The following is a 57,671-nucleotide window of genomic DNA, read 5'->3' as shown; positions in this document are numbered from 1 at the left end:
GATCATGTCAGCAGGAAGCTGATTATAAACAGATGCGGAATAAATAATTGCCGCTAAAACTAAGTAAAGAGGTAAAGGTATTACCCCGATTTGCGTTTTCAGGAACTTAGAAAAAATATTATCTTTCGGTTCCGGATGCGTAAGCGTTTCCATTCTTTTTACAGATTGCACACAAATACCCCCTGTCTTTTTGTACTCTCATCTTACTGTCTTTGTAAGCCCTTTAATAGTTTTCGTAATTTTTATAACGCATTTTGTAACTAAAATAAGTAAGCGGTCTATATAGACCGCTTACAGAAAGTTTTTTATTATGTTTTCTTTTGCTTTATTATACTTATATTGGTAAATGGGTCGTCCAATCGTTCCATAATGAACTTTAACATGAAGGGCATCTATATCGCTCAAAAATTTTAAATACTTTCTTACCGATACTCTTGAGATACCAACACGGCCTGCAATATCTTCCGTTGAAAAAGGAGACTCTCCCATACTTTGTGCGGTTTCCCATATCACTTGTAACGTACCCTTTGTCACCCCTTTCGGCAGCTCTTCTGCTATTGCTCTTGGTTCCTTATGAAGGATTTGCCGATCTAACTCCTTCTGGCTTAATACCTGCTGATTTTTCATAAACATGAATTTCTCTCGATAGGCTGATAAGGCTTCATTAAATCGGTCAAATTCAAAGGGCTTCATTAAGTAGTCAACCGCTCCGTACCGCAAAGCTGTTTGAATCCTCTCCATATCCGAAGCAGCTGTAATAAAAATCACATCAGCTTTCTTCCCTGTTTCTCGAATATGCATCAACAACTCCAACCCAGTCTTCCCCGGCATAAAGATGTCCAGTAAAATTAAATCGATCGTCTTCTTTTCCAATATATGTAACGCAGCATCTACAGAAGTAACAACAGAAACCAGCTGAAATCCTCCTACTTGCTCCAGATAGCGCTTGTTAAACTCCGCGACCATCGGATCGTCCTCTACGATGAGCACACGTATCATTCTATATCACCCTTGCAATCGTATGGTATATAAACAACAAATCTCGTTCCTTGAGACGGCTTTGAGGAGATTTCTATTTCTCCGCCAAGCCTGTCCAAGCTTTGGCTAATTAAAAAGAGTCCCAATCCCCTGTCTTCTCCCTTAGTAGAAAATCCCCTTTCAAACATATGATTTTGCGTTTCCTTTTCGATCCCGACTCCGGTGTCCTTTACTTCAATTGTTAAGATATCATCCCCGTAGTCGAAATGCACCTCTATTTGCCTGCGAGGACAGTTAGATACTGCTTCTAGAGCATTGTCAATTAAATTTCCCAATATGGTAATTAGCTCGTGAGACATGTAGGAGTGCAGCGGCTCAGGTACTTCACGTTCGCTCGATATATGTAATTCGGCAGCTGCTTCACGCGCATAGCTTAATTTCCCTATCAGAAATCCAGCCAAGACAGGATCTTTAATATTTCTGGATATGGCACCGATTTCATTGTTTCGATGATTTACCAGTTCACTTATATAATTTGTCAGTTGGTCATACAATCCCATATGCGACATTCCTAAAATAACATGCAGTTTATTCATAAACTCATGAGACTGGGCACGGAGCGCCTCTGCATATAAACGCACGCCAGTCAATTGCTCAGCCAGCTGTTGAATTTCTGTTTTATCCCGAAATGTCGAAACAGCTCCCACTATCTTGTCATTCAAAAAGACTGGCACACGATTTACCACCAAGGTGATACCGTTTAAAACCATCTCGTGGTCCGGATCTGTTTGCCCAGTTTTCAATACCCAGCCCAGTCTTGAGTTCGACAAATATTCTTCCATTTTCATTCCCCGCGGCTCTTGAGCTAACCCTGCCTTATGAAATAAACGCAAAGCCGCTTTGTTTACCAGTGTAATACGGGACTCCTGGTCAACAGCTACAATTCCCTCCCTGACTGATTGCAAGATAGCATCTCGCTCTTGAAGCAGCTTAGCTATAGCTGAGGGCTCCAGTCCAAAAAGAATTCTCTTGATATACCTTGCCAAAAGTACAGCACCCAAAATACCCGCTACTATTCCAAGTAAGGTTCCCGTATAGATATTATTACGACCTTGACTTACCGCTTTTTGAACATCATTTAAGGAAATGCCTACCGCTACAGCTCCTAACTGCTTGCCAGTATGGTCAAAAATTGGTGTTAGAGAACGAAGAGATGTTCCTAAAGTTCCTTTTGATATAGAAATATGTTCTTTTCCTTTTAAGGCAATCCCCTCATCCCCGCCGACGAATCGTTTTCCAATCTTGGCAGGATCCGGATGTGACTTGCGAATCCCATTCATATCCATCACTACAACAAATTGCACATGGGTGAAACGACGGGTTTCCTCTGCAAAATCTTGAATAGACCTCTCTTCATCTTGTTTGCCTAAAGCTTCTATTACAAGTTGTGAATGTGCCACCATGCGCGCCACATTTGTCGCTTTTTCTTCCTGGCTCTTTTCTATGTTCGCAGCTATAGTTCTACTGGTTAGTATATCCGTTACGAGCAAAGAAAGAGCTACGACCCCACAGACCAATAACGTAATGGTCATTTGCAGGCTCCATTTCCTTCCCTTCATAAGTCCTTCCCCCAACCTCTCTTGAAACCCGTGATTTTATAACATTGTATCCCTTTCTTAGAGCTTCCACATGCCGGTAACTAGTATTCATATCCTGCAAAATTAAAATTTTCCTTGTAAGCGATGCCTCTGCTCCAATCATAACCTAGTATGCTCTCCAGCGAAATAATAAGCTTGATAAAATTCACATTGGCATTATATCTATATACAACTGAATAAAAAACCGTTGATAGTGGGGAAAGAGCATCCGGCGGAGCATAGAAGCGGTCAAATCCTTTTCCTGCCCCATACAAGGGTAAGAGAGGAAGCGAGTGCAGGCTTGTCTTTTGTTCTGTATAGCAGGTCCTATGTCGAAATTATAAATCATTTATATATATACAAGTGAATAAAAAAACGTCTTTTCTGTGAAAAGAACTTTATGTAATGCTCTATCTAAGGGACCTAAGAATAGGAGAAAGATCTCATTTTTCAATGAGTCCATATCGAAGCAGCTTGGCAATCCACTCCGCATCCGCTACATCTGTCTTGCACCCTGGCGCGTTTTTAATACGTTGCGCATTGGCATCAAAATAGTCTTCTAAGATGTTAAACACAGGCTTCCAGTAAATGCCCGTACTTGGCTGTCCGTCATTACTTATCAGTATAGTAAGGTTTAGTTGTTACTAACCCCCTTTTCATGCGGGGGATGTGACTGAGAAGTCATGTTTGTTTTTATAGTGGGGAGAGATCAAAAGACGTGCAGAAGTGGTCAAACCTTTGGTTCATGCAAGGGTAAACCAGAGAGAAGAAGCATACCATACTCCCTTTTGGTTGCACATCGCACATGGACATGCCGAATTTATCATTCACTCATATCTACATGATATCTCAATACAAGGAGTACGAGGTATCATACCGTATCCTATGAACGTTTTGGACGCTTGTTGTATCGATGTAACTGACAACACATGGAAATATATAGAAAAATTCCTTTTTGATTAATTTTCCATATATGAGGGAATTATACTCTCTAAGAAATGCTGAACTTTTTTATTACATAATAACATTTTACAGAAGTTTGCTCCTGGTGTCAGCTGCTGGCATGGGGTATGAAGGTGATTAATATGTGGAAAACGATGGTTTCCTATCTTCCAGACTGGAAAGTTTTTATGCAAGCTTTAATTGTATTTTTCATTCCGTATGTTATCGCAAAATTTTTTAGTTGGATCCGTACATCAGAGGAAGAGTGATGAGAATGAGATGGTGGAAATCAAAAATCAAACAATCGCAAAAACAAGCCATTCAAAGTGATCAAACGCAGGAATATAAGCCTTTTCAAGATTCAACAGGTCATTTTACGGGGGATTTCACCTTTGATCTGGAACTTGTCAGGCAAGAAATCAGTCATAACTCGGATGTGCACTTTCGGGAGTTTGATATTGGGCGCACAGGCATTCGGGCGGCAATCATTTTTGTGGAAGGACTGTCAGATAAAGAGCTCATCGACAAACATATTATGAAATCATTGATGGTTGATTTTTTCGACGAATATAAACAGGAATCATCTTATGTGAAAGGGACCATTTCAAAAGAGTTTATTAAAAATCAAGTTCTTTCCCTTAGTGAAGTAAAAGAAGTCCATCACATAAAAGAGTTGATGTTAAAAGTATTGACAGGCTCGACAGCCCTTTTGATTGATGGATCATCAGATGTGTTCATTCTTGGTACAACCAAAGCAAACAAACGGAATATTGAAGAGCCAGTATCAGAGGCATTGGTCAGAGGTCCGCGGGTAGGTTTCACTGAAATTTTAAGCGATAATACCGCCCTTTTGCGACGCCATGGTGAAAACGAGACCTTATCATTAACAAAATTCCAAGTAGGAAAACGTGCAAAAAAAGATCTGGTTATTGCCTATATCAACGATATTGCTGACCCGGAATTAGTGGAAGAGGTCAAGAAAAGAATTCAGAAAATCGATATAGATAATGTACCGGAATCAGGTTATGTAGAACAGCTCATCGAAGATAATTATCTCAGTCCTTTTCAGCAAGTACAGAGTACGGAGCGCCCTGACCGCGTCATTGGCGCCTTGATGGAAGGACGGGTGGCGATTTTGCTGGACGGGACGCCTTTCGCTTTGATCGTTCCAGTTACATTTAGCATGCTGTTGCAATCGCCGGAAGATTATTATGAGCGTTGGATCCCCGGCACGCTTCTCCGCCTATTGCGTTTTGGGGCAGCCTTTGTTTCGTTGTTGACTCCTGCATCGTATATTTCCTTTATCTCGTTCCATTCGGGATTGATTCCCACCAAGCTAGCCATGTCCATTATGGGAACGCGGCAAGGTGTTCCATTTCCTGCCCTTATAGAAGCACTGATTATGGAAATAGCCATCGAAATTTTACGGGAAGCCGGGTTGCGCCTGCCTAAGCCGATTGGCCCGGCGATGGGCATTGTCGGCGGTCTGATCATTGGCCAGGCTGCCGTAGAAGCAGGGATTATCAGCCCCATTATGGTAATCGTTGTGGCGCTTACCGCCATTTCTTCCTTTGCCATTCCGCAGTATAGCGCAGGGATTACGTTGCGCATCCTTCGCTTCGCGGCCATGTTTTGCGCGGCCGTGTTTGGATTGTACGGGGTCATTCTGTTTTTCCTCTTGCTTTGCAGTCATGTGGTGAAACTGAAGAGTTTTGGCGTGCCTTATGCAAGTCCGGTCGTTCCTTATCGATTAAACGACTGGAAAGATTTTATGGTTCGCATGCCGCTCATGATGATGAAACGCCGGCCGAAGATGATGCATACGAAAAATCCCACACGCAAAGGATAGCTCACGACGAAAGGAAGTGACCCACGGTGATTACCAGGCCCAAAGACCGAATTACGACTGCGCAAGCAGCTGTTGCCGTCACCAATACTATCCTTGGAACAGGGATCCTCACCCTGCCCAGAGCATCTGTGAAAGTGGTAGAAACACCAGATGTATGGATAAGCGTGATTTTAGGCGGTCTCATTGCGATGATGGCCGGAGTTATCATCGTCAAATTAGGCCAACAGTTTCCAAGGAAAACCTTTTATCAATATAGCCAAGAAATTGTAGGAAAATGGGTGGGCGGGTTACTGAGTCTGCTTATTGTATGTTATTTTATTATGACTTGTGGATTTCAAACCCGTTCAATGACTGAAGTAACGAGTTTCCTTTTGCTGGAAGGCACCCCGAAATGGGCCATCATCATGACATTTTTGTGGGTGGGCCTCTATTTGGTTATTGACGGAATAAACCCGATCGCCCGTCTGTTTGATATCATATACCCTATTACGATAGGCATTTTTTTGCTGGTTGCCTTTATGAGCTTCGGAATATTTGAGATAGATAATCTCCGCCCCGTATTAGGGTTGGGAGTCATGCCGGTACTAAAAGGGATAAAGACAACGGCTCTCGCGTATACAGGTCCTGAGGTCATGTTGCTCCTTGTGGCATTTATGGAACAGCCAAACAAAGCAGTAAAAGCCGTTCTAGTTGGAATTTTCATCCCGATGATCTTTTACGTGATAACTGTCGTGATGGTCATCGGAGCGTTATCCATCGATGGAGTAGTAACGAGAACATGGCCGACACTTACTCTCATGCGAAGTTTTGAAATTCCCGGTTTGCTATTTGAACGGTTTGAGTCTTTGCTAATCGTAATATGGATTATGCAAATGTTTGCTACCTATGCTATCAGCCTCTATATCGCTTCTTTGGGACTGGCTCAACTCTTCAAAAAGAATATTCATCCATTTATGTTTGGCTTGCTTCCGGTTATTTACATCATCGCCATGACTCCCAAAAATATAAATGACCTATTTAAACTAGGGGATATAGTCGGCGATATCGCGTTGTTTTTGTTTGGTGTAATGCCACCGCTGCTTCTCATTATCGCGAGATTGAAGGAGGGAAAGCATGAAGCAAAGCCTTAACAATGTACGGTTCCTTTTGGTCTCGCTGTCGGTTCTTTTGCTCCTGTCTCTTACAGGGTGTTGGAGCAGTCAAGAAATTGAAGAGAGAGGTTTAGGTGTAGGTCTGGCATTAGATAAAGGCAAGGAGTCAACAATTGAGAAAGAGCTAAAGGAACGAGGAGGGGGATACCCCGAAAGAAACATCATGACGTTGACCTATCAATTTGTTAATCCACAAGCATCAGGTTCGAAGGGTAAAGGGGGCGGAGGGCAACAAAAACCTTACATGAATGCTTCTGAAACCGGTGATTCTGTCCATCAAATGATTCGTGAATTTTCATTGAGAAGGGACGGCCCCATGTTCAGCCCACACTTAAAAGTGATCGTTATCGGTGAGGATTTAGTACGCACGTATAATTTGAAACAATTACTTGATCTTTTTTTTCGTGGTAATGCGCCTAGACTAAGCTGTCTTGTGTTAATTAGCAAGGGGCGAGCCAGCGAGACGCTGAAATCAAAGGAAACAGGAGACTTTCCATCGTTTCGTTTGATTGGAATTGCAGATAATCAATATAGAACAACAAGGATTTTGCCTTCTATGCCGCTCGCTAAATTAGAGGGCAAGCTACAATCAGGATCCAGTTTTCTTTTGCAAAATGTGATTTCGGCAAATGGAGAAGTAAAATTTGCCGGAGCTGCCGTGATCAATGGAAAGACAAAAAAGCTGCGCGGTTTTTTGAATGAGAAGGAATTAGATGGATTAACGTGGATAACGGGAAAAGGGAAAGGCGGTTTAGTGAAAAGCTTTGATAAAAAGACAGGGCAGCTCATGATCTACGAAATAGAGTCAATGAAAAGCAAAATCACACCTCATGTTGATGGAAAGAAGATCTCTTTTGATGTGAACATCGAATCAGAGGGCCGTCTATCTGAAAATTGGGTGCTTTCGGGAAGTTCTTTTGAAAATACATTTCTAAAAAGGGCAGAAAAAGCCGCTGAAAAAGAAGTGAAGCGCTTGGTGAAGAATACATTAGAAAAAACGCAACAGGAATACAAAGCAGACGTTGCCGGCTTCGGAAACCGCTTAAGAATTGAGCACCCTAAAGTATGGAAAAAGGTCAAAAAAGATTGGGACCGAACGTTTAGTAAGGCTCCAATCAAGTACAACGTAAAATTAACCATTAAAGATTATGGGGGGGCAGGCTCCGAATAGTGAGACCTTCTGTTCAATTACGCCTGAACTTTTACCTCTTTTGATGGTAAGAGCGGCAAGATTGCAAAAAAGAGGGTTTGCAAAAATACAAACCCTCTTTTCATTGAACAAAGATCATTTTTAATTATTTAGACCTGTCCAGGTTTAGTTTCTCTCTAAAAGAGCTTTTCCTGCAATACCAGGGTGCGTCATTTCGTACGGATCCAGAATTAAATCTAGCTCCTCTTCCGTCAACACATCATATTTTAGACATAACTCCCGAATAGGTTTTTCGCTTAAGATAGCCTCTCTCGCTATCCGAGCAGCTACTTCGTAACCGATATGCGGGTTAACTGCTGTGATAACGCCCACACTCTTTTCTACATATGCTTTCAATCTTTCCTCATTTGCTTCGATTCCTTTTAGACAATGGTCTGTGAAAGCACGGAATGCGTTATTCATAATGCTAATGGACTGGAGCAGGTTGAATACAAGGACTGGCTCCATTACATTTAATTCAAGCTGTCCCGCTTCCGATGCAAGGCAAATCGTATGGTCATTTCCAATCACTTGGAAAGCTACTTGGTTAATGACCTCTGCCATAACCGGGTTTACTTTACCAGGCATGATAGAAGAGCCAGGTTGACGAGCCGGTAATGTAATTTCAGCTAATCCTGCACGAGGGCCGGAAGCCATTAAACGTAAGTCATTCGCGATTTTAGACATATTCATCATACATACCTTCAACGCAGCAGATACTTCTGTGTATGCATCTGTGTTTTGCGTTGCATCTACAAGATGCGCAGCCCCAACAAGCGGTAATCCGCTTATGTCTGCAAGATGCTTCACAACTGATTCAATGTAACGCGGGTCTGCATTTAATCCTGTTCCGACCGCTGTTGCTCCCATGTTCACTTCATATAAATGCTGGCGTGATTGCTTAATTCGCTTGATGTCACGTTCGATTGCGCGTCCATACGCTTCAAATTCTTGACCTAGACGGATCGGTACAGCATCTTGAAGGTGAGTGCGTCCCATTTTGATAACATGATCGAATTCTTTTGCTTTTTGCTCGAACACGCTATGCATATATTCCGTTGTATCTAACAATTTGTCTAGAAGATTCAATACTGCGATATGAATAGCTGTCGGAAATGCATCGTTTGTGGACTGAGACATATTGACATGGCTATTCGGGCTTACATGAAGGTAATCCCCTTTTTCTTTCTCAAGTAATTCGAGGGCACGGTTAGCAATGACTTCATTCGCATTCATGTTAATGGATGTACCCGCTCCGCCTTGAATTGGATCAACGATAAATTGGTCATGCCATTTTCCTTCAATGATTTCTTGTGCAGCCTTCGCAATTACTTCCCCTGTTCCGGAATATAGACGTTTTACATCCATGTTAGCAAGCGCAGCTGCTTTTTTCACAATCGCCATCGCTTTAATTAATTCTTCATGTATTTTATATCCCGTGATAGGGAAGTTTTCGACAGCACGCAGTGTTTGAACGCCATAATAAGCTTCGGCAGGTACTTCCTTAGCACCTAAAAAATCTTTCTCAATTCGCATATATTGGTTTGTTTCATTGATAGTTGACATGATATTTCCCCCTCTATTTTATAAGCAACATTTGACTGTTTAACAGAAACATGATTAGCCTATATATGAGCAAATTATAATTTCGACATGTCCATGTGCGATGTGCAACCAAAAGGGAGCATGGTATACTTCTTCTCTCTGGTTTACCCTTGCATGAACCAAAGGTTTGACCGCTTCTGCACATCGCCGCATGATCTCTCTCCACTATAAACGGTTTTTTTATTTACTTGTATATAAAATGACCTTATTAACGACTAGTCTTCTTTTTCAAATCCAGCAGTCGAATCCTCTGCCAAAGGAGTTTCTACAATCTCCTTGATTTCTTCTATACAATTGGTTTGTCCAAGAGCCCACATCAGCTTGGCGACGATAGCCTCTGTGTTCATATCTCCAGATAAAATAACGCGATGTTGTGCTACCTTGCGTCCTACTTCATAAAGAAGCAAGTCTTCCCCTTCTTCCAAACATTGCGTGGTTATAACTACGGCAATACCAGCTTCCGTAAGCTCTTGAATTTTCGCCAACAAGTTTCGCCCCTCAAAAGGCAATCCACCGTTACCAAAACTTTCAATAATAATCCCTTTATACAAACCCTTCAGACAATCAAATATCTCTGGTTTCGTTCCAGGATACAATTTCATGAGGAATACATCTGGACACAAGCTAGTATTCACTAGAAATTCGTCAGAAGAGGACGCAGGTTTCCATTGATATCGCACTTCCTTTGCGTCCACATAAGCAACGTATGGATGATTGATACTTTCAAACGCATCGTAGCTTTTTGTTCTCATTTTGACAGCCCTTGTACCGATGATCACGCGTCCATCAAATACGACGAAGACACCGCCAATATCTTCACATGCGAAGCGCAGTGCATCAGATATATTCTTTTTCGCATCTGTTTTTTTGAAGCTGATGGGAACCTGCGAGCCCGTTATGACGACGGGTTTTTGTAAACCTTGCAGCATATAGGATAACGCCGCTGAAGTATATGCTAACGTATCTGTCCCATGAGTGATCACAAATCCGTCATATTGTTCGTAATTTTGAGCAATCACTTCAGCCATTTCAACCCAATGCTCCGGCTGCATATTCGTGCTGTCTCTGTTCATAAGAATTTGACTCGTTACATCAACTGACTGAGATGTGTCCTGAAAATATTCCAGTAGTTCCTCAGCAGACAATCCAGGAACAAGTCCTTCCTTCCCCTCAACTGATGCAATTGTTCCACCTGTTGCAATTAATAATAGTTTCTTCATCGCTGACCTTCCCATTCGAGTTTATTTTTCATCCTTTTGTACGCATAACGCATATTATTATAGTCTATTATAAGATCAAATCCGGACATAAATCAACATTTGTATTCGTTACGCGTACATTTTTTTCTTTTATATGAATGTTTCACATGTTATAATCAAAAAAAATTAACATGGGAGTAGGGATACAGTGTTACAACGATTAGTAAATCTTAGAAAGAGCAGGAAGTGGTCCTTGCAAGAAACAGCCGATCGTCTCGGAATCGCGAAAAGTACCTATGCCGGCTACGAATCTGGATATAGAGAGCCTTCTTTGCAAGCATTGTTGCAAATCGGGGATTTATTTGACACAACGGTTGATTATATGTTGAATCGGACAGATGATAACCAACCGAAACTCGAACTAACTGAACTATTACATTCCAAAGATATGGTGCTCTCTCTAGATGAGATTCCTCTAACGGCTGAGGAGATTTGTGATTTTATTGCATTTACTCGGGTAAAACGAGATATAAAAACGTCTCTTGATTAAGTACCCTTTATTACTGTTAATTGAAAAGATACATGCATACTTCCAATCATGTGAAGTTTATATAACTTCACATGATTGGAAGTACGTACAAAAATTACGTGTTTTTGTCCCAATACGATTTTTAGCCAACAGGTCAAATCGTTCTAAATTAAAAAATCAGACCCGAGTTTCGGTCTGATTTTTATTCTTTACATGTTTTGCGGCTTCAATCCTTGCCCAACGGATTGAACACTTTCTATTACCTTTTTTACCATGTCTTCACCAATTAATGAGCGTATTCCCCAGAAAACCAGACCTTGAGCAGCTACCGGCTGCATTGGATATATTTCCAAATATTAATGAAACTCTCATCTACTACTTGGACACCATAATCAGATAATTAATTCACTCATATATAGAAAAAGAACGAACAGCGTTAGCATTCAAAATATACTTGGTGCAGCTCAACAAATACAAAAAGAGCCACGTTTTATAAGCGTGGCTCTTTTAACTATGAGTTATAAAGAAAGAATAACGTATTTTAAATCTGATGCATTCTTCAACATCATTAAGATGCCTTTTGCACTTCTCTTAAATATTCTTGACCTTGTGTTTCGTTGTACTCGCCTTCCCACTTGGACATTACAACCGCTGCGAGGGAATTTCCTACTACGTTTACGGCTGTACGAGCCATATCAAGAATACGGTCGATACCAGCGATGAACGCCAAGCCTTCTGCAGGAACACCAACAGATCCAAGAGTCGCTAACAATACTACGAAAGATACACCCGGTACACCGGCAATCCCTTTAGAAGTAAGCATCAACACAAGCAATAATGTGATTTGCTGTGAAATCGGCATATCAATCCCGTACATTTGCGCTAAGAACATCGCTGCGATTGCTTGATATAATGTCGAACCATCAAGGTTAAAGGAATAGCCTGTTGGAATCACAAACGATGTAATGGCTTTCGGACATCCGAATTTCTCCATCTTCTCCATAATCTTTGGCAAAACCGTCTCTGAGCTTGCTGTAGAATAGGCTAAGATCAGTTCATCTTTTAGGATTTTTATAAAATGGAAAATGTTAACTCCAGCCAGTTTCGCTACGATACCCAATACAACAATTACGAAGAAAAACATAGCACCATATACTACTACTACTAACTTACCGAGGGGTATCAGTGATCCTACACCAAATTTAGAAACCGTTACGCCAATTAACGCAAATACACCAAACGGAGCAAATTTCATAATCTGATTTGTTATATAAAACATGGCATCCGCTACACCTTGGAAAAAGTGAAGAACCGGCTTTCCTCTTTCTCCGATGGCTGCCACTCCGAGGCCGAACAATACAGAAAAGAAAATGATTGCAAGCATATTGCCTTTTGCTAATGAATCAATGATATTTGTAGGAACGATATTTACAAATGTATCAGCAAAAGAATGGTGCTGTACTTGTTCAGTCGTACTTACATAAGTGGAAATATCCGTTTTCTTCAACTGCTTCATATCCACACCTGTACCTGGATGGGATACGTTTGCAACCAACAAGCCTACAACAATAGCAATGGTTGTAATAATCTCAAAATACAGAATAGTTTTGCCGCCGAGCTTACCGAGCTTCTTGATGTCCCCTACACCCGCTACTCCGACTACGATACTCGCTACAACAATTGGCACAACAATCATTTTAATTAAGTGAATAAAAATATCCCCAATTGGTTGTAAGTATGTGGATACAGCTGGATTTCCGTAGAATACGGCCCCTACTGCGATACCGACTGCAAGACCAATTAAAATTTGCCAAGCTAATCCTAATTTCTTCATATTTGTCCCCTTTCGCTTCTTACTACTTCGTGAATCTCCTATTCTCCCATAAAACCAGAAGAAATCTACCAAACATCTTTAAGCGCTTTCACATTTGTTCTAGAACAACATATCTTTAATTTAAAATAAAAACTACAGAAAAATACAAAAAACTACAAACAGTAGTGAAAATATTTTAAATATTTTCACTACATCCCGGTGCAAAAATAGTTCACTAGAAGCATAGAATGGCAATTTGGATAGTAAATACATTATTTCGGGTTCTGGTGCAAGTGTTGACATAATCAGTGTTATCGGCAGTTAGGCAAACAGTCCTAGAGACATTGTTGCAACTTTTATGTACCCATGGTTTTTCTAGATGGAGACAAAAACTCCTTCTGCTCTTCTCTCTTTGTTTGAATAGCTAACAAAAAACGAGACCTGATTCAGATCTCGTTGGCTTCTTTACATAATCATGTTTAGAGGAAGTTCCTCTAATATCCGTGTTCTGTCGGCAAGAGTTCTCATTGAGTTTTATCAAAAATCCTTAAACAAACCGATTTTTTTTATTTCTTCGAGATGAATTTCAGATAGCTTCTCAAGAATTTGAATCCCTTTAGGGGTTACTTCAATTAATACACTCCGACCATCTTCCGGATTTTCCCGTCGTGAAACGAATTCAAGCTGTTCACATCGGTCAATCAGGCCTACGCAGGCATGATGCGTTATTTGCAGTCTCTCCGCTAGTTCTCTTGGGGTAGCGAAGTCACGGCCCGGATAGCCTTGAATTGCTAATATCAATTGGTGTTGCTGAGGTGTTAAACCTAGCTGTTGTGCGGCAGAATCACTGAATTTCTGAAACTTTCTTAACTGATATCTAAACTCCCCTAGATATTCATAAACTTCTTTGGATAAAAGTGAGTTCAAAATAAGTGACCTCTTTTCTATTTATGATTGATATTTATATCTTAACACGATATAATAAAAATATAAATTTATATCGTAATACGATAAAAATAAAGGAGAATAAATCTGCTATCATGATTCTTTCCATCAGTTTGTGCATTTCATAAAGGCCGTACACTCTTTCTTTTATTTATAACTAAAATGAATATTCCTTTGCTTGTTTACACCTTAAAAACATATGTGGGATGGTGATTTAATCATGTTGGAATACCTTTCTCCTAGTTCACTTTCTGGTCAATTGATCTTTTTAGTTGGGTCTGTATTAACCATTTATCTAAACGTAAAGTACCTCGACTCTAAAAGTAAATGATGGAATCATTTCTTCGTTGCTGTATCTTTCTTTTCATTCCTCTGAGCGGGGGTTAAGCAGTACCTGTTGAAATATTGAAAATAAACAACTCATCATTATTGGAAGTAAATATATGTGGTTTACTTAACACTAGGACTCATTAGCCGTCCATGTAGCACAATCAGCAAAAAGAGCATCGATATTCGGGCTGTTGACAAATACCTGTTCCAAACAAAAAGAAGATGAAGCTCTACAAAATGTAGTGTTCATCTTCTTTTTTACTGAACTATATTATGTGCTTTGTAGTTAGCCTTTTTAGTTTGTCAACAGTCTCATATTCGATACTCTTTGTCTATGCCGCAGCATGTTCGTCCTTAACATCTCTGCGATTGACCGCTAGATAGCCGACAAGGACAAAGATAATAATCGTTAAACCAAGGCTGACCGGACCTTCGCCTAGACCAAGACCATTGCGACTATGAGGTACCGAGATCCAGTCCGAAAATGAGGCTCCTACCGGACGTGTCATGATGTAAGCGAACCAGAAAACAAAAGTCTTATTTAGATTAAACAACCAATAACTCAGAGCAGGGATAGCAAGCAAGATGGCAAACAGAACCCCTGAAGAGAAGTAACCTAAGTGCATGGTTGACGCGGTCATGTCTCCCGCAGAGGTGCCGAGCGCGAACGTTCCCATTACGATGGACCAGTAAAAAGCCTCACGATGACGGGTGTAGATGCTGTGTATAGACAGAGTTTTCTCGATCTTGTACCAGATTACAAAGATAATGGTTAGCGCCATCATAAAGAACATGGTTGATATAAGGTACGGGATGCCCAGCACAGCATGCACAACATCAGCAGCCATCGTGCCAAATATACTGATCATAATGACAACTAACCAGTAGATCCATGCTACATATCGGTGTATTGAGAATTGCAGTACCAACAAGGCTACTAGACCAATTCCCGCGAGAGCTACCGCAATTATCGGATTTAGATGCTTGACTAGATAATCAGAAAACACTTCGCCCATTCCAGTGGTCAGTACCTTAGTGATCCAGAAAAAGATCGTAACTTCCGGAACTTTATTCAACATCTGTCGAATTCTCCTATTATCGTCTTGAATTTGCTCGCAATGTTCCATTAATGAATCCTTCTTTCCTTTTGGGATTGATAATTGGTTACTTGATCGTGCATATATGTTGAATTGTTCACGAAAACAAGAGTTTTATTGAGACACAATTTAAACTGTACTCTTTTAACATTAAAAACCAATGAAAATACCTTAAATTCTTCATTAATTAGAGATGAACAGATTGCAATAACCTGCTCTGTTGAAGAAAAACCTCAGCCACTATAAAAATACCCTTCAGACCCTGTGTTCTGAAGGGATTTCTTGTTCACATAATCAATGTTATCAGTAGTTAGGATTCCTATTTATATATAACTGACTAGTTTCTTCAACATTTCATGCTGCATCTCTCAACTTGCACCGTTTACTATCCAACTTGGACCATTTACTATCCAATTTCACACATTTACTATCCAAACTTCAACTGTATGCTGAATCTATAAGTCAGTTATATTTAGTTGTTTAAAATTTGGAAAACTTGAATTATGAATTTTATTAAATTAAATATACTTGTATTTATAAATACGATTTAAAACCGTAAATAATTGAAACAAGCAGTGCAGTCACTAATATTCCAGGAAGAAGATTAGCTACTTTGATTTTTGTGATCCCTATTAAATTTGAACCTATAGCAATGATCATAATCCCACCGGTAGCTGTCATTTCTATAATAAAATTATTCATTAAAGCATCAGGAATAAACCGATCAATTTGAGTTGCAAAAATAGCAATTGAACCTTCATATAAAATGACAGGAATTGCAGAAAATAAGACCCCAATACCTAATGTTGTAGTTAATATTAACGCTATAAATGCATCTATAATAGCTTTCGTGTATAACACATCATGATTACCCCTAATGCCGCTATCTAAAGCACCAATGATCCCCATTGCTCCAACAACAAAGATTAAAGTACCTGTTATAAATCCTTGAGATATACTTCCCTCCTTACTTGAGCCGACTTTTTTCTCTAACCAACCTCCTAGGCTAGTTATTTTATCTTCTAAGGCAAATAACTCACCAATTACTGCCCCAATGACAAGACTTAAAATCACGATAAGGAAGTTCTCACTTTTAAATCCCATTTGTACTCCCAAGACTATAATGGCTAAACCCATTATATTCATAACAGTGTCCTTCATACTATCCGGTATACGACGAAGTAGACTACCTAATAAAGTACCAATACTTACACCTATTCCGTTTACTAAAGCCCCCATTAAAATCATTTTCTTTCACCTGTCCATTTCTATATAGTTGTGGTTTCTCAAATTATAGGGGTAAACTACATATAAATAAAATCAAAGTTTTTAATGTTTAACATGAATAAAATTTATGGATAGGAATGATAAAAATGAGCCTTGCGAAATATGAGGTTTTTAACACTGTTGTCGAACTGGGTAATCTAACCAAAGCTGCGGAAGCTTTAAATTTAACTCAATCTGCTGTTAGTTATTCTATCGCAAATCTTGAATCTGAACTTGGATTCTCTTTACTGATTAGGAGCCGGTCTGGCATCACTTTAACAAGCAATGGACAGAGAATCTTAAGATATATACGAACTATTCTACATTGGAATGAAAAAATGAAGCAAGAAGCCGCCTCTATCAACGGACTTGAAGTTGGTACAGTTCGGATAGGGGCATTTACAAGTGTTTGTATTCAATGGCTGCCTAGATGTATGAAGCATTTTAAACAAGAGCATCCCTCTATAGAAATTAAGATTCTACAGGGAGGCTATCAGGACATTGAACAGTGGATTACTAACGGAGTTGTAGATTTTGGTTTTGTTACTTTACCTACATTAGAAGGTTTTGAAACGATACCTCTAAAAGAAGACAGGTTGGTTTGTATCCTTCCATACAATCATCCTCTTGGTAATCAAGATAAGATCCGTATGGAACAATTAGAGAATGAATCCTTTATCATACAAAAGTCCGGTTATGACCACGATATAAAACGTATATTTAAAGAGACCCGTGTTACTCTCAAAAACAAATTCGAAATGGCTGATGACCAAGCTATTATAGCCTTGGTGGAAAATGAACTAGGCGTAAGTGTCATTCCTGAATTAGTTCTGCAAGGTCTGCCGCATAACGTTACCATTCTTAGTCTAGAGCCAGAACAGCATCGATCTATCGGCATCGCTGTAACATCTCTAAAGGAAATCTCTCCTGCTGCCAAAAAGTTTATTGAATGTGTAAAAACGCTGTTAAGGTCAAACTAAATGTTAGATCCTGTTGCTTTTACAAAGCCTATAAACATGAAACAAGCCCCCTTTACCACTAATACTTACAAAGGGGGCACTATCCTTAAATTAGAGGAGAGACTATACTTTTGTAAGAATAAGTCCAAGTAACGCAGAAATAATGCCAAAGACTTGATACATCCTTAATCTCTCTTTAAACATATAACAGCCTGCAAGCACAACTACTAGACAGTTTAAACTAACAACAGGAAATACAATACTAGCCATTCCTGTCCGTAAAGCGTAAAAATAACAACTAAAGCCTACTACACTTAATACAGCAACAAAAGCGCCAATCTTTATTTCACGCAATTGCGTTTTTTCTTTCCTAAACCAAAGAGCTAGATAAATACTCCCGCCTCCATACATCGCCACAAGCGTATCTAAAGGGTTGATATGAAGATAAGAAGAAGTTTTCATTAAAATTCCAAGAATTCCAAAAGAAAGAACCGCAAGTATGATTCGAACAACCCATGGTACATAGTTTACATTTCCTTTCGAACCAGGTGTATACTGAATGACCATTGCAGATCCCATCATACATAAAATCCCGATCCATTGAATGGGTGAGATGTGCTCATGAAAGATAAGTCCTGCAGCCAGGATCGGAAAAATAGCATTAGCTGCAATTAATGGTGAGGTTAAGCTGGCCGGTCCCTTTTCAAAAGCCCGGGACATCTGAACATTTCCATTAGCATTTAATATACCGATAAGCGCACCTAGAAAAATAGAAATTAAATTAGGATGAAAAGCCTGCATGACTACTCCATAACCGAGGGTTAATAAAAAAGCAATAGAATAAAAGAAAAATTGAATGCTTACTTTCGATATTCCCTGTACTGTGCTCCACTTAAAAATGGTGTTGTTTAATCCAAAACTGATGGTTGTCATCAACGCTGCAAAAAGCCACATAAGCTTCCTTCTTTCTTTTTTTAAATATAATTCTATTATAAAGATTAAAATACTTTAACCACTAAAACAAGGAATATCTTCTGAATGTTACTACTATTCATTAAATACGTGAATAAAGAATACGATCTAAAAAAATTATTTTCTCTTTTATGTATAATGTATATAAATCTTCGTTACTATCACTCAACACATAATACTGATAGATCTTTCCAACCATACGCAACATCATCTACTACGCTTCCTCCAAATTCGCTTGTTCTACGAATATACTCCTTGCCCCCCATACGTTTATAAAATCCTACTCCAGATTCATTTTGTTCCATTACCCATACCAGCATAGAACGAATACCTCTTTCTTTAAAATGGTTGACAACAGCTGAAACAAGTTGTCTTCCCATACCTAATCCTCTACATTCCTTTAAAAGATAAAGTGAATATAACTCTCCATATATCGATAGTGAACTGACAAAAAATACTTTACTGAACATTGACAAATTTATCACCTGGTACTAATATTAGGTTATATTCCCAAGTGTTAATTACAAAGTGGAGGGATAACTCAATGAATTCAAAAGCTCGTATTACAGCCATTGGTGCTTATGTACCTCATAAAAGATTATTGAATGAAGATTTAGAGAAAATGGTGGATACTAGTGACGAATGGATTATGCAAAGAACAGGAATGAAGGAAAGAAGAATTGCAGGAGACAAAGAATATGCATCAACACTGGCTTTCAAAGCCATTGAAAATCTGATTGAAACATATAATAAGGACTTACAAGATATCGATTGTATTATTGTAGCAACAACAACTCCTGATTATGTGTTTCCAAGCGTAGCATGTCAAATACAAGATTATTTTAAAATCCCTCATACCGGCGCCTTTGATTTAAATGCCACCTGTGCCGGTTTCACTTATGGCTTACATTTAGCTAATAGTTTAATTACCTCTGGGTTCCATCGGAAAATTTTAGTGGTGGCCACGGAAACTTTATCAAAAGTAACAGATTATAGTGATCGAACAACTTGTATTTTATTTGGCGACGGCGCTGGAGCTGTCCTAGTGGAACGTGACGAAGAGCATTCAAGTTTTATAGCCGCTCATATAGGAACAAACGGAGAAGGAGGAATGCATCTATATCGAACAAGTTTAGCTGCTACTATGCATGAACAAACGTTAAACACAAATGGAAAGATGGTCCAAAATGGAAGAGAAGTGTATAAATGGGCTGCCCGTACTGTACCGTTAGGTGTAAAGGAATTATTACATAAATCGGAGCTGCAAATTCACGATGTGGACTGGTTTGTACCACATAGTGCTAACCTACGGATGATTGAGTCTATATGTGAAAAGTCAGGATTCCTAATGGAAAAAACATTAACTAGTGTTGCATATATGGGGAATACCTCTTCTGCTTCCATTCCGTTAGCTTTACATTTAGGAATAGAAGAACAAAAAGTGAAAAATGGAGATACAATCCTGCTTTATGGTTTCGGGGGAGGGCTCACGCATTTAGGTCTTATCATAAAATGGGATTTATCAGAGAAAAACTAGCATTTCTCAAGCGTTGAAAGAAATAAGTTATATATGGGTAAATTATAATTTCGACATTTACATGTGCTGTGTACAGCAAAACGGCATTGGCGCTTTCTTCCTATCTATGGTTTACCCTTGCATGGACCACTACAAGGGTTTGACCGCTTCCGCACGTCGCCGGATGCTCTCGCCCCACTGTAAAAAGATGGTTTTTTTATTCACTTGTATATAGTTCATATAAAACAGTTTTAATTAGGTTAAAAGAGGTGATTTTTACATGTTCGATATTCCTAGCGTACTGCCGCACAGGTATCCTTTTTTAATGATTGATCGCGTGTTAGAAAACGAACCGGGAAAATGGGCAAGGGGTTATAAAAATGTGACATGGAACGAATGGTTTATTACTGAATCTCAAGCTTATATGCCGGGAATGATGATCATCGAAGCACTTGCACAATTGGGTGCTTTTACGAAAATAGACGGGGCAAACGGATTAGGGTTTCTTTCCTCGCTAAAAGAGGTCGAATTTTTGGGATATGCTCGCCCTGGCGATCGAGTGGATCTTTATTATGAAGTAATCCGAAACAAAAAAGGATTTATTTTTGGGGCATGTCACGCTTCTGTAGATGGAGATATAATTGTGAAAGCTAATATTGGTATATACGTTGACTAGGCCTCCTGAATGGCTAATTTATATATAAATGATTTATAATTTCGCCATTTTCATTTGCTATTTCAAACAAAACGGCATTGGCACTTACTTCCTCCCTCTGGTTTACCCTTGCATGGACCAAGGGTTTGACCGCTTCTGCACGTCGCCGGATGCTCTCGCCCCACTATAAAAAGACGATTTTTTTATTCAATTTTATATAGCTTTATTATGACAAAAAAGATGTTTACTAGCCCTATTAGTAAACATCTTTTTTGTCATTTTTAGATAGAAATGGACGTTTTGCTTTATCAGCTAATTTGCCCTTTCTTTTTTAAATACCAATAAACCGGAAATCCAGTAATTACTATTGCAATCGATAAGAAACAGCTAAGCGGCTCGTTAATAATCGCACTTCCGAGTACAAATAATGATCCTAAAATTGCTAAAATTGGTACGATTGGATACAATGGAACGCTATATTCACGCTCTTTTCCTGCATTTCGTTTTCGTAAAATAAACACCCCGATAAATGTCATTACATAGAAAATGTAAATGTTGAATACGGAAATCTCAGATAGTTTATTCGGATCACTAATAATCATTAAAATAATACCAAGTATAAGCTCAGTAAAAATCGCATTTGCTGGTGTTTTAAACTTATCGTTAATGTTTGAAATAAATTTGGAAAATGGAAGCTGACCACGTTCTGCCATAGATACTGGAATGCGCGGGAATGTTAAAATTTTCCCGTTTAAGCATCCGAAGATCGAAACAATGACACCGATGCTAATGAGCTTTCCACCATATTCTCCTAATAGCATTTGCGCAGCTGTCGCTGTTGCATTCTCACCAAGAACAACAATTTTTGCAGCCGGTAATATTTTTAACAAGGCAACGTTAATTAACACATATGCTGCTGTTACAGTTAATAAGCCAATTGTTAAGGCCTTTGGTAATAATTTTGTTGGATTTTTTATCTCACCGCCGATAGATGCTAATAACATCCAGCCATCATATGCAAATAATGTTGCTAAAATTGCCATCCCGATACTTTGATGTGCTGATTCCGGAACAACAACGTTAAATACATCGTTACTTCCTTTCCAAAATCCCATCACAACAATAAGTACAATGGGAATCAGTTTCCCAACCGTTGTAACCGTTTGGACAATGCCCCCATACTTTGTACCAATACTATTTACAACTCCAAGAAAAACAACTGTCCCAATTGCAATCGGCAAACTCCATACTTTATCAATATGAAAAAAATTAGAAATTAAAGAACTAAAATATAATCCTAACGTTCCAATAATTGCTGGTCCATACACAATTGTTTGCATCCATCCAGACAAATAGCCCCAAAAACCTCCATAAATCTCTTCTAAATACGTATATAAACCACCATTTTTCGGAATTTGTGCTCCAATTTCTGCTACAGTTAACCCGCTGGCTAAGGTTAAAATACCACCTACTGTCCAAGCAAAGATTGCCATGTTAGAACTTCCTGCATATGCTAATACGCTGCCCGGCTTCATAAATACGCCAGAGCCAATAATTGTTCCAACAACAATAGATAGTGCGACCCATAGGCCAATTTTATTTTTGTCATCGTGATGCATATTACGTTTCCTCCTTCTAATTCTAGTGTGATGCAAATAAGACAAAACAAAACAAAATAAGACAAAATAAAAAAACACTCGTCCCCCTAAAAAAGGGACGAGTGTTTTATTCGCGGTTCCACCCTTGTTCCAATTGAAAAATAGATACCTTTCTCCAATTGCTCAAGTTTCAAATAACGGTTGTTGCCGGCAAGCGATTACTAGATATTCGTTCATTGCTGCAGTTCAAAGGTGGTAAACTATTTTCCCGTATTAGGAAGCTCACAGCCTAAGGCTTCCCTCTCTGAAAATCGTAAAAAATAAATCATGTCCTTATCAGTACTTTTATGTTGTCGAATTTTATAGATATTGTTTATTATATTGAAGTTTTGAAAAAAAGCAAGGGCAGTCTTTATGTGTGAGCTGCATTTTGACTTAACCAAACACATAGCGCAACTATATATGAGTGAATGATAGTTTCGACATGTCCATGTGCTATGTGCAAGCAAAAGGGAGTATTTTATGCTTCTATAAACAAAATGAAGTAGTTCTTCAACTCCCATTTCCTTCCCGCCTAGATTACAACGTTGCCTGAAATCATGCATATGCCCAATTCATCTACTGGCAATACTCTTTGCGAAAAAAGCCAATATTAAAACGAGCATGTTTTATTACTTTTTAAGGAATTCTTAAGAAACAATTAGTAATATTCACTGTAACAACATTATCAGTAATAGGAGTGTGTGATGAAACAAAATCGCCGTGTTTTTATACCTGCCATTATAGTAACTGTTATTGGGTTATTGCTTGTTCTATATTCTTTTTATTCTACGCCAAGCGGTGGTCATCATGGTCCTCCTCCTACTGGCGGTGACCATCCTGGCCCTCCTTCAGGTGAAAAAGAAGGAAAAGGAGGATTAGGCGGGACATTTAAACAATTAGGAACGTTTGCTATTATATGCGGAGCTATCAGCTATTCATGGTTTTACCTTAAGAGAAAAATGAAATCCTCGTCAAATTTGATCAAGAAAATGGGCAAGCTCTTGTACAAAGTTCATACCTATGTAGGTTGGGCTGCATTAATCCTTGTCGTTGCACATGGGACATACTATATCATCAAAGATTTTAATAATCCTTCTACACTCACAGGAATTGCCGCTTTTATAATCCTGTTAACTCTCGCTATGTACGGTTGGTTTATTAAACGGATTCGCAATAAGTTCATGCGTACGATCCATTTTCTTCTTAGTCATGTATGGCTTGTCTTGTTAGTCATACATGCAGGCGGACACTTTATTTTACCTGCAGCCATTACCTTGATGATTTGGGGAATAATTTGGCTTTTCGATCTATCAGCAAGAAAAACAGCAGCCAAACACGTATAATAATGATGCATTTGTTTCGTATTTCTCACAATTTTACCTTTGCATGAACCAAAGGTTTGACCGCTTCTGCACGTCGCCAGATGACCTCTCCCCACTATAAACGGTTTTTTATTCACTTGTATATAAATGTGTGTTTTGTTTTGGAAATGACAAAAAGCCAAGCAATATTTGACAGCTTGGCCTTATTTTTTATGAGTCACGGATTATTCTGAACTCCATTATACATATATGAATTTTCTTGCTTACACAATTTTCTTTCTAATACGACCAGAGATAAAATCAATTAATGTAACCATTACAATGATACCGAGCAGAATGACTCCTACACGCGGCCAATTTCGGGAACTGAGCGCAAAGATAAGCGGCGTCCCAATTCCTCCTGCGCCGATTACCCCTAGGATGGCTGCGGACCGAACGTTAATTTCAAAACGATACAAGGTGTAAGACAGAAAATCTGGCAATACTTGGGGCAATACGGCATACCAGAGAACCTGAAAGCGATTTGCCCCTGTAGCTACCAATGCTTCTGTTGGACCTAGATCCATGTTCTCAATGGATTCTGCATACAATTTCCCCAGCATCCCAATAGAATGAAGCCCTAAAGCCAATACCCCTGCGAAAGAGCCAGGGCCTACCGCTTTAATAAACATAAGCGCCATGACAAGTTCAGGAAAAGTCCGAATAAAGCTTAGCATAAACTTACCGGAGCCTGAGATTGTCTTCTTTCTACTCATATTTTTAGCAGACCAGAATGCAAAAGGAACACAAAGAATAGCAGAAATAAATGTGCCTAGTACTGCAATCGCAAGTGTATCTACTAAACCGTGCAGTAAATCTTCTCCATCTGGCTGTGACACATATTCCCAATCCGGATGAGAAATACCTGATAGGATGGATTTCGTAATTTGGCCAGCAGTAGGCTTGATCCCGCCAATCTGCATACCGGAAAACGCCCAAATATAGATAGCTGCCAACGCAACAACAATAATCCAACGATATAAATTACTTTTCTTTGGCTTTGGAATTGCTTTCGTATGTGCGATCATAATAACTTCTCCCGTAATGTAGTGCTAATATAATCGATAAGCAAGACTACGACTAGCGTATAAACGATGATAGAGGAGGTTTGCTGATACTGTAAGAAGCCGAGTGTCCGTTCATAATACAAACCAATCCCTCCTGCTCCTACTAGACCTAGAACAGCCGCCGCCCGCACGTTAACCTCAAATGTATATAGTACGTATGATACGAAATGAGCTGTAATTTGCGGAATAATCGCATGAAAAATCCACTGCGTTTTATTTGCACCTACCGCTGTCATAGCTTCGAGTGGTCCTTTATCAATAGATTCGATGGATTCATACAGTAATTTCGCTACAAGTCCCATCGAGAAAACCATAAGAGCTAAAATACCCGGCAATGGTCCAATCCCAAAAATAGCCACGAAAATAGCAGCTAATAATAAGTCCGGTACAGTTCGAATTAAGTTCAAAATAAATCTTGCAGGACCATGTAAAAAGGCAGATGGGAACACATTGCTTGCCGATAACAAAGCAATCGGTACAGCAAGAATAGAACCGAATGTAGTTCCAATTACAGCCATACGGATCGTGTCGAGCATAGCTTTTGTAATGTTCGAGAAATAGCTCCAATCCGGCGGTACCATCTCTTTTAACAAATCGAGAATATTAGGAAGCCCGATCGCAAACTTAGAAAGCGATGCATCTACTTTTACACCGCTTCCCCAAAATAATGCAAGAACGAGAATGGCAGTAAACAGATGTTTGAGCTTATTTGGAGGAGTTGGCACGGCTGTCACCTTTGTTGCGTTCTTCATTCTGCAGTCGCTCCCAAAAGCTCATCCTTCTGAATCGAACGGCCGTAAATTTCTGCAAACTTCTCATCTGTCGCTTCCTCTACCGGACCATCAAATACAACTTCTCCCCCGCGCAGGCCAATAATGCGAGTAGCATACTCTCTAGCCAAATCAATAAAATGCAGATTGACAACGGTTGTGATTCCTAGCTCCTGGTTGATTCGTTTTAAATCATCCATAACCTGCTTCGTTGTAAGCGGATCAAGTGAAGCGACCGGCTCGTCTGCCAAAATAATTTTCGCTTCTTGCGCAAGAGCCCTTGCGATAGAAACACGCTGCTGCTGTCCTCCTGATAATTCGTCCGCGCGTGAATACGCTTTTTCTAAAATATTGACGCGATCTAATGCATCAAAGGCTAACTGCACATCTTCTTTTGGGAATAAACCTAGAATCGTGCGCAGCGTAGAATGATATGCCACGCGTCCTGATAACACATTCTTTAAAACCGAAGAACGTTTCACTAAGTTAAAACTTTGAAAAATCATTCCGATATCACGACGGATATGGCGCAATTCTTTTCCTTTTGCAGTTGTAATGGATTGCCCATCAATCACTATTTCTCCATCCGTAATCTCATGAAGACGGTTGATAGAACGAAGCAAGGTAGATTTACCCGCTCCTGATAAACCAACAATCACAACAAATTCTCCTTTATCAATGGATAGATTAATGTGATGTAATCCTTTTGTACCGTTTGGATATACCTTGGAAACATTGCGAAACTCGATCACAAGCTCTACCTACTTTCTAAAAGTTGTATCTTGAAAAAATGGCTAGCCATATCGAATATAGTATAATCACTCGACTGGCTTGCCATTTTTAGTTAGCAAATGTAATAGAGTACCTATTATATTACTGTGTCTTTACTTTTTTACCGTACTCGCGAACGATATCAAATTTGCTATCATCAGATTTTACATATCCTTCATGAGAATATACGTCTTTGATGATTTTATGGCCTTCTTCATCTTTACCAATCTCTATAAATGCCTTTTGAACCTTTTCTACCCAAGCTTTGTCCATATCGGAGCGAACGGAAATTGTATCGTTTGGAATTTTTTCTGTGAACTTAATAACCTTTGTTTTATCGAATACGTCTGGATAGTCTTTTTTCACAATATTGCGCGCATCTTGGAATACAACGGCAGCGTCAATATCGCCATTCAATAAAGCAATGACTGCTTGGTCATGACCTTTTAGCGTAACCGGCTGTACGTCTTTTAATGGGTCAATTTTCGCATCCATTAATGCAGCGGCAGGCCATACATATCCAGCGGAAGATGTTACGTTTTGATAACCGATTTTCTTGCCTTTTAAATCTTTGATATCGTTAATATTAGAATCTTTTTTTACTAGAAACTCAGTTTTATAGAAGTCAACCATATCCTTTGTTGGTTGTCCTGTAGCATCATCTACGCCTAAACGCTGCGCTTGCAGAGCAACGTTTGCTGCGTTCTTTTCATGTGCCAATACATAGGCAGTTGGAGGCAGGAACCCTACATCTACTTGCTTAGAAGCCATTGCTTCAACGATTGTGTTGTAGTCTGTTGATACACTAACCTTCACGGGAATGCCAAGCTTGTCGCTTAGCAGCTTCTCTAAAGGCTTTGCTTTTGCCTCGAGTGTATCCGCGCTTTGGGATGGTACGAATTGAACTGTCAAAGTTTTTGGTACATAGCTTGCTTTTGCTTTGTCGGTCGTTTCTGTGCTAGTTTCCTTTGTGCCGCAGCCAGCTAACAAACCGACCGCTACAGCAAGAGATGCTCCAATAGTTGCAACTTTTTTGAACATGAAAAAACCTCCAATTTTGTATGTATTTAGAAACAAATACTTAAAATTACATATCTAAATGTAACATAAATTACAAATTCTTTCATTTTAATTTACCGAAAATTTATAATAATAAGACGCAATATTAATATATTGTCTTTGCCTTTGTTTCTTGCTATCATTCCTCATAATAGCTCGCATGTGAATGAATGAAAAATTTTCTAAAAAAGGGTGAAGAAAATTGAATAAGCATATCAATGTAGCCATTTTGCAAACCAGCGATATACACGGTGCGATTTATCCCCTCCATTACGGAGATAATACAGCGGCAGAAGCTGGAATAGCGAAAATTTCCACGCTGATCAAGCAGGAACGTGCCAAAAGCAATAATGTTATTGTCATTGATAACGGAGATCTCATACAAGGTACACCGCTAACCTACCATTATGCCAAATATATGCGGCAGGAAAAAAACCCCCTATCTCTTATCTTAAATCATATTGGCTATGACGGTGCAGTGCTTGGAAATCATGAATTTAACTATGGCATGAATGTATTACATACAGCTGTTACCGAGTCACAAATTCCCTATCTATCAGCAAATATTTTACATAAGAGCACGATGAATCCATATTTTGGAACCCCTTATATCATTCAGACTATCGAAGCTGGTGTTCGTATCGCAATCCTCGGGGTAACGACACATTACATTCCAAATTGGGAAAATCCCGATCATATTGAAGAACTCGTATTTGAAGATGCTCTTTCATCGACAAAAAAATGGGTGCAGTACATCCGTGAGCATGAAAACCCAGATGTATTGATTGTTTCCTATCACGGCGGATTCGAGCGAGATTTAGAAACGGGAGAACCGACTGAAATCTTGACCGGTGAAAATCAAGGATATGCCATGTGCTTTGAAGTGGAAGGTATCGATATTTTACTAACAGGTCACCAGCACCGCTCGATTGTCAATCAAAAAGTGAACGGTGTAACAGTTCTGCAGCCTGGCTCCAATGGCCGCTCTTTAGGAAAAGTACATATAGCCCTTATGTATGATGATAATCAATGGTTGATACAAGACTGTTATTCTGAATTATTATCAGTAGAAGGTATCGAAGCGGATGAAGCTGTTCTTGCATTGGCAGCTGTCTATGAAGACAAAACCCAACATTGGCTCGATCAGCCTATCGGAACGATTGAGGGGAATATGCTCGTTGAGGATCCTATGCAAATCCGTATCCAAGATAATGCCTTGATCGAATTTATTAATAAAGTGCAAATGCATACAGCAGGCGTCGATATTTCAAACACGGCACTATTTGATAATGCCTCTCCTGGGTTCAAGCACAATATTACGATGCGAGATATTGTTTCGAACTATATATATCCGAATACGCTAAAGGTCATCCGCATCACTGGCCAAGACATAAAGGATGCGCTTGAGCAATCGGCCCAATACTTCATGCTGGACAATAACGGAGCGATTACCGTCAATCCCTCTTTCACGGAACCGAAGCCCCAGCACTATAACTATGATATGTGGGAAGGCATTGTATACACATTGAATATATCCAAGCCCATTGGAGAGCGCGTTGTATCCTTGCAATATGAAGGACAGCCTATACATCTAGAACAAGAATTTGATGTTGTGATGAACAACTACCGTGCCGGCGGGGGCGGAAACTATATGATGTATCAAAACAAGCCCGTGATCAAAGATATTCCGATGGACATGTCTGAATTAATTACAAGCTATATTTTAGAAAGAGGCACGATTCAGGCGACCGTCAATCATAATTGGAAAGTGATAACCGACTAAGTTTCATACCCCTGCTATTGTTTTTCAAATACTCCAGTAAAATTTTTTAGGGGGACGCCTTGAAGGCAGCGCTGCCTTCAAGGCGTCCCTTCCTATGTCTTTTCACTAATTATATCGTTTCGTTTGGATTCTAAGATAACAATGAGCTGCAAACAGAGGAACGTAACGGAAAGCACTGGTATGGAATTTTATAACTTATCTTTTAAAAAGGCTCTGTTAAAGATTATTGTTGATATTTTATAAAAAAAGAAAAGGACCAATTTTTTTGGTCCTTTTGTACGTCTTCTTCAACTAACGCACCCGTTCGTTCATTAAGGAAATGGTATTTATTCAGCAGTTGCTATATTCCGGATTTGTCATCTTTATTATTGCTGGCGGTCTTTGCGCCATCCGAATTTTTAACTCCTTTGCTTGTATAAGGTTTGGCGCTCTTTGCTTTATTGGCACTAGCTTGCCATCGACTCCAGCCCTTCTTGCCCGTTCCTCTACCTGTTCCGCCTTTACCCTTAGCTTTACTCATATAATCACTCCATTATTATTGTACATTGAGCTATCTATCGTTGGTTAGTTTTATCCATCATACTCGGTTATTAACCAAGTATGATGAAAGATATAATATTATCACAGTTTGTGTTGAAACAATAAACAATTTTAAAAGTCGATTACACTCAATTCCCTTCTGTAACTAACCTGATCCGTCAGTTGAACAAGAAAAGGGCGAAAATCAACATTGTGCTTTAACAGATCCTAAAAAAACTGAGCACGAAAAAATCATCTGCGCTCAGTCCTTTTTTCATTCCTATATATAACTGACTATGTATAAATGATTTATAATTTCGACGTTTTCATTTGCTATTTCGAACAAAACGGCATTGGCACTTACTTCCTCTCTATGGTTTACCCTTGCATGGGCCACTACAAGGGTTTGACCGCTTCTCCACGCCGCCGGATGCTCTCGCCCCACTATAAAAAGACAATTTTTTTATTCAGTTATATATAGTTTCTTTAACGTTTCACGCTGCATCTCTCAAACTGCACCACTTATTATCCGAAATGATGTTGTTTGCGCAAGCATTACTCAGCTTCTTGTTCAGGAAGAGATTTCCATCCAATGGCTGTTATACCAGCTTCTAAGCTAAGTTGGCTTACTAGTTTTTCGATGAGAACAGCTTTTGTTGCATCACAATGCAACGACGCTCGTACTGTTACTTTTTTACCGTATTCAATATCTTCACTATACAACTCCTTTAAATCAATCCCTTCTGTATTTACCATATGCATTAATAAAGCTCGAATATGTGATTCATCTTTATCTAAACAAGTTGCAGATAATACATAGTTCATATGACCTGGCATTTGACCTGTTGATTTTTTGTTCATGAATAATGCTACTGGACGAAGTAAGATATTAGCTAACAAAACTCCAAAAGAGCCTAAAATTGCCGCTGTAAGAAATCCTGATCCTACAAGGGTCCCTACTGCGGCTGCACACCATAAGGTAGCGGCTGTATTTAATCCATGAATACTAAACCCCTCTCGAATAATTACTCCACCGCCTAAAAAGCCGATTCCACTAACAACCTGAGCAGCAATACGTGTAGGACTAGATTCTTTTACTACCATGACTGACAATAAGACAAATAAACACGCACCTAATGAAACAAGAGCATTAGTTCTTAAACCAGCCATCCGATGGCGCCATTGACGTTCTGTTCCAATAAATGCTCCTGCAAATATAGCTATGCATAAACGAATCACCATATCTTGCCACACCATATTCTTCACCACCTATATATGAGTGAATGATAATTTCGACATGTCCATGTGCTATGTGCAACGAAAAGGGAGTATGGTATGCTTCTTCTCTCTCGTTTACCCTTGCATGAACCACTACAAAGGTTTGACCGCTTCTGCACATCGCCGGATGATCTCTCCCACTATAAAAAGACGTTTTTTTATCCCTCATCTTCATAACATTTATTCTACAGAAATGATTGCTACTTATTGTTTTGTTTTAATCATGATTTTATCCCTAGAAGGAGAGGAGATTTATTATGAGCATCCGCCGTTTCTCCAAATTTTTCACAGAAACCAACCAAATATAAGTAATTTAGCTGATATATCCAAAAGGATTTATCCGTTTTTTCGTTCAACTAATGCTACCCGTTAAAAAAATCGTGTTTTAAAAATGTTTATGTTGTGTTGTATAAAACGAAAATATGGATAAAATCCAACTTCATGTTAAAAATTCATTTAGGATATATAGTAACTTCCCAATAAGCATGACGTAAGCCCTAGATAGCTTAATAAAGACAGCCAGTTGGTAAAATAAGAGAGGATTGACTATAACGTAGCACCATATTATATTTTTTAAGCGGGTGTGTTTATGTATTCATTTTGATTTATGGATATCAACAAAATAGACTGAGTGAGGGAGAGAGTTGAAGATATTTAAAGTAAAACTTTTAATTTTAATATTAGGAATTTTAATCATTTTATTTTCCCTATTTGTTTATAAATTTAATCAAGCCTTTGTAGTAAAACAGGATGAAATTCAGGTGGGGCACACTATTGATGATGAAACTCAAAAAGTAAATGATTCTACAGATGTTGTAAAGAAAGGCGAAACAGTTCAAATAGTTGTTACATATACAAAAATGGTGGAGAAACCGTCAAAACAAAGTGCACATTTAATTATGAAAAAGGCATCAACAAAGGAAATAGTGCTAGAAAAAGTATATGAAGATTCTTATGGAGTTTCAGGTTACAGTACTGAATTTGATACAAGTACAGTTGAAAAAGGAGATTACAGATTGGAACTTCACAGAGATGGTAAGATCGTAACTGCTAAAGTGATAACTTTACAATGATTTTCCTATCTCATAGCTAATTAAAGAAATTCTATAGCGAAGAACGATACAGCTTCAATAACGTATTTTAAGGCTGTTAAAAATTATTGTTGATTTTTATAAAAGAAAGAGACTTCCACACTTGTAAGTCTCTTATGCTTATCCAACTGTCAACAAGAATATTTTTTCTCAAACCATTAATATCAGTCAGTTTGCGATAAATGGAGTTTTCCTTACATATTTTCTATCATTAACCTGATTAATGATAAAATTTGCTATATCTGCATTAGTAATTTTTGCGCCTGGCATATCGGTTAAATTTTCCTTTACTTTACCCGTTTCTGAACCTTCAACAACAAATGGTAAACGCACAAGTGTCCAGTCAATATATTTTTACAGAGTAGCCCAGTGTAACGGTAAAGAGTAGATGGAGCGTATAGCACGAAATCCCACTATACTGAATATAATGATAATCAAATCCAATAACCACACTTTGCTCCCCCTTTTCTAAGGTAACAGCAACAGCCCGCCGTCTCTGGCGGGAAAGATTATGCCCCCCTATTATCCAACAACACAAAGTACACAACGCCTGAAACGATAAGCAGAACCGCATACAGCCCTGCCTTCTGTTTAAGTGAAATGCGATTGCTTCCCGAATCCATACCTGCTAAAAACCAAAAGAAGAGCTCTCCAAACAGAACAAGTGCCATCAATATGCCAAAGAATATCTTTGTCATCGGAATAACCTCCCATATCAATTATTCTCCAAATTATACCATAGTAGAAATACGAAGAACACCGGGACATTCATAGCGCATGCAGCATCTTGGCAAAAGAACTGTACGGAGAGATGCGTCATATCCCGAAAGAAACAAAGAGAACGTATCTACGGATCGCGTAAGCAAGGAAGTTGGGAAGATTCATATTGGAGAAACAGATAAGAAATGCGCTATACTAGTAGAAGTCTATGGTACGAGAATATATAAAGGAGGAACCTCTATGGCTCCAAAACAAAAATACTACGTCGTCTGGAAAGGACGAAAAACAGGCATTTTCAACACTTGGGCTGAATGCGAGGCGCAGACGAAAGGCTTTACCGGTGCGCGGTTCAAGTCCTTCCCTTCCCTGGCAGAAGCAAATGAGGCATATAAAAACGGCGCATCCTCTTCCCCTTCTGCTGCTGCACGAAAGCCGGCTGCTTCTAAGCAAATACAGCTTTTTGATACAGCTGATACGATTGAGGAGGACAGCATTTCCGTTGACGCGGCGTGCAGCGGAAATCCCGGGATGATGGAGTATCAAGGTGTGGATACAAAGACGGGTGCGAGGTTGTTTCATTTCGGTCCGGCGCTTGGAACGAATAATATCGGGGAGTTTCTTGCGATTGTGCATGCGCTATCCATGCTGAAGCAAAAAGGCTTGCAGACGACGATTTATACGGATTCCAAAACGGCATTGTCTTGGGTGCGGAATAAGAAGGCGAATACGTCTTTACGGCGAGACAAGAGCACAGAGCAGGTTTGGACTTTAGTGGAGCGCGCCGAGCAGTGGCTGCGGGAAAATACGTATTCGAATAAAATTTTGAAATGGGATACGGCGCGATTGGGTGAGATTAAAGCGGACTTTGGACGGAAGTAATGGTCTTAAGAGAGGATGTCTTGGATGCTGGTACAGCATATGTAAGACATCCTTTTCTTTACGGAAATAGAGAGAAAAACTTGCTTTTCTATACGGTTCTGGTGCAAATATCATTATCAAAATCCGTTCTGATTTATTTTAATTTTCTTAATTTTCTTAAATATTGTAGATTTTTAACGTAATAACGATTATACTAATAAAAATAATACACAGGGGGGATATACTATGAATTTCTTAAAAAAGTTTTGTAGGATTGGTATTGGGTCCAATCTGGTTGTAGCCTTAGCTATATTGTTCCTTCCTGTTTTCCTTATTACAGACCAAATTGATGTTTTTGAAGAATTGATATCCTATATTTCAAAATAATTCTATTTATTCAGAGCTGCCTGCGAAAAGGAAACCTTTTTATATTTATAGTAAGCTAGGTAGAGATTGATTTTACATGTGTTATACATCTCCCCCCTATCTGAAAAAGGTAGGGGGTGTTTACACAATCAGTGTTATCAGAAGTTCATCTGTTCGAAAAGATAGACCTTTATGGAATATGACCAGCAATCCTATGAAAATGGCTTAACGTGGTTAAAAATCGTCCTTTTGACCACTTTTCCTCCTTAGCGTGGTAAATCCGCGTTTTTCTGTTCCTCCCCCTTTATTGAATTTGTATTTTCAATAGCTTCTCGTAGCCCCTTTGCCAGCTTTATTACGTTATCATTTGCCCAAAAATGTAAGAAGAAAAGACGTGGTTTTTCATACAACATATGGTTATGTAATGCTGTTACTTGAATATTATGTTTCCTTAAGGTACGTATAACAGAATTGACTTCTTTTGCCGTTAACACGAAATCTCCTGTAATGGCAGCTTTCCCTTTGTCAGTTGGTTGAAAGTTGATTGCTGTTGCAATGCCCATTGAAGGAGGAATAATCATACCTTTATCAATAATATTTTCAACACGTGGAAAACTTATTTTATAGATACCGTTACTTATCGTTCCTTTTTTACCAAAAATGTTGTCAATCTGTTCTTTTTCTAATTTAAATTCTCCAGTTGAATGAGCTTGACTGTCTTTTAATGGTGTATTCGACTTGATTAGGCTGGCACGAAGTGTTTTTGCTAAATTGACTATTTCTCCATGCCCCTGTATATGCATATACATAATATTAGGTGACTCACCCAGTAGGTGATTATGTAAAGCAGTCACTTCTATTCCACCTTTTATCAACTCATTCATAACTAGATTAACTTCTTCTTCGGTAAGAACGAGATCGCCCATTACCATTACCCCGTCGTTTATCTCTTTAAATGCGAGCCAAGATCCAAGTGCAAAAGAAGAATGTAATGGGATACCATTAATTTCAACTTTTAGGTCTGTTCTTGGAAGGCTAATATAATATACGTTCCCTGTTTTTATTTCTCCGTCTTTTCCAATTACTTCTTTAATCAATTGCCAATTACTTTGTTGAGAAACATTAGCCATAGTAGTTATTTTTGGATTCGAATTTATCCTCAAATTATTATTTAACGTAATGTTTACAATAATAATTAATACTAAAACCAGAAATAAGCCTATTATGATTTTATTTTTATGAAACACCGTAAAACCGCCTCTACTTATAGAATTCTTTATTTATTTTGATAACAAAATACTAAAGTTATTCTTTTCTTACAAGGAGGTTTTAATATATAACAGTGTATACTGTATTCATGTGAAATTTACATAAAATTCATAAACAAACCATTTGAAAATAACCTACATTTGCTAATCTTTAATTAGGAAATGTAATCATATGCACATGAAAGACGAGGAATCGACCTCGTCTTTTGTGTTTTATAGACTGGGGTATCGCCATCAAGCTCCCCAAGTATGTAATAAATCTTTGACTTTCGGGACAAATTGCTTAGTGTTGTGTGTAGTCATTTTTGACATCGGGATCCAAAATAATGCAGTTCATGAGTGTTGATTTTTACCACTACACAGATGGACATCAAGAATTTTCAAAAATTATTTCACGAAATTCCACAAATATAAGCTTTAAAAAAACTAATTTTGAAATTGAGTCATTATTATCTTCAAATATTTACGTTGACTTTTGAAACATATAGGTGTAGATTACACATATAAGGAATAATTACTATTCATTTCCTAAGTTGTTCATGAGGTGATATACAATCATGCTAAAAAATGACATAGAACAGGACGAACTTCTTGAAGAAGTTCAAGCTAAGACGCTAAACTCGATGCCGAAAAACTTCCTTGTTCCTTTCTTGCTTCTCTGCCTAAAAGATTGGAGTCTTCACGGCTACAAACTGATTCAAATGCTGATAGACATGGGATTTTCTTCTATCGACCAGGGTAACGTGTACCGAACGCTGCGAAAGCTTGAGAAGGATCATTTGATTTCCTCTACATGGGACACGAGCGAAGGCGGTCCAGCTAAACGCATCTACTCTTTAACAGAGTACGGTGAGAAATACTTAAAAACCTCTGCCTATTCATTTGAACAGTACCAAAACATGCTGGGCACGTTCTTCAGATTATACACCAGCGCATTCTTTCCATTTCCAAGCACCAAAGAAAAAGACAAACAGAATGGTGGTTCTGCAGAATAATCTGCATTCACAATATGTAAATAAATATTTGGGGGTTACGTACGTCATGGAAGCTAAAACATATGAAATAGTCGAAGCATTTTGGAACAACTGGTCGCACTCTCTTTCTTTACTTACTTCTGTCGGAAAACAAATGGAAGATTTTACAATTGAAACCGTGAAGCAACAGCAAGAAGCATTTTATAAAATGACAGAAGGCTTAGAAGCAATGGAACAGGAAATGAAGCAATATACGTCTCAAATGAGTACGCAATATACAGACTATATGAAGCAATTTGCAGGCACACAGTTCGCTTCTCAAATCGATGAGTGGCAAGAGAAATGGAATGAACTATCCCAGCAAATGGAGCATATCTCCTCGTCCCCTGCAAAATCATCTTTGTCCTTGCTTTCTCAAACAAGCGGACAATTTGAAGACGTAATGAAGCAATGGCTTTCCCAGCAACAGCAGCAACGCGAAGATGTACAAAAACAAATGGAAGATTTTTTACAAGGACTGCGAGCAACGCAACTCGATTTGGTGAAGAAATTCGAAGAAAGTGCTAAACAAGTAGTCCTTTCGGTGAGATAAGAGAAATGTAGCTTTATATCACCAGTGAAAATCGGAGATACAATCCGTGTCATTGTGGAAGTGATTCAAAAACGAGATGACAAAAAAATTATTACATTGCAAACGAACGTCTACAATCAATATGATAACTTGGTTGTGGAAGGAACAGCAGCAACGTTGAAAATGGAGTAGCCTCGGCTACTCTTTTTTCATGTAATTAAGAGAGGATAAAATTGGGGGCATGTTTAAGTTCCACCGGCTAGATGCTGCTACCAAAAAACCTGAACGTACTATCTGACCTGAAAGATAGTATGTACAATTAGCTGATTCGTTTTCAGCTATTGAAAAAACCTCCACCTTTACTGGTGAAGGTTACATAACATGTGATTATCAAAAGTGAAAAATCTCTAAACCTCTACAGCAATACGTTCTGGAGCATTACCTACAATTGCAGCAGTATGTACTTCAATATATGTTGAAGAGGGTTCTGGTGCAAAAAGAATTGGACAATTAATGTAACCTGAATATTACTCTGTCAAATGAAACATTTATTCGGAATCCTGTATGTTTTTCCTAATTTCCACGTTTCAATATACTTAAATGTTCGGAAATATATTCATATTTTGTATATATTTTGACAGCATTCGAGGTTTGTGCCAGAACCCTTCTTTCTATTATATAATTTAGGTATAAATTACAAGGAGGGGTTAATTTGTTAAATAGAATTGAAGGTCATGTTGGATTAAGTATTTTAAAAGATACTGAACATTTAGCTGAAAGGTTTGAAAGCGCTTTTCGCTCCACAGTAAAGACATACATAGAATCAACCTCCATTAAGGTTTTAGATATAGAGTTTCATAAATACAATGGGAAAATTTACGCTGTTTTTGCATTTGACAACTTAGTTTTAGAATACAACTACGAAAATGACGAATCAGGAGTAGAAATGTCATCCACTAGACATGAAGGTGAATTCGGGCGAGCGCTGTTTGAGTTTTGGACAAAGTGCCTGGTCGAAAGCTTATTCGAAGAAGAATTGAAAGTTGAATCTAAGTATACAGAGATTACTTTCTTTAATTTTTCACCTATGGGAAATAGAACAATCTAAAGAAATAAAATAAAAAAGCTCTGCATAAGCAGAGCTTAAAATTATTGGGCAGTTCATTTAAAGCTTATCTATCCTTTTGAAGAGTGAAATATACCTTTAAGAATCGAAGTATAAGCGATGGAACGAGAAAATACAGGAGTTCTGCCTAAAAAATGACGGGTTGTTTTATTTGTGAAAATTACATATCAGAGCAATGTTTGAATATGCTGGGTAATAATATGAATTAATACTTAAGCTTGGAAGGAGCTATATTATGATTCAACTATTGGGGATGCCCTTTCAACAAAGTGACATGTGGCCGTCTGACAGCATTGAAAGTGTAATCATGCAACGGATAAATGAAGATCAAGTCGTTTATTCGTATCAGTCCATAAATGAATTATCGTTTGAGCTTAAGTTACGAAAAAATATCATATTAAGTGCAAGAGCTCTGAATCGGAGCAAAGTGCGGTTTGAAGTATTTGAAAAATCCAGTTGCAATCCTCAATACTGGCATTTGACGAGTACCGGCGGATTCCTGCTGCGGTATGGGGTAAAACCATCTGATGCGATTCAAGACATTTACATGAACAGTTCACAATATGCGTTTGAATGTGCAACGGCGAAGCTCATTATCTATTACCATGCGGTCCTAAACGTAATTGGCACATATTTTTTTAATCAATTATTCCACAACATCTATCTATACAGCTGGCATTTTGATCCTGACCTCGGATTACAAACAAATTATACTGACTATGTTTTACCTGGAGATGTTGTATATTTTAATAACCCGGACTTTAATCCGCAAACTCCTCAGTGGATAGGAGAAAATGCCGTTGTTCTTGAAGATGGTACATATTTTGGACATGGAATAGGAATAGGAACAGCTGAACAAATAATTCATGTTCTAAATAAAAAGAGAAAGCCGGGAGCAAATCAATCAGCCTATCTGACAAATTTAGTTACAAAGCTGTCTTTTAACCATTTGGCGAAAATTTCGATGTGGCAACGAGATTATTCGATTCATAAATATCAACATATAGTCATCTCACATAACACAAGTTCGATTTCATTTGATCAATATAGGTTCTTTTTAAATACGGTGTACAATAATATAACCCATATGAACCTCCCCCACTTACTCACTCCTTGAAGTGGGGGTATTCTCGCCTAATTTATGATAAAAGCTATAAAGATAGACTCATTATTTAGATGAAATTTGAATTTGCTGTTTAAACTTAAAGATTTCATCTGCTGCTTTTTTATATCCTCCAGCCTTCTGCAAGGAATCTCCGATTTTACGGCTATTTTCTGCAAATAGAGGATTATGTAATACGCGCTCTGTTGCATCACGCAATACGTCTGCAGTAAGTTGTTTACGATCCAGTTGTAAGCCGGCCCCTAACTCTTCTACTCGTTTCGCTATTACTGGCTGATCTCCCATAACCGGAATGACTACAAGGGGAACACCAAAATATAGCCCTTCACTGGAACTATTCATTCCCCCATGTGTAACGAATACATCAGCACGTTGCAGCACTTCTAACTGAGGTACATAATTATATACTCTAAAGTTAGAAGGAATATTTTTAAATTGACTAATATCTGTCTTTTTCCCTACAGCTAATACGACAGTAGCTTGACTTTCCCGGAATGCCTCAAAGCACGTATTATATAATTCCGGCTGTTGATTAAATACAGTTCCCATAGAAATATAAATCAGCTTATCTGTTTGAATTTTTTCAAAAGGAAAATGCTCTACATCCTTACGTGCTGCAATCGATGGACCGACAAATATGAATGAGTCATCAAACATTTCCGCCTGCGGCTGATAAAGTTTTGATGTAAATACAATAGTAATATCTCCAGGATGGTTTATTATATCTTGAATACCATTGAAAACGATGCCATATGTAGCTTTCCATTTCTTTAAGATATCTACAACGGCCTGATACATAGGAGATTTCTTATCTATTTCTCCTCGATTTTTCATAAAACCAGAGAATACGTATTCATTGAAAGCAAATGTTGTACAAGAACAAATCTTTGGTAGTTTTAATATATCAGCTACGATCCATCCTACAGCAAAATTATTATCATAGATGACATAATCATACACTTCTTCTTTTATTTCATTTAAAATATCAGCTATGATTTTATCCATAGCTGTCACTACACGCAATGCCATTTCCAGAGGATTTCCGCCCTCGTTCATCCTTTTCATAATATCTATCTGCGATAGAAAGTTTTCGTAAGAACGAAATGCGGCTCCTGTTTTCTCAATCTTATTTCTATATTCTTCTACACAGTAGTAAATGACTTCTTCGCCTCTTTGTATTAATTCTTCTACAAGTGCAATTGTTGGATTAATATGCCCTTCTCCCGGAAAGTTGAAAACAAGAACTTTTGCCATAATCCTCTCTCCTTCTAATAATAATTAATAGAGTTAATTATGCGACCGATTGGTGTATTTTGTAAACAATAACTATGTATCGATTTATTACACGAAACTATAAACTAGTATTCATTTTTCTGGATTCAAGAGAAAAATCTTCCTTTTTCAATGTACTTTGGCTATCTTGTTGTTAAATATGAGCTTTGTACACATAACCCAGATTATCGGAAGTACAGCCGAATATTAAAAACCTCATCCCAACGTGAATACACTTACTTAAAATCCTATATAAACATCCTGAAACAGCAATCAATCTCAATGAAATAAGCTCTTTGTTCAGGACATCGACATAACATGTAAAAGAGAACTAACCAATCGTTTATAAAAACGGAAAACAGCATGCACGGTTCTTTTTCACTTGAACTACCCACCACTTACTCGCTAACGCTCCTTGAAGTGGGGGATTCCTAAGAACACCAGCCTATCGGCCAGTTATGGATTAGGCTACCCCCGTCGCTCCGACGGTTGAGAGACGAATCGCTTCATTTCTAAGGTTCTGTCCTGCGTTCAAATCTCGATCGTGATATGTTTCGCAAGATGGACATGTCCACTCACGCAAATTGAGATTCTTCACGTCTTTATGTTTGTAGCCGCAACATGAGCATAGCTGGCTGCTTGCAAATGTCTTGGACACAGCGACGATTTGCTTGCCGTACCATTTGGCTTTGTACGCCAACATCGTGCGGAACTGCGACCAGCTTACTTCACTGATGGCTTTTGCAAGGTTGCCGTTCTTCAGCATGTTTGACACCTGCAAATCTTCAATGCCGATGAGGTCATGGTTTTCGACCACATAGGTAGAGATTTTCTGCAAGTAGTCTGTTCTGGCATTCACAATTCTCTCATGGATACGAGCAACTTTGATGCGTTGTTTGTTCCAATTAGCAGAACCTTTGGTGCGTCTGGACAGAACACGCTGGGCTTTCGCTAATTTGTCCTCTAATATACGAAACCATTTTGGATTGGAGAATACCTCTCCTGTACTTAAAATAGCAAAGTCTTTTAATCCCAAGTCAATGCCAACGCTTGATTCCGTTTTCTGTTTTGGTTGTACATCCACTTCTGCCAAGATGGACACAAAGTATTTGCCAGATGAATTTCGTCTTACTGTTGCACCCAGAATACGTCCTTCCACTTCACGGCTTTTGGCAAAACGAACAAGGCCCAGCTTAGGGAGCTTGATGTAATTGCCCTCTACCGCAATGTTTCCATTTGTATGCTTTGTGGTATAGGATTGGACTTTGTTTCGTTTGCTTTTGAATCGCGGTGCGTCATTCTGTTTTTGGAAAAAGCGTTTGAACGCATCGTCAAGGTTCTTGAGGGAGGATTGCAAGGCAACGCTGTCTACTTCTTTCAGCCATGGCACTTCTTTTTTAAGCGCTGTGAGCTGTTTCGAGCAAGAGTTGTACGTCAAACCTTCACCTGTTGCCTTGTAGGCATCATTCCATAGGGTGAGGAAGCGATTGAATACAAAGCGACTGCAACCAATTGTTTTATTGATTAAGGTGGATTGTTCTTTGTTGAGGTAGATACGGAACTTGTATGCCTTGTTGACTAACATGGTACTTCACCTCCTTTTTCCATGTAGGTAGTATAACACGCATAAATTGGAAAAAGAAGGAAAATCAGAGAAAAAACAAACGAATGTTCCATTCCCTACAAACACACGATTGGAAAGATTAGATTTCTACAAAGAACAGAAAGAGTTTGGCACTCGTGCACAAATGATACTGTATCTTCTACAAACAGCACTCGAACAGTCGGACAATCGGGATGGCATATAGCCATCCCTTGTCCGAAGGCGATTCATCCCCACCCTACTCATTAGGCTGCGCCCTTCCCATTTCTTGAGGATGGGGTCTTCTCGCCTACAAAAGATAAAGGAGGTAAAACGAATTATTATGGTAATGCCATACTTTAACAACGCACGGCAAACAGGCGCTATCCTATGGGGTGCCGGACAAGCGACACTTCATGCGGTTCACCAATCGCTGCAGCACTCCTATCCCATGTATTCACATTCCATATATTCAACTAGTTCTTCTCCAACGCCATATCTTCCTTCTTATCCTGCTTCAATCCCTTGGAATCCATGGTATGTAACATCTCCACTTGAACTTATGCATCACACATGGATGTATTAACACTCATCTGTTTGACTCATCATGCTATTTCTCGAGGAAAGCCATCTGCTTTCCTTTTTTCTTTACACAAACGAATTATATATCCTATTGTTTGATGAGGCGCGGTTCTGGACTTGGATAACTTGTCGGAAGAGTTTGCACCCCATAAGCGTTAGTCGCAGAACGATTACAGAGGTCGGCAGGATTACAGCATTCCCAATAAGCACTACAGGAAAAAGCCAATTTCTTTTTGGCTTTTTTCCGATCTGCCTTTTTCCAAACAAAAAGCAAGGCTCTAAAGCCCTGCTCCCTACCAAATATCATACCCGCGGTTCGTATGATAATGAATAAACCCATATTTTTGCGCTAATTGTGTGCTTTTCGTTTTTTCAGCACATGAAACAGTCAGCACCTCAATGTTGTATTGACTATGTAATGTTTGCAAATCTTGTATACGGTCAAGCGACCACTGATCCTTCGCGACAGTGCTGTAGTTAAAATCCTCCCACATAATCGCGTTCACATACGGGGCTGTCGTTGTTTTCAACGTTTCAAAGCCCCAGTTTTGGATGAGCGCCATACCGGGATATGTTTCTTTTATCCCTTTCAGAAACATCTTCATGCCCTCTCGCTGCGTTTGCAAAACAGTCCCGCTATGCTCGTTATCGATATCTCCCACTGTATCTAGAAAGATGCCGTCAAAGCCTTTAGCCGCAATGTTCTTCTCTATTTCACTCATCAGTATTTGCTGGTAATGAGGAGATGCGATATCCATCAAATAAGAATCCCACTGGGCAAAGTGAACTTTTTCCCCGTCCCGGTAGAAGTAGTCCTGCGGCTCAAACTGCGCCATGAGCTGCTGGTTCCAGTTTGCCGCTTCCATCGTGCTAATGTAGCCGAAAACCCGTGTGCCGCTTGCTTTGATTTTCTGAATTTGTTCAGCTGTGTAATGATATGGTTCAATCATAACAAAATCATATGTACCGAGCTGAGAAATGATTTGGCTGTTCGGCGCATTGTAGAAGATTTTGTAAGACTTCATACTGTTCAATACGTTCGGCATATTTCCTGTTTCCATCGCCCTTGCTCCATTTGGCAAAAAAGCTGCGAATGCAAACATCAAACATGCAATAAACCTTGCTGCTTTCACTATAAATTCCTCCTGCGTTTTTGGGGGGATGGGTGGTTCCGCAGACTTTTCAGCAAGTTTGCCCATCACCTATGCTATATATGAGTGAATGATAATTTCGACATGTCCATGTGCTATGTGCAACCACAAGGGAATATGATATGCTTCTTCTCCCTTGCATGAACCACTACAAAGCTTTGACCGCTTCTGCACGTCGCCAGATAATCTCTCCCCACTATCAACGGTTTTTTATTCACTTGTATATAGTTCCATCTTCAGTTTACTGGATCATCCATACTTTACACAATAAGGGAATTTACAGGATTTTATTACACTCGTTTATTTAAAAACTTGCCGATATCTCCAAATATACGCTTATCAGAGAGTTTCATTGCGCCTTGACCTGTAAATGCATGAAAATCAATATCGCTTACATACTGCAGCAATCTCCAAGCTGAGAAGCTGAATGTCAATACAGAGCCGAGCGCGAAGCCCAGACCGTATCCATTAAAGCCCATCGGTAAGAAGAGCAGCGATAAGATCAGATTAAGAGCGGAGAATAAGATGCTCGTATATAAGGCTCCTTTGCGGTCTTCAAAATATAAGAGCAGCAAGCTGATTACCATCACCATTCCGTTGGCAAACGCCCCGACGACAGTAAGACAAAACATGCCTAAAAACGGCTCGCTTAGTCTCAAATCTGCGGCAAAATAGAGGATGACAGCAAGCAAACCAAGGGAAAACAATCCTTGATTTCGAAGCAGCCGTTCCATTTCTTGGCGCAATACGATTTGCATGTTCTCTTTGGCCTTCATAATTTGCCCCAAAGACCCCCCCTCGTTTATATAGCCGTAGAAGGTACGGTATCTTTGATAAAAGCGCGTTTCGATAGAAATGACAAAGATCATCATGGTTGGAACAATGGATAAATACGACCAAAAGATAGCGGTATCGTAAAGTGTATGGTAACGGAACGAGCCTTCCATATAGGATGAGCCTTCGCCAAACCAAATGACCCAATTGCCCACCCAAACGCCTATGTTATACAGCAGCCCGGTCCAAAAAAGCGACGGGTATCGATCATAGTATTGAAAATACGAAAATTGCTTGCTGCTTCCTCGTTTCGGAAAGCTGATGAGCAAAGAGAAAAACAAAGCGCATAACGTAATGAGCATGCCGAGCGTAAATGCCCCGAGCAGGAAAAACGCGCTGACATGCCGGGGAAAGCTGTTCAAATCTATTTTGGATACGATACCTGCAACTGCTGCAATGCCGGCGATTCCCCCGGCAATAAAGCTGTAGGCAACCGGCTGATAATACTTGGCGGCTGTTAAGAACATATATAAAATCCAAATGAGGTTCATGATCACAAACAATATGAGCAGCAGCAGCTTATATAAAAACGGCAGCGGTGAATAGAGGGCAAAGACGCCCCATAGAAGAAATGCGGCCGCAGCCGCAGTCTTAGAAGCTCCTAGAAAAGCAGGATAAATGTCTTCCGTTCGTTTCTCGTAAAAGACGTCCGCTATGTAACGCGTTACAATCAGCTGCTGGGTGCCGAAGATGACTTGAGAGAAGATAAAGCAATAGGAAATGGAAATGATGAATAATTCGCGCACATTCTCAATCAGCCCAATTGCATGAATGAGCCGCTGCATGACAGTAATGGACAAAGCAACAATCAGCCACGGACCGGCGGTTACAAGGCCGGCAAAGCCGTATGCCCGTATGCGGGATGAAAAATAATCCTCTTTGAACAGCTTCTGCATTTTAAAACCAATTCCGGCCACTATACTTCACCCTTTCTTCATAGAGCGTCCGATACATATGAACAACGTGCTCCCACTGATATTCACTCTTCACCCGCAGCCTTCCGTTTTGCCCGAATCGTGCGGCAGCTTCACGATTTTCATATACCCATTTACACTTCTCGGCAATTGCTTTCGGATTGACCGGCGGCACAACAAAACCAGCTTGTCCGTATTCATCCCCTTCGCTTCCGAAAATGAGCTCTGAGCACGAACCAACATCTGTGACAATCCACGGCAATCCTGCCGCCATTCCTTCGAGCACCGCAAGCGGCTGCCCCTCCGATATGCTCGTCAGCAATAGCAAATCAAACTGCGGCAAATAATCCATAATATTGACTTGGCCGAGGAATTTGACATATTGTGTTACGCCGAGCCGCTTTACAAGCTCTAGGCACTCCTCGGCATACGCCGGTTCTTCATCCAGCGGTCCTAAAATGGACAACCGAAATGGCACCTTCTCATCCGCCAGTATTCTCGCCGCATAAATCATTGTTTTAATGTCCTTAATCGGCACCACGCGGACAATGGCTCCGATTTCTAATATTTTGGATGACTCGATACGTTTAACTGTACTAAGACGGTCATAGTGAATACCGTTTGGAATGATATACAGCTTTTCCTTCCGCGCTCCCAGTTCTTCCTGATAACGGCTGTTCCGTTCAAACAGCGTAATGATATCATCAGCGCTGTTATATGCTTGCCGGGATAAATGATGAAAGTATTGAATCCAGCGCTGCTTATACACATTCGGAATCCAGGATGCGCGCAATATTTCCTCTTCCCGCTCGCGTGAATAGATGCCGTGCTCCGTCAAGATGAAGGGAATGTTCTGCTGCTCCTTTATATGTGCAGCAATCAGCCCTGCATATCCTGTAGACACCGCATGCACGAGGTCTGCCTTTGGAAATGGCTGCTGCAGAAGCGAAATGACGCTTGCGCACATGGAACGATACATCCAGAAGTAGTCAATGAATGAGCTGGCCAGTCCGGATTCTTCATATGTGCCTTTGACAATTTCCCAGAAATCTCTACTGTGCAAAAACTCTTCTCCTGTTCCGAGGCGCGAGGAATTTCCCAGTATAGTCAAAGCCTCTCCTGCCGTGTGCCCGAACGTAAGCCATCGCGATACCGCTTCTTTATCCTCTTTCGATAAGTTAGGCTGAAGGAATTGGCCTTTCGGCTTCTTTCTGAGCTTATACAGCCAAACGTAATTCACGTTTCGCGGCAAATCGTACTTATAATCTTTATCCCCTTGAAAGTCTTCGGGCATAATAGAAATGATCTCAAATTCAATATGCCGCAGGCTCGATATGAGCATGTGCACCCAGCTTGCGACACCGCCTCGAATAAACGGATAGTTTCCTTCTGCCACAATCGCAATTTTCAAGCTACTTCACATCCTTCATGCGAATAGTGAGAAACGGCTTTGTGAAGGCAACCGCATATACCGTCCCGAGCTTTCTCACTGTATAGCCGTCAAATGATCCCGTATCTAACTGCTTTCCCTGTTCAACCCGAATGAAAATATCTGACGGATTGACTATTTGTTTTCCTGAAATTGCAATCTCATTTTCGCCATAGTACACATCTAATCGGGATTCGTTATACCGCATCAGTTTTTCTCGCGCTTCCGAAGCGGTATAAGGCTTTAAATACGGATACGTTTTATTCACGCGCGTCATAAGATCGTCAAATCCTTTTCTCATTTCCCTCCACCCTTCTCCGCCGGAACGGCTCTCGTCCAATACGTCATCGGGGTGAATAAAATGAGAAAATACGCCAAAGTTTGCGATGGCGTCCATGATGACGAATTCCATTACGGGCAGCTGACCGTAACCGCTCGATATGCGCGGAAGATGAAACAAATCATTATCGTCCAGCCCGAATTCCTGCTCAAACACGCCAGGCAAACCTGCGCCGTCGTATACAGAAGCAATTATCTTTAAGCTTGGCAGCTCTTTCATCAGCGCGCGCAGTCCGGTTTCACGCAATATGTTGGACGGCGGTACGTAAGTTCGAATCGTTTGCTTTGGAAAGTAGTGCGAAAATAATGTACGCGCCTGGGCAATAGCGTATTCCATTTGCTGCTGCGACTGCCAAGGGGTATACCCAAGTCCCGGGTCTATCGGTTCTTCCTTTGTGACCAACGGCTGATGATTATAGCCATGAAAACCAAGCTCATCTCCCATATGAAGCGATTCCCGTCCGAAACGCACCATTTGATCGCGAGAGTTTTTAATCAGATCAGACGCTCGCAGCGACGTATCATTTCGGTATGTACCGATAAATCCCGTTGTATACAGGATCTTTTGCGTCTTGGCAATGCTTTTCATGTTATCCCACCATACTGTTTCAAAAAACGCCTTCGTACTCATGTCATAATCGCGATGAATAGCAGCTGTATTTCCTGAAGGAATAGGTGCCGGAAAATCATCAATAAACATAACCTTCACCGCCGCTTGCGCAGTAACGAGCTTCGGCACCGCCAAGCCTAATGCCTGTGTGATCAGCCCGCGTGTCATTTTTGTAGATAAAAACGTCGCATTCCAATATACGACTTTCCCCTTCCCATACGCATATGTCCAAAGCATCGGCACGCCTTCAGCTTTTACATAGACTTGCGCGTTTTCCTTCAGCACGACATTCATCATGCTGTTCGGCATCGCACCATTCTTATCAACAACCGTTTTATACCCGGGAAAGAACGGCTTCTCAATGGATAGTCCGTACATATCTTCTTTAAAAAAGCCGTTATTTTCTTGAATGCCTGTTAGGTCATTCCATTTCGGATCAAAAAAGCGGTTTGCGATGTACAAACGTCCTCCTTGTTCGACGAAGCTGCGAATCGTATCATACGGCCATTGATTTGCCGCTTCAGTTGTCGTCACAATTACATGATAGGGGGAGGGTTTTATCTGTCTAAGCTCTTCTGGACGTTTGAATGTAAACGGCACCTTTGCGTACGTAAAAGCATATGTGATATTTTTTAAAATTAAATCGTTTGCGGCATCTTCCGGCTTCGCCAGAATCGTAACCATAAGCTGCTCCCCTGCACCTGCCTTGCTGCTTGTCATCACGCTGACTTTCTTTTGCGGCTTTTCCTGTACAGTGAATATTCGATTGAGCACATCCATCCGAAGCAGCTGAAACAAAATAATGAAGAACAGCAGCGTAATCGTTGTGCCAATCCATATCGTTTTCAAATTTCTCTTCATACTCATATGCTCCTTACCTGCTGCAGCAAGGGCTCTAAAGAGGACGGTATTTCTTCCTGGCTCACATTTCTTATAAATGCCTGATAGACCTTTGGAATGCTTGCAAAATCTCCTTGTTCAAAATACAGCTCTAATACACGCATATATCCTTCGTATCTGTCAGGAAATCGTTCTATTATCAGCTTTGCCGTATGCAGCGCTTTTTCTTGCTTATTTAATCTCTTATACACCACCGCTGCATAATTCCAAAATTCCATATAACCGGGAAAGTACAATATGGCTTCCTCTGCCACTCTTTGAAACTGCTCATACATCTTCTCTTCCATAAAGCTGTTGACCACTTTGCTGTTAAGATATTGTTGATACGTATCGCATAAACGAAGGTAGCTGCTCGGATTGATAGCGGAAAGCTCACCCTCCTGCTGTTCGATTCTCTTTTCATAGCTTTCTTTTAAATAATTTATTATCGTAGCCGCATAATGAACCGTTTCTGTATCCATATTGTGCAGCGCCATGTCTAAATATTTGCCGCGGTTTTCGATGGATGTATCCATCAATCGGACAATCAAATCTTTACGCACAGCTGTTTTTTCTGAGTGAAGACCTAGCAAAAACGGCATTAACTCCATATCCTTTCGTGCTTCTATAGCTGCTTCATCATAGTTGAAAAATTGAAAATCAGTATATGTATCATAAGAATGGACGATATCGTTTGCAACAAACTTAGATAAAAGCCAAGCTAAGTATCCAAATATGGTACCCAGTATAGGAACGAAGACGCTAATGAGACCGATCCATTTGTATACGCCGTTCTGTTTCTTTCTCTCAAACACCTTGATAACAAGCAGAACAATGATCGCGTGAATGATATAAAACACAAGCACAGGGATTGTATAGATACTAAGCGTCATGAAAAAGATTCACCTCTTCCCGCAGCTTTCCCCAAATGCGCTGCCTCAAGCTCTCCACATATTCCGGCTCTGTGCCCGGCAGCAAAAACAACAACCTGTCCTCTTCAAATCCAACCTTATCTACTTCACGCAAATACCGCTCGGCCACACTGCTGATTTTCACCAAATCATCGTGATGGATGGTTCCAACATGCAAATCGAATGTCGCGTACGGCTGACCGTACTGCTCATACCGCTGCTGTTCAATTTCTGCATACTCATCAAAAAATTTTTTATAATAAATGGACGTTTCCGGATAGTATTTCCTCCGCTCTCTCACAAGCGCTTTCGTCTCAGCACGCTCCGCACTGTCGGAAATGATTTGCAGCAGCCAATATAACAGGTGAAGATTATGCTCTGTCAGATGATAAAAATCCATACGCCAAATGATTAATATTTGCCGGATTCTTCCATGAATCACAATCGGTCCTGCAATAACAGGAGCCGCCGCCTCATCTGTCGAGCGCTTCACAGTAATTTTCTTTTCGGTAAACAGACGATGATAAAATGTCTTCGCTTCATCCATGAAAATCGTTTGCGGCAGATTTCCCAGTCTTAACTTGATACGAAGCGTGCGCTGCGAGCTGTCCACATGATAGATGCCGAATGCATTCGCTTGAAAATACGAAGATAAGATGGAGATGGCTTCGTTCGTCACGATTTCTATATTTTCCTGATCCAGCGCCTTCATCATTTGATACACGGAAGATATGCTCGTTTCCGATTGCAGCAAGCGCTGCTCCAGCACTTTATTTGTTGCTATTAACTGAGCAGCTGCTTTTTGGACGGATGAAAGCTCGGTCTTCATTTCCTCATTTATAAAATGAAGATCCTCGTATCGTTCCTGCCATGCCGTTCTCATCACACCCGCCGTAATCGCAAGAAAGAAATATAAGAAAAACCATTTGCTTTCGCTTGTGTTATAGAAGAGGAGGAGAACATCTCCCCCGTTCTGTATTTCAGCAATCACATAATAACCAAGCGTAAAAAGAAAAGTAAGCAGACCTGTTTTCCATCCATATCGCAAGCTGAACAGCAAAATAATAATGATAAAAGGACTCGGCTGATTTCGTACGTCTGCTGCGATGAGAGAATCTATAAAAAAAACAGCAAGAAACACAATCACAACCTCTATGAGCTTTCGAATCGCCCTGTCCTGTCGATGGTACATAGCTCGTTCTCTCCTAATGGTTCATTCTGAAACCGGCGCTCGATTCAGATTTCCGTTTACTCATTTCTTCTTTTTGTGCTTTATAATACGCAAACGTCTCAGCCAGCCCCTCCATAATGGAATGCTGGCATTGCCATTTCAAAAGGCGCAGCGCTTTTTGATTATGCAAATAGCTGTGCCTGATATCCCCTTGTCTTTCCGATTGATATTGAACCTCTGCTTTAACCCCAGCCGTCTTCTCCAGCAGCATGATCAGCTGATTCAAGGAAAGCTGCGTGCCCGAGCTGATGTTGAATACACCATTATGCTTGCTTCTCATCGCTGCCAGATTCGCCTGTACCACATCTTTGACGAATACGAAGTCACGCGTTTGTTCTCCATCTCCGAAAATGTGCAGCGGCTTGCCCTCTAATAAATGGTTCATGAACATACAGATAACCCCTGCTTCTCCCTCTGCATTTTGCCTCATCCCATATACATTCGCATACCGTAAAATACAATACGATAAGCCGATATGGGCATACAGTCGAATGTAGCGCTCCGCAGTCCATTTGGAAAGTCCGTAAAAGGAAACGGGGTTTGCCGGATGGGTTTCCTGCACCGGAAGCCGTTTTGGCATGCCGTACAAAGCAGCTGTAGATGCGAAAATAAATTTACGCACACCGTACTGGGCACTTAATTCCAGCAGTCTGATTGTTCCCATCGCATTTACATCGGCATCAAAGACGGGCTGCTTCATAGATTTCGCCACAGCTCCTTGTGCAGCCTGATGAATAACGATGTCCGGCTTTTCTTTATGAAACACAGCTTGTAAACCTGGTTCACATATATTTTGTTCATAAAACATGATACCGGAAGGCAGAAAAGCTTTGCGGCCGGTTGTTAAATTATCAACAACGACTGTTTCATAACCTTCGGCTGCTATTGCATCTGTAATATGAGAGCCGATAAAGCCGGCTCCTCCCGTAATCAATACCTTCATAGCATCTAGCACCTTTATTTCAGTTTTTCTTTTTTACAGTCCCCCTACTTTCCAGAAATTAAACATCCTACACTTGTTCATTCCGCAAAATATCTCTTGACATAAAAACAGATTATATTGCATAATGTGTTACAAATTAAGAAAAAACGTAGAAGGGAATTAGTAAATACTCCTTCTTGCGCAAGAGAGTGGAATTCGCAGGCTGAGAGATTCCTCGCAAAGAAGCTATTGAACCTATCCCCGAGTCTTAAGTAAAAACCTTAAGCGTTTGCCTTCGTTACAGGCGATAAGCGGATATGAAAATCATATCAATGAAGGTGGTACCGCGGAACGATGACCGTTTCGTCCTTTTTTCTAAAGGATGAAACGGTCTTTTTGCGTTACCGGCCTTCTTTCACCTGTGACCCTAACTGATTTAATTCATATGAGCGGGATGAACCTTCCCGGTCATAACAATGGAGGGACCAAATTTGAAAAAGCAACGCATAGTTGTGAAAATCGGAAGCAGCTCCTTGGCAACCGGACAAGGAGGAATTTGTAAGGAAAAGCTTACAGATCATGTCGCTGCCTTGACGAGGCTCAAGCAAGCGGGCCATGAAGTTGTGCTCATTACATCCGGTGCGGTTGCGGCGGGCTTTTCCGCTCTCGGATATCCCGTTCGTCCTGTGACAATCAAAGGAAAACAAGCTGCCGCCGCTGTCGGACAAGGATTGTTAATGCAGACGTATACAGAGGAATTCCGCAAATATGATATCATTACCGCACAGCTTCTGCTCACAAGAAATGACTTCTCCAGAAAAGAACAATACACGAATGCCTATGCGACCTTATCAGAGCTGCTCGACCGTTCTGCGCTTCCCATCATCAATGAAAATGATTCTGTCTCCATTGAAGAATTAACCTTCGGTGATAATGATATGCTGTCAGCTTTAGTGAGCGGGCTTGTGAACGCAGATGTGCTTATGATTTTTACGGATGTGAACGGATTGTACGATCGAAACCCGAAAAGCGATCCAACAGCGAAGAAGTACCATTTTCTCTCTTCCATTACAGAAGAAATCGCTGCACTTGCCGGAGGTGCCGGCTCAAAGCTTGGCACAGGCGGGATGAAATCGAAAATTGACGCAGCAAAAACGGCGTTATCTCTTGGCGTCAGCGTATTTATCGGAACAGGCACCGGGGAAGAGAAGTTCCTTGATGTGCTGCAAGGAAAAGGAGATGGGACCTATATTGGAAACGCCGTGCAAAAAGGCATAAAAACGAATAAGCAATGGATCGCGCTCCATTCGCTCATATGCGGGCAAATTGAAGTCGACTCCGGGGCAGCCGCAGCCATTATCCAGCACGGAAAAAGTCTTCTTCCTGCGGGTGTTACGGATGTTCAAGGGAACTTCCAAGCTGGAGATGTGGTTGAAGTCATCAATCAAAAAGGGCGTGTGATCGGGAAAGGACAGGTCAATTATAACGCTGAGGAGCTAAGCGCATTAAAAGGAAAGCAGAGCACCGAAATCAAACTGAGCGGGGAAAGACAAAGCTACGAAGCGATTCACAGGGATAATTGGATATCTCTCTAGGAAAAACTCAGCACGTGAGAAATCCGTGCAAAACTCTTTTTAGGCGGGCAGAGCTCCTGCCGAGTGCAGTAACGCTCAAAGCCTTTTAGACGCCCTCGCCTTTGTCTTTTGACCTGCGAACATGATGTTCAAAAGAAGGAAAGGAACGGGAAGCACTGCCGTGAAATTTTATAATTTCTTATCATCATTTAAATAAGGAGGCATATGAAATGAATGAGGTATTGGCAAAAGGAAAAAAAGCAAAAGAAGTCGCGGGTGAATTAGTAACAAAATCAACAGAGCAAAAAAACGAGGCGCTTGCAGCGATCGCAACACAGCTGCTCGAGGAAACGGATTATATTATAGCGGAAAACAAGCGAGATATTGCACAAGCACAGGCAAAGGGCGTTTCTTCCTCTTTAGTAGACCGGCTTATGCTGAACGAACAGCGTATTAGCGATATGGCAGAAGGCATCAGACAGCTGATTGAGCTTCACGACCCTGTCGGAGAATGCATTGCGGCATGGGAGCGGCCAAACGGCTTAGCTATTCAAGAAGTGCGTGTGCCGCTCGGCGTAATCGGCATGATTTATGAAGCGCGCCCGAACGTGACAGTAGACGCCGCTACCCTTTGCCTCAAAACCGGAAACGCCGTGATTCTGCGCGGCAGCTCTTCCGCTGCTTACTCTAATCAAGCAATTGTCAATGTCATTCATAGGGCGCTTGCAAAAACGAGCTTGCCGCCGGACAGCGTACAGCTTATTGAAGATACATCTCGCGAAAGCGCCAAACAGCTGTTCACGCTGAACGAGTATTTGGATGTTCTCATTCCAAGGGGAGGCAAGCAGCTGATTGACACGGTAATCAGAGAAGCTTCCGTCCCTGTAATAGAAACCGGAGCTGGAAATTGTCACGTATTTGTGGATGAAACAGCTGATAAACAAATGGCTTTTAATATTATCGTGAACGCCAAAACACAGCGTCCTTCTGTCTGCAACGCCATCGAAACGATTGTGCTTCATGAAGCGTGGGCAGCACAGTACGGGCAAGAATTGTTTGCATTACTCCAGGAAAAAGATGTGGAATTACGAGGAGATGAGAAAGCTGTTGCGCTTGATTCCTCTCTTGTTCCGGCTGCAGAGGAAGATTGGGCAACGGAATTTTCGTCTTTGACGCTGGCAGTCAAGATTGTGTCATCTGTTGAAGAAGCAATCCGTCATATCAACACTTACAGCTCGAAGCATTCCGAAGCAATCCTTACAGAAAACGAAGAGAATGTCACAAAGTTTTTCACATCTGTAGATTCCGCAGCTCTGTACCATAATGCCTCGACTCGTTTTACAGACGGCTTTGAATTCGGCTTTGGCGCCGAAATCGGCATCAGTACGCAAAAGCTGCATGCAAGAGGACCGATGGGGCTGCCTGCTCTGACTTCTACGAAATATATCATTCGCGGGAACGGGCAAATCAGAGAATAGAAAGAAGCAGAAGAAGCCTGTTTGTTTGAACAGGCTTCTGTCTTTTAAAACGCATATTGAAATAATGCATAATACATAGGCACAATTACAATCAATCCTATTGCTCTTGCCGGCAAAGGAAGTTCTTTTTCATAGTCGTACCAAACAATCGTAAAAAGAAGATCCCAAATGAGGCCAAAAACGAAAATGGCTTTCCAAATCACCGATGCAAGAAGTTCAATACCCATGATATAACCGATTACGCCTGTCAATACGACAACAGAAACGAACAAATCTAACTTTTGGCGGATTGTTTTGAATCTGCCGTTCATGATAGAACCAATGGCAGATATAATCACGAAACCTACATACAAAAACCATAGAACTTTTACAATCATAAATCTTCCTCTTAAAACTTTCAGATTTTCTTCTAAACTTACATGCCGTTATTTATTATAACGAATACTGCTGTTAATTTTGTCCCATCAATTCCTCATATTTTTGAAAGGAATACAACATCTGCAAAAGCTCCTCGGGGGACAGTTTAGAATAATACTTCTCTACCATCTTTTTATTGAACAACCGCACCTCGGCTCTATATATCAAACCCTTTTTTCCCAATTCGAGTATGACCGCGCGTTTGTCCTTCGGATGCTGCTTTCTTACGATAAAGCCTTCCTCTTCGAGCTTTTTGAGCATTTGGCTCACTGCGCTTTTCGTAATATCCAACTTCTCGGCCAGTTCGGTCGGGGTAACGGACATATTACGGATGATCAGCGTCAATAATACGTGCTGTTGATTGGTCAACTGAAAATCGGTCATTTCCCTCTCTTGTTTTCCGAACAAAATCCATATGTTTTCTAACGTTAAATTGATTTGTTCCGCGATTTCTTCATACTTCATCATGAATGCCTCCTTCCTGCACACGTTATTCTTTTCTTTTTTTCCAATTGCGCGGGTTGAAATAGCTTCTGAATTTCATGGCAACTTCTTTTCCGACAATAGCGACTCCGATCCAAAATGTCACTTCGGCCAAAATAAGGGCCCCTGTCACCAAGACCGCCTTTGTGCTTGCTGTCACAGGAAGAAAAGGCACTATTAAGGGAGTGAACCAAATGACAAAAGAAAAAACAACAAGGCTGATTCCTATTTTATAAAGCAGCGGTTTCTTTTTATTTAAACTTTGATTCATTATGATCCTCCAATTAGGCTCTATAATTAATTTAGTTAATTAAACTAAATTAATTTTATATAAGATAAATGCACATGTCAAGATTTCATAGAACTATAAAAATCACATACAGTCTCCATCGAGACACTAAAAAAGGAGGCGCCAAAGGCGTCTCCTTATCTCTCCACAACACTTACAGCAAAAAACTCTTCATACAAAGCATAAACCGCTTTTTGCTCCTCAACTTCTTTTACGCCAAACATCATGCTGACTTCCGATGATCCTTGGTTAATCATTTCAATGTTAACGCCGGCCCTCGCCAATGCTGCCGCAGCTCTTGCCATGGTTCCGACGTTGCTGCGCATGCCTTCTCCGACAATCATAATCATCGCGAGATCGTGTTCCACTATGACGCTGTCTACCGTAAGCTCTTCTTGAATTCGCTTTACAATTTGAGCTTCTGTTTCTTCATTCAACTGATGTTGGCGTACAATGACAGAAATGTCATCGATGCCGGACGGTGTGTGCTCATAGGACAAACCGTAATCCTCTAAAATATGAAGCAATTTGCGGCCGAAGCCGACCTCTCTGTTCATTAAATACTTGCTGACGTCAATACTGCAAAAGCCATTGTCGCTCGCGATGCCGATAACCGGTCCATTCGTATTTTTACGCTCGTTCACAATTTTCGTTCCCGGAGCGGACGGGTTATTCGTGTTTTTAATATTCACGGGAATGCCTGCCCGAAACGCCGGAATGAGCGCTTCATCGTGAAACACTGCAAAGCCGGCATAGGAAAGCTCGCGCATTTCTTGATACGTAAGCTCTTTAATCTCACGCGGTTCTGAAACAAAATTCGGATTGACCGCATACACTGCATCCACATCAGTGAAGTTCTCATATATATCTGCCTGTATGCCGTTTGCAAGGATAGACCCTGTAATATCAGACCCGCCGCGTGAGAAAGTCACGATTTCATCATTTTCAGAATAACCGAAAAATCCAGGGAAAATAAGGATACCGGAACGATCTCGAAGTGCGCGCAAGTTTTCATACGAATCCGGCAGAACCTGTGCATTTCCCGGTTCGTCGCTTACGATAAGCCCTGCTTCTTTTGGATTCACATAGTGCGCTTCCACGCCCTGCTTATTGAAATAAGCTGCCACGAGCTTCGCGCAGTTGTCCTCCCCGCTTGCTTTTACCGCATCCATAAATTTATCCGGATTACTTGTATCTCCATTCACAATCTCCAAAAGATCTGTAGAAATACGGTCGATAATATCGGCCGACAGCTCCAAATAATCTGCGATGTCCTGGTAGCGGTCCATCACAGCCTCGAACTGTTCCTTACCATTGCCGTTTGCTATATACGCTTGTGCACATGCAATCAATAAATCCGTTACTTTCGTGTCGTCCTTATAACGTTTTCCAGGTGCTGAAACAACAACTACTTTTCGTTCCGTATCGGATGTAACGATGTGAAACACTTTTTCAATTTGTTCTCCTGAGGCCAGCGAGGTGCCGCCGAATTTTACAACCTTCATCTTATCTCCACCAATGCAAGAATAGTCTGTATTTTTAAATATATAAGCCTTATTATCCCCTTACCTGCGTCTCGTTGCAAATATTTTTTTCATATACGTCCTCTCTTTTATGTAAAGCGCTTCCAATGGTATAATAATTACGTGATACTACTGATTAAATCGAAGGAGCTACACATATGACGGCACGCATTGAAGCATTGATTGAACGATATGAGCTTACCCATTTAAAGGATTTCATTATGCCCACTGTATTTCCATGCATAAAAGTCATTCCGCAGCAGGCAGATATCAT

General features: G+C 40.2%; 53 protein-coding genes, 3 pseudogenes and 2 other annotated features (2 of these 58 cut by a window edge). Of the genes and pseudogenes, 21 read left to right on the top strand and 35 right to left on the bottom strand.

Annotated features, from left to right (window positions below):
• From H540_RS0123920 to H540_RS33605, 4 genes and pseudogenes are all read right to left on the bottom strand, one after another.
• Positions 1–153: the 5' end (the start) of a 2-hydroxycarboxylate transporter family protein gene (locus H540_RS0123920; protein WP_034671840.1), read on the bottom strand. The gene continues 1,164 nt to the left of window position 1, outside the view; 153 of the gene's 1,317 nt are visible here — the first part of the coding sequence; it begins with the start codon at positions 151–153; its stop codon lies beyond the left edge, outside the window.
• A gap of 138 nt (positions 154–291) precedes the next feature.
• Positions 292–999, bottom strand: a complete 708-nt coding sequence (locus H540_RS0123915; protein WP_028402705.1) for a response regulator — start codon at positions 997–999, stop codon at positions 292–294.
• The gene (dcuS, locus tag H540_RS0123910) at positions 996–2,597 is read right to left on the bottom strand and encodes a DcuS/MalK family sensor histidine kinase (protein ID WP_028402704.1); all 1,602 of its coding nucleotides are present in this window, start codon (positions 2,595–2,597) and stop codon (positions 996–998) included. Before dcuS ends, H540_RS0123915 begins: the two co-directional genes overlap by 4 nt.
• A 464-nt stretch (positions 2,598–3,061) precedes the next feature.
• A pseudogene (locus H540_RS33605) lies at positions 3,062–3,217 on the bottom strand (IS110 family transposase); the annotation flags it as partial.
• A gap of 483 nt (positions 3,218–3,700) precedes the next feature.
• On the opposite strand from H540_RS33605, the gene H540_RS35285 reads away from it, so the two are divergent.
• Genes H540_RS35285 through H540_RS0123880 form a run of 4 tightly spaced genes read left to right on the top strand, consistent with a single transcriptional unit; the run spans position 3,701 to position 7,728 of the window.
• Positions 3,701–3,826, top strand: a complete 126-nt coding sequence (locus tag H540_RS35285) for a hypothetical protein (protein WP_425388169.1) — start codon at positions 3,701–3,703, stop codon at positions 3,824–3,826.
• A gap of 5 nt (positions 3,827–3,831) precedes the next feature.
• Entirely contained in the window at positions 3,832–5,406 is a 1,575-nt protein-coding gene (locus tag H540_RS0123890; protein WP_028402702.1) for a spore germination protein, read from the top strand.
• 26 nt (positions 5,407–5,432) lie between these two features.
• A complete protein-coding gene (locus H540_RS0123885; RefSeq protein WP_028402701.1) occupies positions 5,433–6,536 on the top strand; it encodes a spore germination protein in 1,104 nt (367 codons plus the stop codon).
• A complete protein-coding gene (locus H540_RS0123880; RefSeq protein ID WP_028402700.1) occupies positions 6,520–7,728 on the top strand; it encodes a Ger(x)C family spore germination protein in 1,209 nt (402 codons plus the stop codon). Before H540_RS0123885 ends, H540_RS0123880 begins: the two co-directional genes overlap by 17 nt.
• 144 nt (positions 7,729–7,872) lie before the next feature.
• On the opposite strand, the gene aspA is transcribed toward H540_RS0123880, so the two are convergent.
• Positions 7,873–9,312, bottom strand: a complete 1,440-nt coding sequence (gene aspA, locus H540_RS0123875; protein ID WP_034671804.1) for an aspartate ammonia-lyase — start codon at positions 9,310–9,312, stop codon at positions 7,873–7,875.
• 254 nt (positions 9,313–9,566) lie between these two features.
• On the bottom strand, positions 9,567–10,571 hold the full coding sequence (locus H540_RS0123870; protein ID WP_028402698.1) for an asparaginase: 1,005 nt from the start codon (positions 10,569–10,571) through the stop codon (positions 9,567–9,569).
• A 187-nt stretch (positions 10,572–10,758) separates the two neighbouring features.
• Here H540_RS0123870 and H540_RS0123865 point away from each other — a divergent pair, with 187 nt between their 5' ends.
• Positions 10,759–11,100, top strand: coding sequence for a helix-turn-helix domain-containing protein (locus H540_RS0123865; protein WP_028402697.1), 342 nt, complete (start codon positions 10,759–10,761; stop codon positions 11,098–11,100).
• Positions 11,101–11,647: 547 nt separating this feature from the next.
• On the opposite strand, the gene gltP is transcribed toward H540_RS0123865, so the two are convergent.
• The 4 genes from gltP to H540_RS0123840 all read right to left on the bottom strand — a co-directional run bounded on the left by gltP (position 11,648) and on the right by H540_RS0123840 (position 16,512).
• The gene (gltP, locus tag H540_RS0123855; RefSeq protein WP_028402696.1) at positions 11,648–12,913 is read right to left on the bottom strand and encodes a glutamate/aspartate:proton symporter GltP; all 1,266 of its coding nucleotides are present in this window, start codon (positions 12,911–12,913) and stop codon (positions 11,648–11,650) included.
• Positions 12,914–13,429: 516 nt separating this feature from the next.
• Entirely contained in the window at positions 13,430–13,819 is a 390-nt protein-coding gene (locus tag H540_RS0123850) for a MarR family winged helix-turn-helix transcriptional regulator (protein WP_081415260.1), read from the bottom strand.
• A 680-nt stretch (positions 13,820–14,499) separates the two neighbouring features.
• Positions 14,500–15,246, bottom strand: a complete 747-nt coding sequence (locus H540_RS0123845) for a COG4705 family protein (protein WP_155891131.1) — start codon at positions 15,244–15,246, stop codon at positions 14,500–14,502.
• A 552-nt stretch (positions 15,247–15,798) separates the two neighbouring features.
• Entirely contained in the window at positions 15,799–16,512 is a 714-nt protein-coding gene (locus H540_RS0123840) for a DUF554 domain-containing protein (RefSeq protein WP_028402693.1), read from the bottom strand.
• Positions 16,513–16,637: 125 nt separating this feature from the next.
• Here H540_RS0123840 and H540_RS0123835 point away from each other — a divergent pair, with 125 nt between their 5' ends.
• Complete coding sequence (locus tag H540_RS0123835; RefSeq protein ID WP_028402692.1) at positions 16,638–17,510, top strand: LysR family transcriptional regulator; 873 nt, start codon at positions 16,638–16,640, stop codon at positions 17,508–17,510.
• 102 nt (positions 17,511–17,612) lie between these two features.
• Here the strand turns inward: H540_RS0123835 and H540_RS0123830 are convergent, their stop codons facing one another.
• Both H540_RS0123830 and H540_RS30770 read right to left on the bottom strand, forming a co-directional pair.
• Entirely contained in the window at positions 17,613–18,443 is an 831-nt protein-coding gene (locus H540_RS0123830; RefSeq protein WP_028402691.1) for an EamA family transporter, read from the bottom strand.
• Between the two features lie 179 nt (positions 18,444–18,622).
• Positions 18,623–18,931, bottom strand: a complete 309-nt coding sequence (locus H540_RS30770) for a GNAT family N-acetyltransferase (protein WP_081415259.1) — start codon at positions 18,929–18,931, stop codon at positions 18,623–18,625.
• 74 nt (positions 18,932–19,005) lie between these two features.
• On the opposite strand from H540_RS30770, the gene H540_RS0123820 reads away from it, so the two are divergent.
• Both H540_RS0123820 and H540_RS0123815 read left to right on the top strand, forming a co-directional pair.
• Positions 19,006–19,998 carry a ketoacyl-ACP synthase III gene (locus H540_RS0123820; RefSeq protein WP_028402690.1) on the top strand — a complete coding sequence of 331 codons (993 nt, stop codon included), beginning with the start codon at positions 19,006–19,008 and terminating at the stop codon, positions 19,996–19,998.
• 259 nt (positions 19,999–20,257) lie between these two features.
• Positions 20,258–20,653: a 3-hydroxyacyl-ACP dehydratase FabZ family protein gene (locus H540_RS0123815; protein ID WP_028402689.1), complete on the top strand. Its 396-nt coding sequence runs from the start codon at positions 20,258–20,260 to the stop codon at positions 20,651–20,653.
• A gap of 287 nt (positions 20,654–20,940) precedes the next feature.
• Here H540_RS0123815 and H540_RS0123810 read toward each other — a convergent pair whose 3' ends face one another.
• Complete coding sequence (locus H540_RS0123810) at positions 20,941–22,251, bottom strand: APC family permease (RefSeq protein ID WP_028402688.1); 1,311 nt, start codon at positions 22,249–22,251, stop codon at positions 20,941–20,943.
• A 90-nt stretch (positions 22,252–22,341) separates the two neighbouring features.
• Positions 22,342–22,579, bottom strand: a binding site (T-box leader).
• A 397-nt stretch (positions 22,580–22,976) separates the two neighbouring features.
• On the opposite strand from H540_RS0123810, the gene H540_RS0123805 reads away from it, so the two are divergent.
• Positions 22,977–23,615, top strand: coding sequence for a hypothetical protein (locus H540_RS0123805; RefSeq protein WP_028402687.1), 639 nt, complete (start codon positions 22,977–22,979; stop codon positions 23,613–23,615).
• Between the two features lie 242 nt (positions 23,616–23,857).
• On the opposite strand, the gene phnE (H540_RS0123800) is transcribed toward H540_RS0123805, so the two are convergent.
• From phnE (H540_RS0123800) to H540_RS0123785, 4 genes are all read right to left on the bottom strand, one after another.
• The gene (gene phnE / locus H540_RS0123800) at positions 23,858–24,661 is read right to left on the bottom strand and encodes a phosphonate ABC transporter, permease protein PhnE (RefSeq protein WP_028402686.1); all 804 of its coding nucleotides are present in this window, start codon (positions 24,659–24,661) and stop codon (positions 23,858–23,860) included.
• Complete coding sequence (phnE, locus tag H540_RS0123795) at positions 24,658–25,452, bottom strand: phosphonate ABC transporter, permease protein PhnE (RefSeq protein WP_028402685.1); 795 nt, start codon at positions 25,450–25,452, stop codon at positions 24,658–24,660. Before phnE (H540_RS0123795) ends, phnE (H540_RS0123800) begins: the two co-directional genes overlap by 4 nt.
• The gene (gene phnC, locus H540_RS0123790; RefSeq protein WP_028402684.1) at positions 25,449–26,222 is read right to left on the bottom strand and encodes a phosphonate ABC transporter ATP-binding protein; all 774 of its coding nucleotides are present in this window, start codon (positions 26,220–26,222) and stop codon (positions 25,449–25,451) included. The genes phnE (H540_RS0123795) and phnC overlap by 4 nt, the downstream gene beginning before the upstream one ends.
• 121 nt (positions 26,223–26,343) lie before the next feature.
• Positions 26,344–27,282: a phosphate/phosphite/phosphonate ABC transporter substrate-binding protein gene (locus H540_RS0123785; RefSeq protein WP_028402683.1), complete on the bottom strand. Its 939-nt coding sequence runs from the start codon at positions 27,280–27,282 to the stop codon at positions 26,344–26,346.
• Between the two features lie 220 nt (positions 27,283–27,502).
• Between H540_RS0123785 and H540_RS0123780 the strand changes: the two genes are divergently transcribed.
• On the top strand, positions 27,503–29,083 hold the full coding sequence (locus H540_RS0123780) for a bifunctional metallophosphatase/5'-nucleotidase (protein WP_028402682.1): 1,581 nt from the start codon (positions 27,503–27,505) through the stop codon (positions 29,081–29,083).
• Positions 29,084–29,423: 340 nt separating this feature from the next.
• On the opposite strand, the gene H540_RS0123775 is transcribed toward H540_RS0123780, so the two are convergent.
• Complete coding sequence (locus tag H540_RS0123775) at positions 29,424–29,603, bottom strand: DUF3934 family protein (RefSeq protein WP_028402681.1); 180 nt, start codon at positions 29,601–29,603, stop codon at positions 29,424–29,426.
• A gap of 554 nt (positions 29,604–30,157) precedes the next feature.
• Positions 30,158–30,859, bottom strand: a complete 702-nt coding sequence (locus tag H540_RS0123770) for an MgtC/SapB family protein (protein WP_028402680.1) — start codon at positions 30,857–30,859, stop codon at positions 30,158–30,160.
• Between the two features lie 665 nt (positions 30,860–31,524).
• On the opposite strand from H540_RS0123770, the gene H540_RS0123765 reads away from it, so the two are divergent.
• Positions 31,525–31,953 (top strand): hypothetical protein, encoded by a 429-nt coding sequence (locus H540_RS0123765; RefSeq protein ID WP_028402679.1) that lies wholly within the window; start codon positions 31,525–31,527, stop codon positions 31,951–31,953.
• Between the two features lie 186 nt (positions 31,954–32,139).
• Here the strand turns inward: H540_RS0123765 and H540_RS33600 are convergent.
• Positions 32,140–32,319, bottom strand: a pseudogene (locus tag H540_RS33600) (NADH-flavin reductase); the annotation flags it as partial.
• 161 nt (positions 32,320–32,480) lie between these two features.
• Positions 32,481–32,669 carry a hypothetical protein gene (locus H540_RS0123760; protein WP_028402678.1) on the bottom strand — a complete coding sequence of 63 codons (189 nt, stop codon included), beginning with the start codon at positions 32,667–32,669 and terminating at the stop codon, positions 32,481–32,483.
• A gap of 262 nt (positions 32,670–32,931) precedes the next feature.
• Between H540_RS0123760 and H540_RS0123755 the strand changes: the two genes are divergently transcribed.
• Positions 32,932–33,570 carry a ribonuclease H1 domain-containing protein gene (locus H540_RS0123755; protein WP_028402677.1) on the top strand — a complete coding sequence of 213 codons (639 nt, stop codon included), beginning with the start codon at positions 32,932–32,934 and terminating at the stop codon, positions 33,568–33,570.
• A gap of 611 nt (positions 33,571–34,181) precedes the next feature.
• Here the strand turns inward: H540_RS0123755 and H540_RS0123745 are convergent.
• Positions 34,182–35,162: a DUF1259 domain-containing protein gene (locus H540_RS0123745; RefSeq protein WP_211241925.1), complete on the bottom strand. Its 981-nt coding sequence runs from the start codon at positions 35,160–35,162 to the stop codon at positions 34,182–34,184.
• A 578-nt stretch (positions 35,163–35,740) separates the two neighbouring features.
• On the opposite strand from H540_RS0123745, the gene phaQ reads away from it, so the two are divergent.
• The 5 genes and pseudogenes from phaQ to H540_RS0123720 all read left to right on the top strand — a co-directional run bounded on the left by phaQ (position 35,741) and on the right by H540_RS0123720 (position 38,971).
• Positions 35,741–36,178: a poly-beta-hydroxybutyrate-responsive repressor gene (phaQ, locus tag H540_RS0123740; protein ID WP_028402675.1), complete on the top strand. Its 438-nt coding sequence runs from the start codon at positions 35,741–35,743 to the stop codon at positions 36,176–36,178.
• A gap of 46 nt (positions 36,179–36,224) precedes the next feature.
• Entirely contained in the window at positions 36,225–36,749 is a 525-nt protein-coding gene (gene phaP / locus H540_RS0123735; RefSeq protein ID WP_028402674.1) for a polyhydroxyalkanoic acid inclusion protein PhaP, read from the top strand.
• A 9-nt stretch (positions 36,750–36,758) separates the two neighbouring features.
• Positions 36,759–36,920: pseudogene (locus H540_RS33595) on the top strand (hotdog family protein); the annotation flags it as partial.
• 520 nt (positions 36,921–37,440) lie between these two features.
• Positions 37,441–37,836 (top strand): hypothetical protein, encoded by a 396-nt coding sequence (locus tag H540_RS0123725; RefSeq protein ID WP_028402673.1) that lies wholly within the window; start codon positions 37,441–37,443, stop codon positions 37,834–37,836.
• A gap of 253 nt (positions 37,837–38,089) precedes the next feature.
• Complete coding sequence (locus H540_RS0123720) at positions 38,090–38,971, top strand: protein-glutamine gamma-glutamyltransferase (RefSeq protein ID WP_028402672.1); 882 nt, start codon at positions 38,090–38,092, stop codon at positions 38,969–38,971.
• A gap of 51 nt (positions 38,972–39,022) precedes the next feature.
• Here the strand turns inward: H540_RS0123720 and H540_RS0123715 are convergent, their stop codons facing one another.
• Together H540_RS0123715 and tnpB are read right to left on the bottom strand one after the other, a co-directional pair.
• Positions 39,023–40,231: a macrolide family glycosyltransferase gene (locus H540_RS0123715; RefSeq protein ID WP_028402671.1), complete on the bottom strand. Its 1,209-nt coding sequence runs from the start codon at positions 40,229–40,231 to the stop codon at positions 39,023–39,025.
• 481 nt (positions 40,232–40,712) lie between these two features.
• Positions 40,713–41,834 carry an IS200/IS605 family element RNA-guided endonuclease TnpB gene (gene tnpB / locus H540_RS0123710; RefSeq protein ID WP_028402670.1) on the bottom strand — a complete coding sequence of 374 codons (1,122 nt, stop codon included), beginning with the start codon at positions 41,832–41,834 and terminating at the stop codon, positions 40,713–40,715.
• 340 nt (positions 41,835–42,174) lie between these two features.
• Between tnpB and H540_RS33590 the strand changes: the two genes are divergently transcribed.
• The gene (locus H540_RS33590; protein ID WP_155891128.1) at positions 42,175–42,417 is read left to right on the top strand and encodes a hypothetical protein; all 243 of its coding nucleotides are present in this window, start codon (positions 42,175–42,177) and stop codon (positions 42,415–42,417) included.
• 289 nt (positions 42,418–42,706) lie between these two features.
• Here H540_RS33590 and H540_RS0123700 read toward each other — a convergent pair whose 3' ends face one another.
• From H540_RS0123700 to H540_RS30765, 7 genes are all read right to left on the bottom strand, one after another.
• Positions 42,707–43,546, bottom strand: coding sequence for a glycoside hydrolase family 191 protein (locus tag H540_RS0123700; RefSeq protein WP_162144555.1), 840 nt, complete (start codon positions 43,544–43,546; stop codon positions 42,707–42,709).
• Between the two features lie 308 nt (positions 43,547–43,854).
• A complete protein-coding gene (gene pelG / locus H540_RS0123695; RefSeq protein WP_028402668.1) occupies positions 43,855–45,315 on the bottom strand; it encodes an exopolysaccharide Pel transporter PelG in 1,461 nt (486 codons plus the stop codon).
• Positions 45,296–46,723 (bottom strand): GT4 family glycosyltransferase PelF, encoded by a 1,428-nt coding sequence (gene pelF, locus H540_RS0123690; RefSeq protein ID WP_028402667.1) that lies wholly within the window; start codon positions 46,721–46,723, stop codon positions 45,296–45,298. The genes pelG and pelF overlap by 20 nt, the downstream gene beginning before the upstream one ends.
• A gap of 1 nt (position 46,724) precedes the next feature.
• On the bottom strand, positions 46,725–48,551 hold the full coding sequence (locus H540_RS0123685) for a DUF2194 domain-containing protein (RefSeq protein WP_028402666.1): 1,827 nt from the start codon (positions 48,549–48,551) through the stop codon (positions 46,725–46,727).
• A gap of 2 nt (positions 48,552–48,553) precedes the next feature.
• Positions 48,554–49,462 (bottom strand): tetratricopeptide repeat protein, encoded by a 909-nt coding sequence (locus tag H540_RS0123680; RefSeq protein WP_028402665.1) that lies wholly within the window; start codon positions 49,460–49,462, stop codon positions 48,554–48,556.
• On the bottom strand, positions 49,452–50,672 hold the full coding sequence (locus H540_RS0123675; RefSeq protein ID WP_028402664.1) for a hypothetical protein: 1,221 nt from the start codon (positions 50,670–50,672) through the stop codon (positions 49,452–49,454). Before H540_RS0123675 ends, H540_RS0123680 begins: the two co-directional genes overlap by 11 nt.
• 13 nt (positions 50,673–50,685) lie before the next feature.
• A complete protein-coding gene (locus H540_RS30765; protein WP_034671799.1) occupies positions 50,686–51,654 on the bottom strand; it encodes an NAD-dependent epimerase/dehydratase family protein in 969 nt (322 codons plus the stop codon).
• A 140-nt stretch (positions 51,655–51,794) separates the two neighbouring features.
• Positions 51,795–52,007 (top strand) — a binding site (T-box leader).
• Positions 52,008–52,124: 117 nt separating this feature from the next.
• Between H540_RS30765 and proB the strand changes: the two genes are divergently transcribed.
• A complete protein-coding gene (proB, locus tag H540_RS0123665) occupies positions 52,125–53,228 on the top strand; it encodes a glutamate 5-kinase (protein WP_028402663.1) in 1,104 nt (367 codons plus the stop codon).
• Positions 53,229–53,437: 209 nt separating this feature from the next.
• Positions 53,438–54,685 (top strand): glutamate-5-semialdehyde dehydrogenase, encoded by a 1,248-nt coding sequence (locus H540_RS0123660; protein WP_028402662.1) that lies wholly within the window; start codon positions 53,438–53,440, stop codon positions 54,683–54,685.
• Between the two features lie 44 nt (positions 54,686–54,729).
• Here the strand turns inward: H540_RS0123660 and H540_RS0123655 are convergent, their stop codons facing one another.
• The 4 genes from H540_RS0123655 to H540_RS0123640 form a co-directional block, all read right to left on the bottom strand.
• Entirely contained in the window at positions 54,730–55,062 is a 333-nt protein-coding gene (locus H540_RS0123655) for a hypothetical protein (RefSeq protein ID WP_034671797.1), read from the bottom strand.
• Between the two features lie 73 nt (positions 55,063–55,135).
• A complete protein-coding gene (locus tag H540_RS0123650; protein ID WP_028402660.1) occupies positions 55,136–55,567 on the bottom strand; it encodes a MarR family winged helix-turn-helix transcriptional regulator in 432 nt (143 codons plus the stop codon).
• Between the two features lie 25 nt (positions 55,568–55,592).
• A complete protein-coding gene (locus tag H540_RS0123645) occupies positions 55,593–55,856 on the bottom strand; it encodes a transporter suffix domain-containing protein (RefSeq protein WP_028402659.1) in 264 nt (87 codons plus the stop codon).
• Positions 55,857–56,011: 155 nt separating this feature from the next.
• Positions 56,012–57,379, bottom strand: coding sequence for an aspartate kinase (locus H540_RS0123640; RefSeq protein WP_028402658.1), 1,368 nt, complete (start codon positions 57,377–57,379; stop codon positions 56,012–56,014).
• Positions 57,380–57,555: 176 nt separating this feature from the next.
• On the opposite strand from H540_RS0123640, the gene H540_RS0123635 reads away from it, so the two are divergent.
• Positions 57,556–57,671, top strand: the 5' end (the start) of a protein-coding gene (locus tag H540_RS0123635) for a YwqG family protein (RefSeq protein WP_028402657.1). 646 nt of this gene lie beyond the right edge of the window; only the first 116 of its 762 coding nucleotides appear in the window; it begins with the start codon at positions 57,556–57,558; its stop codon lies off the right edge, out of view.

The sequence above is a fragment of the Ectobacillus panaciterrae DSM 19096 genome (assembly GCF_000430785.1).
GTDB classification, from domain to species: domain Bacteria; phylum Bacillota; class Bacilli; order Bacillales; family Bacillaceae_G; genus Ectobacillus; species Ectobacillus panaciterrae.
This window is presented reverse-complemented; position numbering and strand designations above follow the sequence as displayed.

Excerpts from the sequence above, each read along its gene's own strand:
- phnE (WP_028402686.1), bottom strand. The coding sequence starts at position 24,661 with ATGATCGCACATACGAAAGCAATTCCAAAGCCAAAGAAAAGTAATTTA.
- H540_RS0123720 (WP_028402672.1), top strand. The coding sequence starts at position 38,090 with ATGATTCAACTATTGGGGATGCCCTTTCAACAAAGTGACATGTGGCCG.
- H540_RS0123760 (WP_028402678.1), bottom strand. The coding sequence starts at position 32,669 with ATGACAAAGATATTCTTTGGCATATTGATGGCACTTGTTCTGTTTGGA.
- H540_RS0123680 (WP_028402665.1), bottom strand. The coding sequence starts at position 49,462 with ATGACGCTTAGTATCTATACAATCCCTGTGCTTGTGTTTTATATCATT.
- H540_RS0123715 (WP_028402671.1), bottom strand. The coding sequence starts at position 40,231 with ATGGCAAAAGTTCTTGTTTTCAACTTTCCGGGAGAAGGGCATATTAAT.
- H540_RS0123660 (WP_028402662.1), top strand. The coding sequence starts at position 53,438 with ATGAATGAGGTATTGGCAAAAGGAAAAAAAGCAAAAGAAGTCGCGGGT.
- H540_RS0123815 (WP_028402689.1), top strand. The coding sequence starts at position 20,258 with ATGTTCGATATTCCTAGCGTACTGCCGCACAGGTATCCTTTTTTAATG.
- H540_RS0123830 (WP_028402691.1), bottom strand. The coding sequence starts at position 18,443 with ATGTGGCTTTTTGCAGCGTTGATGACAACCATCAGTTTTGGATTAAAC.
- H540_RS0123645 (WP_028402659.1), bottom strand. The coding sequence starts at position 55,856 with ATGAATCAAAGTTTAAATAAAAAGAAACCGCTGCTTTATAAAATAGGA.
- H540_RS0123785 (WP_028402683.1), bottom strand. The coding sequence starts at position 27,282 with ATGTTCAAAAAAGTTGCAACTATTGGAGCATCTCTTGCTGTAGCGGTC.
- H540_RS0123640 (WP_028402658.1), bottom strand. The coding sequence starts at position 57,379 with ATGAAGGTTGTAAAATTCGGCGGCACCTCGCTGGCCTCAGGAGAACAA.
- phaQ (WP_028402675.1), top strand. The coding sequence starts at position 35,741 with ATGCTAAAAAATGACATAGAACAGGACGAACTTCTTGAAGAAGTTCAA.
- H540_RS0123655 (WP_034671797.1), bottom strand. The coding sequence starts at position 55,062 with ATGATTGTAAAAGTTCTATGGTTTTTGTATGTAGGTTTCGTGATTATA.
- H540_RS0123770 (WP_028402680.1), bottom strand. The coding sequence starts at position 30,859 with ATGGTGTGGCAAGATATGGTGATTCGTTTATGCATAGCTATATTTGCA.
- H540_RS0123820 (WP_028402690.1), top strand. The coding sequence starts at position 19,006 with ATGAATTCAAAAGCTCGTATTACAGCCATTGGTGCTTATGTACCTCAT.
- H540_RS0123915 (WP_028402705.1), bottom strand. The coding sequence starts at position 999 with ATGATACGTGTGCTCATCGTAGAGGACGATCCGATGGTCGCGGAGTTT.
- H540_RS0123840 (WP_028402693.1), bottom strand. The coding sequence starts at position 16,512 with ATGATTTTAATGGGGGCTTTAGTAAACGGAATAGGTGTAAGTATTGGT.
- H540_RS30765 (WP_034671799.1), bottom strand. The coding sequence starts at position 51,654 with ATGAAGGTATTGATTACGGGAGGAGCCGGCTTTATCGGCTCTCATATT.
- H540_RS0123805 (WP_028402687.1), top strand. The coding sequence starts at position 22,977 with ATGAAACAAAATCGCCGTGTTTTTATACCTGCCATTATAGTAACTGTT.
- H540_RS30770 (WP_081415259.1), bottom strand. The coding sequence starts at position 18,931 with ATGTTCAGTAAAGTATTTTTTGTCAGTTCACTATCGATATATGGAGAG.
- H540_RS0123675 (WP_028402664.1), bottom strand. The coding sequence starts at position 50,672 with ATGTACCATCGACAGGACAGGGCGATTCGAAAGCTCATAGAGGTTGTG.
- H540_RS35285 (WP_425388169.1), top strand. The coding sequence starts at position 3,701 with ATGTGGAAAACGATGGTTTCCTATCTTCCAGACTGGAAAGTTTTTATG.
- H540_RS0123755 (WP_028402677.1), top strand. The coding sequence starts at position 32,932 with ATGGCTCCAAAACAAAAATACTACGTCGTCTGGAAAGGACGAAAAACA.
- dcuS (WP_028402704.1), bottom strand. The coding sequence starts at position 2,597 with ATGAAGGGAAGGAAATGGAGCCTGCAAATGACCATTACGTTATTGGTC.
- H540_RS0123835 (WP_028402692.1), top strand. The coding sequence starts at position 16,638 with ATGAGCCTTGCGAAATATGAGGTTTTTAACACTGTTGTCGAACTGGGT.
- H540_RS0123810 (WP_028402688.1), bottom strand. The coding sequence starts at position 22,251 with ATGCATCACGATGACAAAAATAAAATTGGCCTATGGGTCGCACTATCT.
- H540_RS0123650 (WP_028402660.1), bottom strand. The coding sequence starts at position 55,567 with ATGAAGTATGAAGAAATCGCGGAACAAATCAATTTAACGTTAGAAAAC.
- tnpB (WP_028402670.1), bottom strand. The coding sequence starts at position 41,834 with ATGTTAGTCAACAAGGCATACAAGTTCCGTATCTACCTCAACAAAGAA.
- phnE (WP_028402685.1), bottom strand. The coding sequence starts at position 25,452 with ATGAAGAACGCAACAAAGGTGACAGCCGTGCCAACTCCTCCAAATAAG.
- H540_RS0123775 (WP_028402681.1), bottom strand. The coding sequence starts at position 29,603 with ATGAGTAAAGCTAAGGGTAAAGGCGGAACAGGTAGAGGAACGGGCAAG.
- H540_RS0123870 (WP_028402698.1), bottom strand. The coding sequence starts at position 10,571 with ATGAAGAAACTATTATTAATTGCAACAGGTGGAACAATTGCATCAGTT.
- H540_RS0123685 (WP_028402666.1), bottom strand. The coding sequence starts at position 48,551 with ATGAAGAGAAATTTGAAAACGATATGGATTGGCACAACGATTACGCTG.
- phaP (WP_028402674.1), top strand. The coding sequence starts at position 36,225 with ATGGAAGCTAAAACATATGAAATAGTCGAAGCATTTTGGAACAACTGG.
- H540_RS33590 (WP_155891128.1), top strand. The coding sequence starts at position 42,175 with ATGGTAATGCCATACTTTAACAACGCACGGCAAACAGGCGCTATCCTA.
- aspA (WP_034671804.1), bottom strand. The coding sequence starts at position 9,312 with ATGTCAACTATCAATGAAACAAACCAATATATGCGAATTGAGAAAGAT.
- H540_RS0123880 (WP_028402700.1), top strand. The coding sequence starts at position 6,520 with ATGAAGCAAAGCCTTAACAATGTACGGTTCCTTTTGGTCTCGCTGTCG.
- H540_RS0123890 (WP_028402702.1), top strand. The coding sequence starts at position 3,832 with ATGAGATGGTGGAAATCAAAAATCAAACAATCGCAAAAACAAGCCATT.
- H540_RS0123845 (WP_155891131.1), bottom strand. The coding sequence starts at position 15,246 with ATGTTGAATAAAGTTCCGGAAGTTACGATCTTTTTCTGGATCACTAAG.
- gltP (WP_028402696.1), bottom strand. The coding sequence starts at position 12,913 with ATGAAGAAATTAGGATTAGCTTGGCAAATTTTAATTGGTCTTGCAGTC.